Origin of the sequence: Pseudomonas sp. GL-R-19 (assembly GCF_019956375.1) — a bacterium.
Classification (GTDB): domain Bacteria; phylum Pseudomonadota; class Gammaproteobacteria; order Pseudomonadales; family Pseudomonadaceae; genus Aquipseudomonas.
This window is the reverse complement of sequence record NZ_JAHBDJ010000026.1, coordinates 1-57,671: the sequence shown is the minus strand read 5'-3', so window position 1 is coordinate 57,671 and position 57,671 is coordinate 1. Positions and strand designations below refer to the sequence as shown.

Annotated in this window: 43 protein-coding genes and 1 pseudogene (1 of these 44 running past the window's edge); 25 read left to right on the top strand and 19 right to left on the bottom strand. The window is 58.5% G+C overall.

The genetic code is table 11. From position 1 onward, the window contains the following. The 7 genes from KGA83_RS15285 to KGA83_RS15255 form a co-directional block, all read left to right on the top strand. Positions 1–737: the 3' portion of an AMP-binding protein gene (locus KGA83_RS15285; protein ID WP_108215727.1), read on the top strand. The gene continues 745 nt to the left of window position 1, outside the view; the window shows 737 of its 1,482 coding nt (coding positions 746–1,482); its start codon lies off the left edge, out of view; it ends in the stop codon at positions 735–737. Next, positions 734–1,408 (top strand): TenA family transcriptional regulator, encoded by a 675-nt coding sequence (locus tag KGA83_RS15280; protein WP_223530077.1) that lies wholly within the window; start codon positions 734–736, stop codon positions 1,406–1,408. Before KGA83_RS15285 ends, KGA83_RS15280 begins: the two co-directional genes overlap by 4 nt. Further along, positions 1,395–2,204, top strand: coding sequence for an SDR family oxidoreductase (locus tag KGA83_RS15275; protein WP_108215725.1), 810 nt, complete (start codon positions 1,395–1,397; stop codon positions 2,202–2,204). The genes KGA83_RS15280 and KGA83_RS15275 overlap by 14 nt, the downstream gene beginning before the upstream one ends. Beyond that, positions 2,201–2,845, top strand: a complete 645-nt coding sequence (locus KGA83_RS15270; RefSeq protein ID WP_108215724.1) for a tetratricopeptide repeat protein — start codon at positions 2,201–2,203, stop codon at positions 2,843–2,845. Before KGA83_RS15275 ends, KGA83_RS15270 begins: the two co-directional genes overlap by 4 nt. Before the next feature lie 174 nt (positions 2,846–3,019). Next, positions 3,020–3,682, top strand: coding sequence for a response regulator (locus KGA83_RS15265; protein ID WP_223530076.1), 663 nt, complete (start codon positions 3,020–3,022; stop codon positions 3,680–3,682). After that, positions 3,679–5,046, top strand: a complete 1,368-nt coding sequence (locus KGA83_RS15260) for a sensor histidine kinase (protein ID WP_108215722.1) — start codon at positions 3,679–3,681, stop codon at positions 5,044–5,046. Before KGA83_RS15265 ends, KGA83_RS15260 begins: the two co-directional genes overlap by 4 nt. 307 nt (positions 5,047–5,353) lie before the next feature. Continuing rightward, complete coding sequence (locus KGA83_RS15255) at positions 5,354–6,040, top strand: response regulator (RefSeq protein ID WP_223530075.1); 687 nt, start codon at positions 5,354–5,356, stop codon at positions 6,038–6,040. On the opposite strand, the gene KGA83_RS15250 is transcribed toward KGA83_RS15255, so the two are convergent. The 4 genes from KGA83_RS15250 to KGA83_RS15235 all read right to left on the bottom strand — a co-directional run bounded on the left by KGA83_RS15250 (position 6,037) and on the right by KGA83_RS15235 (position 11,800). Next, complete coding sequence (locus tag KGA83_RS15250) at positions 6,037–7,524, bottom strand: sensor histidine kinase (RefSeq protein ID WP_223530085.1); 1,488 nt, start codon at positions 7,522–7,524, stop codon at positions 6,037–6,039. The genes KGA83_RS15255 and KGA83_RS15250 overlap by 4 nt on opposite strands. Before the next feature lie 267 nt (positions 7,525–7,791). After that, complete coding sequence (locus KGA83_RS15245; protein ID WP_108215719.1) at positions 7,792–9,057, bottom strand: MFS transporter; 1,266 nt, start codon at positions 9,055–9,057, stop codon at positions 7,792–7,794. 51 nt (positions 9,058–9,108) lie between these two features. After that, positions 9,109–10,179, bottom strand: coding sequence for a sugar phosphate isomerase/epimerase family protein (locus tag KGA83_RS15240; protein WP_223530074.1), 1,071 nt, complete (start codon positions 10,177–10,179; stop codon positions 9,109–9,111). Between the two features lie 112 nt (positions 10,180–10,291). Next, positions 10,292–11,800: a PLP-dependent aminotransferase family protein gene (locus tag KGA83_RS15235; protein WP_223530073.1), complete on the bottom strand. Its 1,509-nt coding sequence runs from the start codon at positions 11,798–11,800 to the stop codon at positions 10,292–10,294. Positions 11,801–12,148: 348 nt separating this feature from the next. On the opposite strand from KGA83_RS15235, the gene KGA83_RS15230 reads away from it, so the two are divergent. The 4 genes from KGA83_RS15230 (at position 12,149) to KGA83_RS15215 (ending at position 17,830) form a co-directional block, all read left to right on the top strand. After that, on the top strand, positions 12,149–13,021 hold the full coding sequence (locus KGA83_RS15230; RefSeq protein ID WP_223530072.1) for a DNA/RNA non-specific endonuclease: 873 nt from the start codon (positions 12,149–12,151) through the stop codon (positions 13,019–13,021). A gap of 250 nt (positions 13,022–13,271) precedes the next feature. Further along, a complete protein-coding gene (gene speF, locus KGA83_RS15225) occupies positions 13,272–15,455 on the top strand; it encodes an ornithine decarboxylase SpeF (RefSeq protein WP_223530071.1) in 2,184 nt (727 codons plus the stop codon). Between the two features lie 80 nt (positions 15,456–15,535). Next, the gene (gene potE / locus KGA83_RS15220; protein ID WP_108215713.1) at positions 15,536–16,876 is read left to right on the top strand and encodes a putrescine-ornithine antiporter; all 1,341 of its coding nucleotides are present in this window, start codon (positions 15,536–15,538) and stop codon (positions 16,874–16,876) included. A 48-nt stretch (positions 16,877–16,924) separates the two neighbouring features. Beyond that, the gene (locus KGA83_RS15215) at positions 16,925–17,830 is read left to right on the top strand and encodes an amino acid ABC transporter substrate-binding protein (protein ID WP_223530070.1); all 906 of its coding nucleotides are present in this window, start codon (positions 16,925–16,927) and stop codon (positions 17,828–17,830) included. 319 nt (positions 17,831–18,149) lie between these two features. On the opposite strand, the gene KGA83_RS15210 is transcribed toward KGA83_RS15215, so the two are convergent. Further along, on the bottom strand, positions 18,150–19,487 hold the full coding sequence (locus tag KGA83_RS15210) for an MFS transporter (protein ID WP_108215711.1): 1,338 nt from the start codon (positions 19,485–19,487) through the stop codon (positions 18,150–18,152). Positions 19,488–19,717: 230 nt separating this feature from the next. On the opposite strand from KGA83_RS15210, the gene KGA83_RS15205 reads away from it, so the two are divergent. Then, positions 19,718–20,284 carry a nucleotidyltransferase family protein gene (locus KGA83_RS15205; RefSeq protein WP_177413286.1) on the top strand — a complete coding sequence of 189 codons (567 nt, stop codon included), beginning with the start codon at positions 19,718–19,720 and terminating at the stop codon, positions 20,282–20,284. A gap of 131 nt (positions 20,285–20,415) precedes the next feature. Here the strand turns inward: KGA83_RS15205 and KGA83_RS15200 are convergent, their stop codons facing one another. From KGA83_RS15200 to KGA83_RS15180, 5 genes are all read right to left on the bottom strand, one after another. Further along, positions 20,416–20,622, bottom strand: a complete 207-nt coding sequence (locus KGA83_RS15200) for a co-regulatory protein PtrA N-terminal domain-containing protein (protein WP_108215710.1) — start codon at positions 20,620–20,622, stop codon at positions 20,416–20,418. 81 nt (positions 20,623–20,703) lie between these two features. Continuing rightward, positions 20,704–21,357: a hypothetical protein gene (locus tag KGA83_RS15195; protein WP_108215709.1), complete on the bottom strand. Its 654-nt coding sequence runs from the start codon at positions 21,355–21,357 to the stop codon at positions 20,704–20,706. A 677-nt stretch (positions 21,358–22,034) separates the two neighbouring features. Next, positions 22,035–24,863, bottom strand: a complete 2,829-nt coding sequence (locus KGA83_RS15190; protein WP_223530069.1) for a multicopper oxidase domain-containing protein — start codon at positions 24,861–24,863, stop codon at positions 22,035–22,037. 285 nt (positions 24,864–25,148) lie between these two features. Then, positions 25,149–26,279 (bottom strand): response regulator, encoded by a 1,131-nt coding sequence (locus KGA83_RS15185; RefSeq protein ID WP_223530068.1) that lies wholly within the window; start codon positions 26,277–26,279, stop codon positions 25,149–25,151. Positions 26,280–26,327: 48 nt separating this feature from the next. Then, entirely contained in the window at positions 26,328–31,190 is a 4,863-nt protein-coding gene (locus KGA83_RS15180; protein WP_223530067.1) for a HAMP domain-containing protein, read from the bottom strand. Between the two features lie 398 nt (positions 31,191–31,588). Between KGA83_RS15180 and KGA83_RS15175 the strand changes: the two genes are divergently transcribed. The 4 genes from KGA83_RS15175 to KGA83_RS15160 all read left to right on the top strand — a co-directional run bounded on the left by KGA83_RS15175 (position 31,589) and on the right by KGA83_RS15160 (position 34,296). After that, on the top strand, positions 31,589–32,230 hold the full coding sequence (locus tag KGA83_RS15175; protein ID WP_223530066.1) for a response regulator transcription factor: 642 nt from the start codon (positions 31,589–31,591) through the stop codon (positions 32,228–32,230). 204 nt (positions 32,231–32,434) lie between these two features. Next, positions 32,435–32,944 carry a response regulator gene (locus tag KGA83_RS15170; protein ID WP_108215704.1) on the top strand — a complete coding sequence of 170 codons (510 nt, stop codon included), beginning with the start codon at positions 32,435–32,437 and terminating at the stop codon, positions 32,942–32,944. Continuing rightward, positions 32,911–33,870: a hypothetical protein gene (locus tag KGA83_RS15165; RefSeq protein WP_223530064.1), complete on the top strand. Its 960-nt coding sequence runs from the start codon at positions 32,911–32,913 to the stop codon at positions 33,868–33,870. Before KGA83_RS15170 ends, KGA83_RS15165 begins: the two co-directional genes overlap by 34 nt. Positions 33,871–33,996: 126 nt before the next feature. Further along, positions 33,997–34,296: a hypothetical protein gene (locus KGA83_RS15160; RefSeq protein ID WP_108215702.1), complete on the top strand. Its 300-nt coding sequence runs from the start codon at positions 33,997–33,999 to the stop codon at positions 34,294–34,296. A gap of 184 nt (positions 34,297–34,480) precedes the next feature. Here the strand turns inward: KGA83_RS15160 and KGA83_RS15155 are convergent, their stop codons facing one another. Continuing rightward, positions 34,481–35,803: a DUF1329 domain-containing protein gene (locus tag KGA83_RS15155; RefSeq protein ID WP_223530062.1), complete on the bottom strand. Its 1,323-nt coding sequence runs from the start codon at positions 35,801–35,803 to the stop codon at positions 34,481–34,483. A 293-nt stretch (positions 35,804–36,096) separates the two neighbouring features. On the opposite strand from KGA83_RS15155, the gene KGA83_RS15150 reads away from it, so the two are divergent. Further along, positions 36,097–36,327, top strand: coding sequence for a hypothetical protein (locus tag KGA83_RS15150; RefSeq protein WP_108215700.1), 231 nt, complete (start codon positions 36,097–36,099; stop codon positions 36,325–36,327). Between the two features lie 302 nt (positions 36,328–36,629). Here KGA83_RS15150 and KGA83_RS15140 read toward each other — a convergent pair whose 3' ends face one another. Next, entirely contained in the window at positions 36,630–37,667 is a 1,038-nt protein-coding gene (locus tag KGA83_RS15140) for an AraC family transcriptional regulator (protein WP_218428340.1), read from the bottom strand. Between the two features lie 255 nt (positions 37,668–37,922). Here KGA83_RS15140 and KGA83_RS15135 point away from each other — a divergent pair, with 255 nt between their 5' ends. The 3 genes and pseudogenes from KGA83_RS15135 to KGA83_RS15130 all read left to right on the top strand — a co-directional run bounded on the left by KGA83_RS15135 (position 37,923) and on the right by KGA83_RS15130 (position 40,522). Next, positions 37,923–39,254 carry an MFS transporter gene (locus KGA83_RS15135; RefSeq protein WP_218428338.1) on the top strand — a complete coding sequence of 444 codons (1,332 nt, stop codon included), beginning with the start codon at positions 37,923–37,925 and terminating at the stop codon, positions 39,252–39,254. A gap of 147 nt (positions 39,255–39,401) precedes the next feature. Then, a pseudogene (locus KGA83_RS30075) lies at positions 39,402–39,515 on the top strand ((2Fe-2S)-binding protein); the annotation flags it as partial. Further along, positions 39,512–40,522 (top strand): YeiH family protein, encoded by a 1,011-nt coding sequence (locus tag KGA83_RS15130; protein WP_223530060.1) that lies wholly within the window; start codon positions 39,512–39,514, stop codon positions 40,520–40,522. The pseudogene KGA83_RS30075 and the gene KGA83_RS15130, both read left to right, overlap by 4 nt. A gap of 369 nt (positions 40,523–40,891) precedes the next feature. On the opposite strand, the gene KGA83_RS15125 is transcribed toward KGA83_RS15130, so the two are convergent. Then, positions 40,892–41,935: an AraC family transcriptional regulator gene (locus KGA83_RS15125; protein ID WP_223530058.1), complete on the bottom strand. Its 1,044-nt coding sequence runs from the start codon at positions 41,933–41,935 to the stop codon at positions 40,892–40,894. A 359-nt stretch (positions 41,936–42,294) separates the two neighbouring features. On the opposite strand from KGA83_RS15125, the gene KGA83_RS15120 reads away from it, so the two are divergent. Then, positions 42,295–43,377 carry an alpha/beta hydrolase gene (locus KGA83_RS15120; RefSeq protein WP_223530057.1) on the top strand — a complete coding sequence of 361 codons (1,083 nt, stop codon included), beginning with the start codon at positions 42,295–42,297 and terminating at the stop codon, positions 43,375–43,377. 86 nt (positions 43,378–43,463) lie between these two features. Here KGA83_RS15120 and KGA83_RS15115 read toward each other — a convergent pair whose 3' ends face one another. The 3 genes from KGA83_RS15115 to KGA83_RS15105 form a co-directional block, all read right to left on the bottom strand. Continuing rightward, positions 43,464–45,113: a 3-(methylthio)propionyl-CoA ligase gene (locus tag KGA83_RS15115; RefSeq protein WP_218428329.1), complete on the bottom strand. Its 1,650-nt coding sequence runs from the start codon at positions 45,111–45,113 to the stop codon at positions 43,464–43,466. Between the two features lie 184 nt (positions 45,114–45,297). Then, entirely contained in the window at positions 45,298–45,777 is a 480-nt protein-coding gene (locus KGA83_RS15110; RefSeq protein ID WP_218428327.1) for a 2,4'-dihydroxyacetophenone dioxygenase family protein, read from the bottom strand. A gap of 113 nt (positions 45,778–45,890) precedes the next feature. Beyond that, positions 45,891–46,763, bottom strand: coding sequence for a TauD/TfdA dioxygenase family protein (locus tag KGA83_RS15105; RefSeq protein ID WP_218428727.1), 873 nt, complete (start codon positions 46,761–46,763; stop codon positions 45,891–45,893). 511 nt (positions 46,764–47,274) lie between these two features. On the opposite strand from KGA83_RS15105, the gene KGA83_RS15100 reads away from it, so the two are divergent. After that, entirely contained in the window at positions 47,275–50,196 is a 2,922-nt protein-coding gene (locus KGA83_RS15100) for an EAL domain-containing protein (protein ID WP_223530056.1), read from the top strand. Between the two features lie 61 nt (positions 50,197–50,257). Next, positions 50,258–51,718: an MFS transporter gene (locus KGA83_RS15095; RefSeq protein ID WP_223530055.1), complete on the top strand. Its 1,461-nt coding sequence runs from the start codon at positions 50,258–50,260 to the stop codon at positions 51,716–51,718. Between the two features lie 365 nt (positions 51,719–52,083). On the opposite strand, the gene KGA83_RS15090 is transcribed toward KGA83_RS15095, so the two are convergent. The 3 genes from KGA83_RS15090 to KGA83_RS15080 all read right to left on the bottom strand — a co-directional run bounded on the left by KGA83_RS15090 (position 52,084) and on the right by KGA83_RS15080 (position 54,956). Then, positions 52,084–52,944, bottom strand: a complete 861-nt coding sequence (locus KGA83_RS15090; RefSeq protein WP_223530054.1) for a phytanoyl-CoA dioxygenase family protein — start codon at positions 52,942–52,944, stop codon at positions 52,084–52,086. Between the two features lie 10 nt (positions 52,945–52,954). Then, on the bottom strand, positions 52,955–53,659 hold the full coding sequence (locus KGA83_RS15085; protein ID WP_223530053.1) for an ABC transporter substrate-binding protein: 705 nt from the start codon (positions 53,657–53,659) through the stop codon (positions 52,955–52,957). 121 nt (positions 53,660–53,780) lie between these two features. Continuing rightward, the gene (locus KGA83_RS15080; protein WP_223530084.1) at positions 53,781–54,956 is read right to left on the bottom strand and encodes a M20 aminoacylase family protein; all 1,176 of its coding nucleotides are present in this window, start codon (positions 54,954–54,956) and stop codon (positions 53,781–53,783) included. Positions 54,957–55,191: 235 nt separating this feature from the next. Between KGA83_RS15080 and KGA83_RS15075 the strand changes: the two genes are divergently transcribed. Next, positions 55,192–56,106 carry a LysR family transcriptional regulator gene (locus KGA83_RS15075; protein ID WP_223530051.1) on the top strand — a complete coding sequence of 305 codons (915 nt, stop codon included), beginning with the start codon at positions 55,192–55,194 and terminating at the stop codon, positions 56,104–56,106. Positions 56,107–56,384: 278 nt separating this feature from the next. Continuing rightward, positions 56,385–57,434 carry a DUF3592 domain-containing protein gene (locus KGA83_RS15070; protein ID WP_223530049.1) on the top strand — a complete coding sequence of 350 codons (1,050 nt, stop codon included), beginning with the start codon at positions 56,385–56,387 and terminating at the stop codon, positions 57,432–57,434. Positions 57,435–57,671 lie beyond the last annotated feature (237 nt).

Here is a 57,671-nt window from a genome sequence, read left to right as displayed (position 1 = left end):
TGCTGGTCAGTGCTGCCGAGCAGAAGGCCTTTGACCCACAGCACCTGCGTTTTGCCGCCGTGGGCGGTGCCCGGGTCAGCGAAGATCTCCTGCACCGCGCTCAAAGGGTGCGCATACCCGTCTATGAAGGTTACGGGCTGTCCGAGTGCGCGTCGGTGGTGTGCCTCAATCGCCCGCAAGCATCGCGCCCCGGCAGTGTTGGACGGCCGCTGCCCCATGTGGAGATTCGCCTGGCGGACGACGGCGAAGTGCTGATCAGGGGCTCGACCTTGCTGGGCTATCTGGGAGAGGCGCCGCACACCGCCCAGTGGTGGCCCAGCGGCGATCTCGGCGAGTTCGATGCCGAGGGTTTTCTGTACCTCAAGGGACGCAAGAAACATCAGTTCGTCACCAGTTTCGGGCGTAACGTGAATCCCGAGTGGGTGGAGGCCGAATTGACCCAGCGCGGCCATATCGCCCAGGCCTTCGTCTATGGCGAGGCGATGCCTCACAACCATGCGTTGCTCTGGCCGCATCGCCCGGACTGTACCGACGAACAACTGGCCGCCGCCGTGGCCCAGGCCAACGAGGCTTTGCCCGAATACGCCCAGGTCCGCCACTGGAGCCGGCTCGCCCAACCCTTCACTCCTGCCAACGGCTTGCTCACCGCCAATGGCCGGCCCCGTCGTGATGCCATCGTCGAGCGCTACCGGGAGCAATTGACCGAATCTGCATTTCCCGAGGAATCCGTATCATGAGTTTTTTTGACACGCTGCAACAAGCCACCGAGCAAGAACGCATTGAGTTGTTCAACTTGCCGATCATCCGTGATGCGCTGCAGGGCGACGTCAGCCTGGAAAGTTATCGGGCCTTTCTGGCACAGGCCTACTACCACGTGCGCCATACCGTGCCGTTGATGATGGCCTGCGGTGCGCGCCTGCCATTACGTCTGGAGTGGCTGCGCGAAGCGGTATGTGAATACATCGAGGACGAATACGGCCACGAACAATGGGTACTCAATGACATTGAAGCCTGCGGCGGTGACAGAGTCGCTGTACGCGACGGGCGTCCGTCATTGCCGATCGAGTTGATGGTCAGCTTCCTCTACGACCTGATTGCCAGGGACAATCCGGTGGGACTGTTCGGCATGGTCAACGTACTCGAAGGCACGAGCATCGCCCTGGCCACCCACGCCGCCGACAGCATTCGCCAGCGTCTGGAGTTGCCGGAAAGCGCCTTCAGCTACCTCAGCTCCCACGGCTCACTGGATATCGAACATATGCAGACCTACCGTCGACTGATGAACAGTCTTGAAGACCCGGGCGACCAGGCCGCCGTCATTCACGCCGCCAAAGTGGTGTACCGGCTCTACACCGATATGTTTCGTGGCTTGCCGCGTAACGGGGAGAACCTGCATGCGCCTGTCTGAAGCTCGCGTCGTGTTGACCGGTGCCAGCGGCGGCATCGGCCTGGCCATCGCCACCGCACTGTGCGCCAGTGGTGCCCGAGTGCTGGCCGTGGCTCGGCATCGGGAACCGTTGGCGCCGCTGCTGGAACTCTATCCCCGTAACCTGAGTTGGATCCGTGCAGACCTGACGTTACTCTCCGACCGCCGCCAGGTGCTGGCGCAGGCCCAGGGCATCGGCGACATCAACCTGCTGATCAATGCCGCCGGCGTCAACCATTTCGCCATGCTCGAACAGTTGGACGACAGTGAGATCAATTCGATGCTCGCGGTGAACATCGGCGCGCCGATGTGCCTGACAAAACTGATGTTGCCACTGCTCAAGCAAGCCGACAGTGCCATGGTGGTGAACGTCGGTTCGACCTATGGCTCCATCGGCTACCCCGGCTACGCCAGTTACTGCGCCACCAAGTTCGCCCTGCGCGGGTTCTCCGAAGCCTTGCGCCGGGAGCTGGCGGACACCCGGGTCAGTGTGCTTTACGTCGCCCCGCGAGCGACCCGTACCGGCATGAACAGCCCGGCAGCCCAGGCGCTGAACGATGCGCTCAAAGCCAATGTCGACGATCCGCAAACCGTGGCGGCCGCGGTGATTCACGCCATTGCCGGTGACCGTCGCGACTTGTACCTGGGCTGGCCTGAGCGTTTTTTTGTACGCCTGAACAGCCTCCTGCCCCATCTGGTGGACCGTGGTTTGCGCAAACAATTGCCACTGATCCGCCGCCTGAGCCAGAAACCCGACCAGGAAAATCTCGAACCATGAACAAGATCATCGCTTGCCTGCTGCTTGGCGCATTGAGCCAGACTGTGTGGGCGCTGGATGCTGCCGACCAGCAGCGCCTCAACGGTATCCAGCAAAGCTGGGCGCATATTCAGTACGAGTTGCCCGAGGGACAACGAACCGCGGCTTTTGAAAAACTGGCCGCCCAGGCTTCGAGCTTCAAACAGGAACGCCAAACGGTGGCTGAGGCCTGGATCTGGTCTGGTATTGTCACCAGTAGCTGGGCGGGCTTCCAGGGAGGGTTTGGTGCGCTGAGCAAGGTCAAGGACGCCAAGGCCGACCTGGAAAAAGCCCTGGCCCTGGACCCCAAGGCCCTGCAAGGCTCAGCCTATACCAGTCTGGGTGCACTCTATGACCGCGTACCGGGTTGGCCCATCGGTTTCGGCGACTCGGACAAGGCCGAACAGTTGCTCAAGCTGGCATTGCAAATGAACCCCAACGGTATCGACAGCCTGTACTTCTGGGGTGATCACCTCTACCGTCACAAGCGTTATGTCGACGCCAGGGCGGCGCTGCAAAAAGCCTTGCTGGCTGCGCCTCGACCTGGCCGCGAGAGCGCTGACGCCGGGCGCCGCAAGGAGATCGAAACACTGTTGGTGGACGTGAACAAGAAACTCGGCTGACAGGATAATGCTGGAAATTGTAGGAGCGAGCTTGCTCGCGATGGTCGTTAACGATAATGCGTATTTACTGGCTAAACGCGGCGCTCTTGAGTCCATCGCGAGCAAGCTCGCTCCTACAGAGGAAGAGGACCACATTCGCTTCACTGAACAGCATTACGGCTGACAGGAGACCCTGTGCGCTTATTACTCATAGAGGATGACGTGGCGCTCGGCGAGGGCATTCATCAGGCCCTCAGCCGTGAAGGTTATACCGTCGACTGGTTGCAGGACGGCAACAGCGCCTTGCACTCGCTGCTCAGTGAAATCTTCGATCTGGCGGTGCTCGACCTTGGCCTGCCACGCATGGACGGTCTCGCAGTGCTCAGGCGTTTGCGTGACAGAGGTTCCAATCTGCCGGTGTTGATCCTGACCGCGCGCGATGCCACCGAAGACCGCATCGCCGGTCTGGATGCCGGAGCCGATGACTACCTGATCAAGCCTTTCGACCTGGCAGAACTGAAGGCGCGCATACGTGCGTTGCTGCGGCGCAGTGCCGGGCGTGGACAATCGCTGATCGAGCACGCCGGTATCAGCCTCAACCCCGGCACCCAGCAAGTCAGCTACAAAGGCGAGCCGGTGGCGCTGACACCCAAGGAATATCAGTTGCTCCACGAGCTGCTCTCGCCGCCTGGCCGGGTAATGACTCGCGATCATCTGATGCAGTTGCTGTACGGCTGGAACGAGGAGGCCGAAAGCAACACCCTGGAGGTGCACATCCATCACCTGCGCAAGAAATTTTCCACCGATCTGATCCGCACCGTCCGTGGTATCGGCTACCTGGTGGAGGAGCGTCGATGACCTCGATCCGGCGTCGCACCCTGACCCTGATCATCGGCCTGATGCTCGCCGGCGTGGCTGTGATCAGTGTGTTCAATCTGCACGACAGCAACCACGAAATCGCCGAAGTCTATGATGCCCAACTGGCCCAGAACGCTCGCCTGCTGCAAGGCGTCATGCGCATGCCCATGGTGAGCAAGGACCATGGGGATCTGTACAAGGCTTTCAACCAGGCCCTGAACGAGGCGACGCCCAGGGCCGACGGGCATTCGTATGAAACCAAGATTGCGTTTCAGGTCTGGAACGCCAGGAACGAAGTGCTGGTACATACGGCCAGTTCTCCGTCCTTCAGCACACCTGCGGTCACACCAGGCTTCAGCGACGTAGTTGATATGAACAACCGGCATTGGCGCGCCTTCCTGCTTGAAGACAAGCAGAACAACCTGCGCATCTGGGTGGGGGAACGGGACGACGTGCGAACGGACTTGGTGGACCGGATCGTGCGCCACACGCTGTGGCCCAATATTCTGGGGAGTTTATTGCTGGCCGCCATGATCTGGCTGGCCATCGGCTGGGGATTGAAACCTCTGGTCAACATGGCTGCAACGCTGCGGGCCCGGCATCCCGGCTCACTTGCGCCCTTGCAATTGACGCCGCTACCCACCGAGCTCGAGCCCATGCAGGCAGCCCTCAATCGCATGCTCGCGCAAATCCAGGAAGTCATGGGGCGCGAGCGACGCTTTATCGCGGACGCCGCCCACGAAATGCGTACACCTCTGGCCGTGCTCAGGATTCACGCGCAAAACCTGATGGACGCGGGGAGTGAAGAGGATCGTCGCGCATCGCTCGAATTCTTGATTGCCGGCGTGGACCGTACCGGCCGACTGGTTAACCAATTGCTGACGATGGCTCGTATTGAGCCTACGGCAGGGACTGAACCGCCTGCGCCTATTGATCTGGCCAGCACCGTTCGCGACAGCCTGGTTCAGTTGACGCCCTGGTTGCTGAGCAAGGGGCTTGAACTGGTTTTTGATGTCAGCGACGACATCAGTCTTGCCAGAGTCGACCCAGCCGCGATTGATATTGCCTTGAACAACCTGGTGACCAATGCGGCGAATTTTTCCCCCCGGCATGGAGTGATCACTGTAAGGCTGGTGGAAAAGGAGAATAGCTACGAACTGTCTGTCGAGGATGAAGGGCCAGGCATCGATGAACAGGATCGCGATCGGCTTTTCGAGCGTTTCTACAGCAGCGCAAATGATCAGGGTGCGGGGTTGGGGCTGACCATCGTCAAGACCATTGCCGATCGCTTTGGTGGGCAGATCAAACTGGAGAACCGCATCCCCGGAGGATTACGCGCTACGTTAGAAGTTCGTCGCTTTTGACGTTGTTCCTGGTTTTGTCTGGTGCAGAGTATAAGAGAGCGACTGTTGGTCGGATGAAAGATGGCGCCGGGTTTTATGAGCATGGCTGTTTATTGACGTTTTTAATGGCGTTTTAAAACAATGGGTTGGCGTCTGAAAATCAGAGTCCTGTCATAGTGAATGCTTGTTGACGATCGAATTGGGTCCGACTTAAGTCTGATTTCCGAATGCCAGGCGTCCGGGGCGTGCGACTGGTGACCGGCGGTGTCCCCGGTTCCCTGCTATTAATCAATAAGTGTACGAGTGCTGATCGTTTCGGGAGCGCGCCATGAATCCAACCATTCGCATCGGCATTGCCGACGATCATCCGATGTTGCGTGAGGGTGTTGCCAATACGTTGAGAAAACGGGCGGATCTTCAGGTCGTGGAGCAGGGCGCCACTGCGCAGGATGCCATGGATATTGCCCGCAAGATCCGTCCGGATGTGATGTTGATGGACGTCAATATGCCGGGCGATGTGTTCGCCGCGGTGCGGTTCATTTCCACTCAACTGCCGAATGTGAAGGTGCTGATGCTGACGGTTTCGGAAGCCGAAGATGATGCATTTCTGGCACTGGAGGCCGGCGCGCGCGGGTATGTGTTGAAAGGAGTCAGCGGACCGGAACTGGTCCTGGCGATCAGATCGGTTGCCAGGGGGGAGACGTATATCACCCCCGAGTTCGCCAACAAACTGCTGAGTAACGACAAGAAGCACGAAGCGCAAATTCACACGATTGATCTGACCCATCGCGAGGAGGAGGTCATTCGTGAAGTTTCAAAGGGGCTGACCAATAGGGAGGTTGCGACAAAGCTGATGATCAGCGAAAAAACCGTCAAGCACCACATGGGCTGCGTGATGCAGAAACTGCACGCCCGAAATCGTGTTGAAGCGGTCACGGCTCTACGGCATTACAGGGAGCGCGAAGCTGTCGGGCGACTTCACACCGGCGTAGCAAAAACACAAATGGATGCCTAGAGTTTGAACTGTGCATTGACCGACGTACCAGAGACGCCAGAGTCGATGCTGAACAACCCGCCCAGAGATTCAATGCGATAACGCAAACCGGCGAGCCCCAATCGGGTTCTGCCGGGTGCCCCTTGCAGCATGGCGTCTGCCGCCATGCCTGGACCACTGTCCCTGACGCTGATGTTCAATAGTTCATCACTGTAGTGCGCCTCGATGACCTGACCCTCGCCGTTGGCATGCAGGTAAGCGTTGTTGAGGGCTTCTTGCACAAAACGGTACAAACAGAGTTTGAGCGGCAGTGACGCGGCCTCCGGTAGCAGTCCCAGGGTTAATGTGACCTTGGTGCCAGTGCGTTGCTCGTGCCGTTGCGCCACCAGTTGCAACTCTTCCACCAGGCTCAATTCATTGATTTCCGGAAGTGCCAGACCTCGCGATAAATCGCGGACCTCACGCAATGCGTCGGTGGCGGCGCCTCGAATGGTTTCCAGCGACTCCTGATCGACAACGGAACAGTTTTCGGCCAGGTCGTCGAGCCGGATCAGAATCAAGGTCAATAGCTGCGCCGGCCCATCGTGCAGGTCTGCACCAATGCGCCTCAAGGTGAGTTCGTTGACATGGGAAAATTCCTGGGTAGCCGTCGCCATCTTGCGCTGCAGTTCCGCATTGCTGCTGTGCAGACGGGTTTGCTCCTGCAGCCGTAAGCGCAGTGCCACTTGTTGGCGCTGGATGATCTTGTCACCGCGTCGCACGATGAAGAAAAGCAGCGTCAGCATTGCCAGGGTCGCGGCGCCTACGACCACCCATACCTGCTCTCGGACGCGATTGATCTCGCGCTTGAGACTACCGGCCTTTTCATAAAATTCGCCCACCGCGATGACTTTCCTGGTGCTTGAATCCCGCAGGGGCGCGTAGATCTCATAGAGCGGCACGTTGAGGTTGCGCTCGAACTCGTTCTCATCCTCGTTCAGCCCTTCAAGGTCGGTGACTACTTTGCCCTTGAGTGCCTCGGTGATCTCATCCAGTGGGAATGTGTGGTTGGTGATGGCTTTATTCGTGCTGTAGACCACCGTGCCATCCGCCCGCCAGATCTTGATCGAGACAATGTGATGTTTGAGCGAACGACTTTCGGTGAGGTGGTCCAGGGACTGGACACTTGCCGCCGAGAGTTTGTTGTCCCGGCTCATCTCCTGCACATAGGGCTCCAGAAACGTATCCATGTACTGAGCGCCTGCTTCTGCTGCGCTATGTACCGCGGCACTTTCTATTCGTGCGCTCACCAGTTTGCCGACGAAGAACATGGTCAGTCCCAGGATCACCGCAGCGGCAATGACAAACTGGGTCGAGCGACTCAGATTGCGCGCCTTGACCCTGATCCGGGTGCGCCAGATTCCATTGCGAGACACATCGCCAACAGGGGGCGGCTCGACCAGCGCCTCAGCCTCCTGCGCGATAAAAGTCGCGTTTTCCGATTCGGCTTTTGCATCTTTTGCCATCGACCTGGTTCCCTGATCATCGTGATAAGTCGGTTGGAAACCCTGCAACTCAACGGATATCTGGAGATTGGCTGTGAGCGCCACGCCCATGACTGACAGTAGTTCACTGTATAGCGATCCGACAGCTTCACCGATGGACTACACACCACGATGCTCAGCAAGAGCATCGTCAGTGCTGCTTGATGGTGACGCCCGTGCGGCGGTAACCGAGAGGCTTCGGTTACCGCCGCACGGCGATGTGTTGCGATGCGCACACCCGACCTATGTTCAGGCTTGCGCGGCGCTGACCTTGCCGGTGACCGTGGAATTCTTGCGGACCGCTTGATACAGCAGGCTGGAGACCATGAACCCGATAATGGCCAATACGCTCATCAACGAGAACACGTAGTTGTAGCCTTGCTGCCCCGGGAAGTGGTCAAGGATTGCGCCATAGATGACGTAGGCAAACATGCCCGGTGCATAGCCGATCAGGCAACCAATGCCAAAGGCTGAACCGGTGATGTGCTGGGGAATGCCGACTTCACCCATGGGTGCCCAGAACACGCCGCGCATGGAAAAGACAATCAGCGCGAAGGAGAGGGTGGCCGCCATGCCTGCGTAGATGTAATCCGGGCTTTTCGGGATGAGCATGATCACGCCCATAAGCGGCAACAACGCCAGGAATGCCCACTTCAGATAGCGGCTGGAACTCTTGAACTGTTTGTCGGCAATGAAGCCACCGGCAGGGCCGCCCAGGATTTTGAGGAAGTACTGGTTGATGATGCCGTAGGCGCCCACCAGAGCCACGGGCAGTTCGTACATTTCCTTGAGGTAGGGAATGAAATAGGTCAGGCCGCAGTACACGATGTAGACCATGAACACGTTAAGGCTGACCAGCCAGATGCCCGGCACCTTGATGGCCTCGAGCAGGTTCGACAACCCGTTCTTCGACTTGACGGTCGACTGGGTTTTGCCGCTCTTGAGCAGTAGCCAGGTCAGGGTACCGGCAAGAATGTCGATGACCGAGTAGAAGAGGATCGCCGACTTCAGACCGTTTTCACCGGAGCCCATGGCGACGAAGACGCCCAGCGCAGAGAAGGCGACCAGGGTATCGATGACGCCACGTCCGCCTTCGAGAAGGCCGAACAGGCGCCCCTGTTCCTTATCGTCGCCCAGGTTGCGGATGGCTTTGAGCAGCGAAGGCCAAAAGAGGCAGTCGGCACACACGGCCAGCAGGCAGAACACAACCAGCAGATTGCTGAAGGGCGGAAAGGTCGCCAGGTAGAGCCCGAGGCTGCCGGTACCGATCAGGCCAAGGGGGATCAGCTTGCGCGTGTCGTAGCGGTCGGCGAGCATGCCGCCCACCACGAACAGCGCGGTGGCGATGATGGCGTTGGCGCTCAGCAGCACGCCGATTTCAGTGTGGGACAGCCCCATGAATTCCTGCATGGGGATGTAGAAGGCGTCTTTGAGATTCGCCAGCTTGTAGATGGTGCCGCCACCGAGGATGAGAATCAGGAATCTGAGCCATTTGGCCTTGTCTTGGGATGTCATTATTGTTCTCCAGGCGTATTTGGGTAAGCAGTGCCGGTCGGCACGTCAGGTTCAGGCGTCAGCGCAATGGGCCAGGGTCAACTCGGCCAGGGTTCGGAACTCGGCCAGCAGACCTCGTACATAGGCCACCTGGTTGTTGGCCCAACGGTGTTCATCGGCCAGCATCCGTTCCAGCGAGAAGCCTTCCGGCAGCGCTGTTTCACTCATTTCCCGGTACGCAATGAACGGGTCGGCGGCTTCGTCGAGTTGGCGGAACGCCGGGGCGACGTAGTGGTTTTCCTGCTCGAGAATGAAGGCGATCACTTGCGGAGCTGATTCGCCGAGCATCAGCAGTTCGAACAACATGCGTGCGCTGGGCAGGTCGTCTTCGTCACAGCCTTGCAGCACGCCGTAATGCCCGAAGCCGTTTTGCTCGGGGACGATGCGCACACCCTTGAGGTGGGTCTGGCGTATGTGCGGCGCCAGGTTACGCAGCGCAGCAAGGGGCTGTTCACAGGCATTGATCATGTTGCCGAAGTCGAACAGGGCGTGCAGGCGAGGGTGGTTCAGGCGGCTCAACAGTTGCGCGATCTCGCCGCTCTTGAGTTCTTCATGCTGCTCGAAGTCGAAGAACAGGTCGTGCTCGTCTGCCTGCTGCGCGAGGTAGTGCAGGTCCGACTCGATCAGGTCCATGACCCGCGACAGCGCCCCTTCGTAGCGTGAGTAAACACGGATGTTGCGGGTGCCCAGCGCCTTGGCAATGGCGATCACTTGATCGACATCTTTTTTCAAGGTGCTGCTGATTTCCAGATGCACGTCCAGCCCGAGTGTTTTGGCCTTGTCTGCAAACGCCTGAAGCTGTGCGGCGGTCATTTGACTGAGGCTGTTTTCCTCACCGTCGAGCAAGTGCAGGCTCAGCCCCTGCAGCTCGTGGCGATAGGCGAAGTCCAGCAGGTCAGCAGGTGTCACGCGGCCGTGGGTCAGGTTGGTCAGCAAGGGGTAGGCATGGGCAAACAGGCGCAGTTGCCCCAGTCGGTCGAGCAACTGGCGGGCCAGTGCCTCAGTCAGTACGGGGGGAGCCCCGGCCCGGGCAGCCTTATGGCTGAGCAAGGCGTTGAATCGTTCCTGGATCTTATTGTTCATTCGCGTCGTTCCTGGTTCAGACGCCGGGTCTACCGGCGCAGCCTTTATCGCGCCAGTCAGGAACTCTCGATAGATCCATTATCAGTTAAATCATAAGACCACTTGCCTTGCGTCAAGTGGCCTGCTGCAGATGGCCCATGTCGCTCAAGGCCTGGGCAAGCGCTTCGACCCGCGCTTGGGCCTGATCCTCGGGGGTGCTGGCAAAGCCGATCAGTAGCGCCGGTGGCAAGACATGCTCAAGGCAGTAGTCACTCAGGGGATAGGTATGAATGCCATGCTGGCCGAGTTCCCTGGCGATGGCGTCGTCGTCAAGATGCGCAGGTAACCAGGCGATCAGGTGCATGCCGGCTTCAACAGGCGTGATCCTGAAGAAAGTGCCCAGCCGTTGCTGCAGTTGTTCGACCAGTGCTTGCTGGCGAGCCTGGTACAGCGCACGCATTCGACGAATATGACCGAGGAAGTGGCCTTCGCGCATGAAGTCCGCCGTGACGGCCTGTAGCAGCGTGGGTGGGCTGCGATCCATGACCGCCCGTAGGGTGCAGAAGGGTTCGATCAGGGCGTTCGGCAGTATCACGTAACCCAGTCGTAGCGAGGGGAAGAGCACTTTGCTGAACGTTCCGGCGTAGATGACCCGGGCCCATTGGTCCATGGCATAGAGTGCCGGCAGGGGGCGGCCGTTGTAGCGAAACTCACTGTCGCAGTCGTCCTCGATGATCCAGCTTTGATTGCGCGCAGCCCAGTCGATGAGCTCCTGGCGCCGCGCATAACTCATGGTGATGCCCAAGGGATGCTGACGAGAAGGTGTGGTAAACACCAGGCGAGCGTCAGGACACAACGCCATACCTTGCCGGACATCGATCCCCTGCTCGTCGATACGCAACGGGACCACCAGACCACCCTGGGCCTGGAGCGCAATTCGCGCTGCGATATGCCCCGGATCTTCCATCCAGAAGCTGTCCTGCGGATTGAGCAACAGCATGCCCAGCAGGTTGAAGGCTTGCTGGGCGCCGGAAACGATGACCACCTGCCCGGCAGTGCAGTCGATGCCCCGGGCATCGAAGACGTATTCGGCAATCGCCTCGCGCAGGGCCAGCAAACCTTGCAGCTCGCCATAACCGAGCATGGCCTTGGTCGGCTTGTGCAGGTGGCGGTTCATCAGCCGTTTCCAGACTGATTGCGGGAACGCATCGTAAGCGCTGTGGCTGGGCAGGAACGAAGTCGGGCTCCCGGTCGCCCAGTCCGCATAGGAAACGCCGCGGAAATGATCGCTGCGCAATGACAGCATGGACTGGCTCAGATCGGACAGGCGAGGCGGTTGGGGCTGATGTTCTGCGTCATCAGTACCACGGCCTTCCCATTCATGGCCGACGTAAGTCCCGGCCCCGGTGCGCGACGTCAGAAAACCTTCGGCAATCAGTTGATCGAACGCATTGAGAATGCTGATTCGCGACAGCTGCAGTTCTTTGCTCAGGGTGCGGGTGGACGGCAGACGTACGCCGCCCTGAATCCTGCCACCGAGAATCTGTTTGCGAATCTGCAAGTACAGTTGGCGGTACAAGGGAATGGAGCTGGCACGGTCCAGCTCGATACCCGACAACAGCAAACCTGCGGAGGATTTCATTTTTGGTTCGTCTGGATGGAGTGAGTCTGGCCTGAATTGCTGTCAGGCACTCGGGATCGAAAGGGTATCGAGCGGTACTGGATATGTCATCCGGTCCGTATCTTCGACAAGCACTGGTCAATAGAATCCAACCGCCGTCCGGCACTAACGTATCTTGTCATGGTCCATACCCCCCGCACGACCCTCCGCGGTCGAGCTGCCCGGAACCGACCGGCCCCGCATCGGTAACTTGATCAAGGACAGTGAAAGCATGCTCGCCGCCACATAATCAGCAACGCCCTCCACCCGGTTCCGTGAATCGGGACCCGCCGTACATTTACCCCTCAATTCCTTTCGAAGATTTAACCCATGTACCTACGCAAAATTGCAGTTGGGCTGTCGGCCCTTGTTTTGCTCTCGACCGGGGCGCAAGCCCGCAGTCTGCTGGACATTCTCAAGCCGTCCACCGCGCATCATGAACAAACGTCCCGCTCGGGTTCGATCAGCCAGAACGCGGCCCTGGACCTCTACTCAAGCAAACAGAAACAGGCATCGTTCGACGGCTGCGCAGATCTGTTCCCGTCAGCGAAACCGATCAACACGGCCACTGTGCCTGCAACCATGAAACCTCTGGCGCTGTGTTCCGACAACTTCGCGGTGCTGTACTCGCAAACCAGCAAGACCCCGCTGGTAGTAGTCGAACGCCTGAATGCGGCCCAGCTGCAGGATGCCAAAGGGGAGGAGCGCACCAACCAGTTCTACCCGGACCCACGTATTCCCAAGGGTGGACGCGCGGAGTTGAGCGACTACCGCAGCCAGCATCCGGCCGTGGACCGTGGTCACCAATCCCCGGCCGCCGATGCACCGAACCCCAATGCAATGGCCCAATCCTTTGCGCTGTCGAACATGGTGCCGCAAGACCCGACCAACAACCGCAAGATCTGGAGCAAGATCGAGTCTGATGTCAGGAAATTTGCCAAGCGCGCTGATGGCAACGTGTTTGTCTTTACCGGCCCGCTGTTTGACCCTGGCCACTCCACCGTCGGCGACAACCAGGTGTGGGTGCCGACCCGACTGTTCAAGCTGGTGTACGACGCATCGTCCAAACGTGCCTGGGCCTACGTGCTGCCTAATGCTGAAACCCGAATCGAGAAGCCGATGGACTATGAGACGTTCGTGAAGAGTACCGGGCTCAAATTGCTCGGGAACCTGCCCGTCACAGGTTCCGCAGGGCGCACCTGATGGCTGGATGAGCCGCACCCCAAAGGTTGAATGCAACTGATGGGGTGCTTCATTCACAGTCGAGCGCTGTGCGTGATTGCTGAGGATCAATGCCTTTGGATTAATTCAACTTAAAAAATCGGCAGGAAGTAACAAATAGTAAAAATGAACTATACCCAATAGGGCAATCGCTCCTGACCCCGGGACATGATGCCTCTGAAGTTGGTCGTCCCAGGAACTTCAACGTCAAACAGACCGAGAGATTCTGGTTATGAACGCCTTGAAAGTCGCTGCCAGCGATGCGGTACGAGATTGCTTTCGTAATGCCCGTGAAGTCGTCCGGCTCGATCAGACTGACTTTACCGATGTCGCCGTCGCCGTACTCTCGAAAGATGATTTGGCAGCAGGGGCGCTGGATGCCATCAAGCGTACCGGCTTCGACATCCCGATCTTCCTGGTGGCCTCTCAGGGCCGCAGCAATCGCTCCCTGGAGGTCTACAAACAACTGCAGGATGTGATTTTGCAGGTCAATGGTGTGTTCGACCTGTCCAGCAATAATGCCGAGTACTACGGCAATCAACTGGAGACAGCGGCCAAAGCCTATGAAGAAAGCCTGCTGCCGCCGTTCTTCGATGCGCTCAAGCATTACACCGAATCGGCCAACGCGACCTTCGCCTGCCCCGGTCACCAGGGCGGCCAGTTCTTTCGCAAGCACCCGGCCGGGCGGCAGTTTTTCGACTTCTTCGGCGAGACGCTGTTTCGCGCCGACATGTGCAACGCCGACGTCAAGCTCGGCGACCTGCTGATCCACGAGGGCCCGGCGCTGCTGGCGCAGAAACACGCCGCGCAAGTGTTCAACGCCGACAAGACCTACTTCGTGCTCAACGGCACCTCGGCGTCGAACAAGGTGGTGACCAACGCCCTGTTGACCCCCGGCGACCTGGTGCTGTTCGACCGCAACAACCACAAGTCCAACCACCAGGGTGCCTTGCTGCAGGCCGGTGCCACGCCGGTCTACCTGGAAACCGCGCGCAACCCTTATGGCTTCATCGGCGGCATCGACGCCCACTGTTTCGAAGAAGACTACCTGCGCCAACTGATCGCCGAAGTCGCCCCGGACAAGGCGCAACTGCCACGGCCGTTTCGCCTGGCGATCATTCAACTGGGCACCTATGACGGTACCATTTACAACGCCCGGCAAGTGGTCGACCGCATCGGCAAACTGTGTGACTACATCCTGTTCGACTCGGCGTGGGTCGGTTACGAACAGTTCATTCCGATGATGAAGGATTGCTCGCCCATGTTGCTCGATCTGGACGAGAACGATCCGGGCATCTTCGTCACGCAATCGGTGCACAAACAGCAGGCCGGTTTCTCCCAGGCCTCGCAAATCCACAAGAAAGACCGCCACATCAAAGGCCAGGCCCGCTACTGCAACCATCACCGGCTCAACAACGCCTTCATGGCCCAGGCGTCCACCAGCCCGTTCTACCCGCTGTTCGCCTCGCTGGATGTCAACGCCCGAATCCACTCAGGCCGCAGTGGTCTGCGCCTGTGGGACGACTGCGTGAAGTTCGGCATCAATGCGCGCAAGCTGATCATCGAAGCCTGCACCCTGGTCCGCCCATTCGTGCCGGATACCATCGACGGGCGCCCATGGCAGGATCATTCGACCGACGCTATCGCCAGCGATATCCGTTTCTTTGAGTTCCATCCGAAAGATCGCTGGCATGCCTTTCCCGGCTACGCCGACAAGCAGTACTTCATCGATCCCTGCAAACTGCTATTCACCACGCCGGGCATCGACCCGGTGGACGGCAGCTACACCGACTTCGGCATTCACGCCGGCATCCTGGCCAACTTCCTGCGCGAGAACGGCATCGTTCCGGAAAAATGCGACCTCAACTCCATTCTGTTCCTGCTCACCCCGGCCGAAGACTGGGCAAAGATGAGTCACCTGGCGGCACAGATCGCCCGCTTCGAACGCTTCGTTCAGGATGACGCGCCGATGAGCCGGGTGCTGCCAGCGATCTATACGCAGTACGAAGAACGCTACCGCGACTACACCATCCGCAGGCTCTGCCAGGAAATGCACGACCTGTATCGCAGCCACAACGTGCAGCAGTTGCAGAAGGACATGTTCCGCAAGGAGCACTTCCCGAAAAAGGCCATGAACCCGCAGCAAGCGCAAATCGAGTACATCCGCGGCAACGTCGAACTGGTGGCGCTGGCGGACGCGGACGGTCGCATTGCGGCCGAGGGCGCACTGCCTTACCCGCCGGGCGTCTTGTGCGTGGTGCCCGGGGAGATCTGGGGTGGCGCGGTGCTCAAGTACTTCCTGGCGCTGGAGGAGGGCATCAACCGCTTGCCCGGCTTCACACCGGAACTGCAAGGCGTTTATCTGCAGCATGAAGGCGGTCGCACGCGGGCGTATGGCTATGTGATCAAGCAGTAAGGATCACCCTCGTACTCGGTGGCAGGTGTCAGGTCAGCGGGCCCAGGGGTTAACTCTCTGAACAGGGCAAGGAGTTTGCGATGGCTGATTCAAGCAAGAAAATGGGCCTGATGGGGCTCACGACGTTGGTAACGGTCAACATGATGGGCTCGGGCATCATCATGTTGCCCACCAACATGGCGCAGTTGGGTGCCGTCTCTTTGTTATCGTGGATTTTCACGGCGATTGGTTCGATGGCCATCGCCTACTGCTTTGCCCAGTGTGGCGTCTTCTGTTCACGCTCCGGCGGCTTGTCCGCCTACACCGAAGAGGCCCATGCAAAGTCGGGTTTTTTCCTCTGCTCGTACCTGTACTTCCTGTCCCTGGCCATCGCCAACGTGGCCGTGGCCATTTCGGCGGTGGGCTACATGACGGCCTTCGTGCCCTGGCTGGGCACGGGGGCGATTCCACTGTGCGTCGGCACGATCGCACTGATCTGGCTGACCACCTTCGCCAACTTCGGAGGACCGGGCATCACCGGCAAGATCGGCGCGCTCACGGTGTGGGGTGTGATCATTCCGGTAGCAGGCCTGAGCATCATCGGCTGGTTCTGGTTCAAGCCCGATGTGCTGGCCGCCGCCTGGAACCCCAACAGCCTGCCGATCTCCGAAGCCATCAGCAAGGCGATTCCCCTGACCCTGTGGGCCTTCCTCGGCATGGAATCGGCGGCCCAGGCCACCGATGCCGTGGAAGACCCCAAGCGCAACGTGCCGTTGGCCTGCCTGTTCGGCACCCTGGGTGCCGCCGTGGTCTATGTGCTGTCGACCACCGTCATCCAGGGCATCATTCCCAATGACGAACTGGCCAAATCCTCGGCGCCCTTCGCATTGGTCTACGCCACGATGTTCAGCCCGATGGTGGGCAATATCGTCATGGCGCTGGCGGTCATGGCCTGTGTCGGCTCGCTGCTGGGCTGGCAATTTACCCTGGCGCAAACCGCCAAGATGACGGCTGACCAGAACCTGTTCCTCAAGCTGTTCAGCAAGGTCAACTCGATGAATGCGCCCGTCGTCGGCATGATCGTTTGCGGTGTGCTGCAGACCGTCTTGGCCCTGTCGACCATCTCGCCCGACGCCGCCGCACAGTTCAGCAAGCTGGTCAGCCTGGCAGCGGTCACCAACCTGATCCCTTATATAACGGCAATGACCGGCCTGCTGGTGATCATGCACAAGGCCGGGGTCTCGTCGGCCATACACTCGCGTAACGTAGTGGTCCTGCTGATTGCAATAACGTACGCCCTGTACGCCTTGTATGCCTGCGGCAAGGACGCTGTGATGGGCGGCACCCTGGTGCTCGCCGTCGGCTACCTGCTCTATGGATTCCTCGCCAAGCGCTTCACCGAAGCGCCACCCGCCAACCAGGCCAGGGCCGGCAATCTTTAGGCGTGGCCACCAGGACTGCACAGACATCTGCATACGGGGAAACCGGACATGAACGTACCATTTGCCACAACCACCAGACTGCTGCTTGCCCTCGCACTCTCGACGCTGCCGCTCGTGGCCGGCGCCAACACCCTTGAACGCGTGCGCAGCAGCCACACCTTTACCCTGGGCTACTTGCCGGACCTGGCCCCTTTCAGCAAGCAGGAAGGCGACAAAGCCAGCGGTTATGCCATCGACCTGTGCCTGAAAGTCGCCGACAAGCTCAAGAGCGAACTGGGACTGCCCGACCTGCAAGTGCGCTACCAGCCCGTCAAGATTTCGGACGAGGTCAACGCCGTGAGCCAGGGTAAAGTCGATATCCTCTGCACGCCGACACCGCCCACCCTGGAACGGCGCAAGATGATCAGTTACTCCATACCGATCTACACCGCCGGCCTCTCGGTCGTGGTGCGCAACGATGCTCGCGAATCGCTGCTCAATGTACTCAATGGCAAGGTCGCCAATACCGGTCCGACCTGGCGTGCCAGCATCAACAATGGTCTGGCCAACCAAACCTACGCGACCCTGGAGGGGGGCGTGACCGAAGACTGGATTCGCGAGCAGATGCGCCTGCTCAACGTGATCGCTTCGCTGGTGACCGTGGACAACAACGACGAGGGCGTCAAGCTTGTCGCCGAGGGCAAGGCCGATGCCTTCTTCTCCGAACGCATGCTGCTGCGCAACGAAGTCACCAAGGAGGGCGCGGCAAAGAACCTGATGCTCCTGGACCGCATCTTCGAGTACTCGCCGGTGGCGATGATCGTGGAGCGCAACGACGAAGACTTCCGCCTGCTGGTCGATATGGCCCTGAGTGAAGCCTATCACTCGGGCTTTATAGAAAAGGCCTACGACCAGTACCTGGGCGGAACCAACGCTACCGTGAAAAAACTGTTCAGGGTGTATGCGTTGCCTTAGTGGAATCGTTGGCAACGGGCCGTCCGCGGACGTAATGCTACTGTAGGAGCGAGCTTGCTCCGGGCGGCGTTCCGACGATGGACTCAAGAGCGCCGTGTTTAGCCAGTGAGCACGCGTTATCGTTGACGACCTTCGCGAGCAAGCTGGCTCCTACAGTGTAGGAGCTGGCTTGCCAGCGATGGACTCAAGAGCGCCGTGTTTATCCAGTGAACACGCGTTATCGTTGACGACCTTCGCGAGCAGGCTCGCTCCTACAGATGAGCAGCATCAATCCGCGAAGACCATGGCGAAATAGCTCAGGACAGGCTTGTTTGGTGTTTCAGGCGGATGCACTCACTCCTTCGGCTTTTTCTTGCGACGCAACGTCATGCAGGGAAATCCTCGAAGTCTCCGGCAATGCCAGCCCACCCGCCAGCGCGAGCAATGCAACCGCGATCAGGTAGAACGCTGGCGACAAGTTGCTGCCGGTCGTGCTGATCAGCCACGTCGCCACCAGCGGAGCGGTGCCGCCGAAAAGGGTGTACGCCATGTTGTAGGTGATCGCCGAGGCAGTGTAGCGAGTACGGGTAGGGAAGGTTTCCGAGAGCAGGGCCGCCGTCACCACACCACACAACACCGCGCCAATCGCCAGGAGCATGACGCCGACGATGGACGCTGCGAACGAGCCGGAGCTGGCCATCAGGAACGATGGGTACACGACCACAATCAACAGCGCGCAAGTCGTCATCACCGTAACCCGACGCCCGACCCGGTCCGAATACAGCCCGGCCAGCGGGCAGATCGCTGCAGCGAACAGCAATGCAATCAGCGACACCAGCAACGCTGTGGCGCGACTCAGGCCACCAGCGACTTGCAAGTAAGTCGCGAAATAGGTGGTGAACATATAAAACGACAGTGCCGTGAGTGACACAAAAGCGCCCAGACAACAGATAGCCGCACCATGGTTGCGCAAGGTTTCCTTGAGGGGGGAGTGTGCGACTGCATGTTCCTCGGTCACTGCCTGGAATGCCGGAGTCTCATCGAGCTTCCAGCGCAGGTAAAGACCCACCAGGCCCAGGGGCGCGGCAATCAGGAACGGCAGGCGCCAGCCCCAACTGCCCATTGCTTCGGCCGACAATGACGCCTCGAGTGCGTAGGCCACCACGGCTGCCGCGGCGAAGGCGGAAAATGTCGACACCGGAATGAAGCTGCCGTACCAGGCACGTTTATCACTCGGTGCATGCTCCATCAGGTAGGCACAGGCACCGGCGTATTCACCCCCGGCGGAAAAGCCCTGGGCGCAACGGATCAGGGACAGAAGAATCGGCGCCATGACTCCGATCGCCGCATATGTGGGCAGCAGACCGATCAAGGTCGTCGCCCCGGCCATCAGCAGAATGGTCATCGCCAGGGTTCGCTTGCGGCCGATCCTGTCGCCCAGCATGCCGAAGAAAATCCCGCCAAGGGGCCGAAACGCAAAGGCCACGGCGAATACCGCAAAGGTCTTGAGCAGCGCGGCACTGGCATCGCCACTGGGGAAAAATTGCTGGGCGATGGTCGTGGCCAGAAAGCCGTAGACGGCGAAGTCGAACCACTCGACGAAATTGCCGATGCCGGCAGCCACAATCACTCTTCTCAGCGTTCTTGGGCTGACTTGTTCCATCGTTGCGCTCGTCATGCTTGACCTCGACCGTTCGTCAGTAAGCTATCGATTATCGGGGCAGGCACTGAGGCGGCTCACTTCAAAAGTGTCATCCACATAGTCGCTACCGACTTCATGCCGTTGAATGAGGCATGATTCGCGCCAGATTGGCCGAGGGTGAGAAAAAAAGGGCGGTGTATTTCGCGTATTTGTAAAGCGTTGGCGGTATTGTCGGTCGCCAGGACTTGATCGATTGAGAAGGGATGATGACATTGACTGTCGAAAGCCTGGTCAGGATCGCAATGACCAATCCAGTAAACGCAGAACTTGCCGATCGCTTGCCCAAGCTCGGTTTGAACCAGTGCATGCTCACCGCCGGTTGCCTGTTCCAGGCCGTGTGGAATCATCAGTCACAGCGACCGCCAGCGTGGGGAGTGAAGGATTACGACGTCTTTTACTTCGATGATGATCTGTCGTGGGAAGCCGAGAATGAGGTCATCCAATCCGCTCGGCATCTGTTCGACCACCTCGATGTGAACGTTGAGTTCAAGAATCAGGCTCGCGTTCACCTGTGGTACAGCCAGCGGTTTGGCGGGGATTATCCTCAGCTGCAGTCGGCCAGAGACGGGATCGACCGCTACCTGATTGCCGGTACCTGCATGGGTCTGGATATTGAAACGGGCGAGGTCTATGCACCCAACGGCCTGGCCGATACTGAGCAAGGGCTACTTAGAATCAATCCAAAGAATCCGAGACCAGACTTGTTCGACCAGAAGGCGAACAGTTATCAGGTTCGCTGGCCTTGGCTCAGGATCGTAGAGACGCAACGTTGAATTGGCGCGAGGGGCGTTTACCGATGAAGCAATTTATTGGAGATGAAAGCTGATAACGCGTGCCACGACGGCCTGTAAACGAAGCAGCCCGTGGAGACGGGCTGCTTGGACTCTGGACTCGACACAACAGATCAGCTGTTGGTGCGATCGGCTGCCTTGGTCTTGCTTTGAGTGACAGCGGCTTCAGCCTTCTGTTTCTGGGCAACCTGGAAGGCTTTCATCGAGACTGTCCGGGCCGACTCCATGCGTGCGACGGTCCGATCACCGCCACCGGTGGCCATCGCCAGAGAAGAAGCGGTCAGAGCGGCGACTACGAAGAGAACTTTCATGGATTTCATTTGGGTATCCTCAAGTGAGATTTTTTAACAGTTAAAGCAGAATTCATGGGCTAGCGCTGAACGTCCTTGTTCAACCTGGATTCACCAGCCAGCCAGGGCGGCGTTTCCTGGAGTCCAGGTGCCTTGCTCCAGGCGCGCTTCGGCGTCTTTGTTTTTTGCCCAGACGGTGAGCAGTACCATCATTGCGAAACCGCCGACGATGAGCACCGGATAGGCTGCCAGCAACTCCACCAGCGAGTACTTCCAGGCCAGCGGACGACCAACACCCAGCATGGCGGCATAGAACCACGACACGCCAGAGAACGCCCCCGAGAACAGCGCCAGCATGCGCAGGCTGAAGGAGAGTTTCAGTAACGAACCGGCTTTTTTCAGCGCCGGCAATACAGCGCGATGCAACACGAAGCCGTTAATGGTCAACAGCACGACTATGCCGATTTTGGCTTGCAATTTTGGATTGAGGAAATACTCCATCCCCTTGCCTGCATAATCGATCCCGACAATGGCAACGCCCGTAATCCAGAGCCAGACAAGTGCAAGCGATACGGTTTTTTGAAGACTGTCCATGTGCGCGTCATCATGATGACCCGATGCATCTCCCTTCAGGAGTTGCTTGACCATTGCAATGTCACTGGTCAAAACCAGCCCGATTGCCACACAGCACGCGATAAGATGAAAATATACAACGCCCAGGCGTAAATATTCCCCGACTGGTGAAGTAAGAATACTGAGTTCCATGACTACCTCTTTGTTCAAACAGTGAATCAATCTGACTTTCAGGACGGCTTGATTAGAGTTTGCCGTTGCTGACGAAAGTTATGATTCAGCCGTTTCAATTGGATTATCTTGTGGCACTACGCGGCCAAGATAAAAGCGAGTTTGGCGAATGAACTTTTAGTCATTCGATTATTCCATTTTCAGGTAATAAAAAACCTCATCCGCACTTGGCGCATATGAGGTTTAACTTCCGCTTCTGGGGTCAGGTGAGGATCAGAGCCCGTGCCACCTGCTGCGCATTCTGAACGAAAAAACCGCATCCGTTCATTTTTTGATCAATTTCGCTGACCAACGGCAGTGTCCCTGGCTAGTTGCACATTGCCATCTTTTATCGCGCAGCCTGCACCATTACCGGGTTTGCGGCGAGTCGGAAGGCAGACGAGAGCCCCGGCGTTTTTTTCGTCTTTTTTTGCAGATTCCATGGAGGAAATCGGGGATTTTAAGTGAGTCAGCCATAAAAAAGCCTTTGGCCGGGTTAACAAACCAGGTCAAAACACTGCCATTTTCCCCTCGAAAAAAGCAAATTCGCGGCATAGCCACAGGGGAATTTTCAGCAAACAAGTTGCCTGTGCATTTGCTGACGACATAAACAGCCGTTTATAGACGACGCTAGCCTTTGCCTCCGTTGCCGTTGCTATTTACGGGTTTCTGTTGACCTCGACCTGTGGCCCGACGCCATCTCCGGTACGGAATGTCGGTAACGCAACCGAGTTCACGAATTTCACGCCGTCCCAACTGGGCAAGGGGGTGGGCATCAACTGGAACTGACCCGGGTGTTCAGAGTCCCAGCGCAGCAACATCGCCGTGTCCTCATGCTGTGTGTTGTGGCAGTGCTCCATGTAGGTACCGGCAAACTCACGGATGTGTATGGCCATTTCGACATTGTCGAGGCTCTCGGAATCGCCGCCTACACGGTAGATATCCTTGCGCGCCCATTTTTCCCATTCTGGTGGTGGTTTGCCACCTCGACTGAGAATGACCCCTTCCTCGAAGTGCACATGCACCGGGTGACTCCATCCATTGCCCCCGTTCTTGACATTCCAGACTTCCAGCGTGCCTTCGCCCTTGAACCCTGCCGGTGTCGGGCCAGTGGCCAGTTGTGGCGCGGCTGAAATCCGGCGCGGGTCCATGCCGAAGCCTTCGCCGCCATCGGTCTTGATCGTCCAGGGCTTGAAATCCGTGCCGTTGGAGCGGCCAAAGATGAAGGTGCGGTGCCGCGCCTGGGCAAGCCGGGCGATATCGGCAGGGTCATCAGGGTGCAAGGGCAGGGGGATCATGACCTTGCCCTCGGGTTTGCCAGGCTTGGCGGGCTCGAAGTCGACCGGATTCATGCTGACATCCTGGCCGGTGTAAGGCTGGACGTTCAGTTGCAGGAACAGGCCTACGCCCGGGTCACCGTTGACCCACTGTGGTCCGTGGCTGGTTTGCCTGACCACGGGCAGGTACCTTTCGGAGAGGACATCGGCCAATGGAATGTCACGATTCGGACGCCTGCCGTTTTCATGCTCCTCGATGTTGACGAAGAAAATCCTGTCGCCCGGGCTGATGCCGTTTTTCGCGAAGTCGACGATGATGTCATAGCGTTCGGCAATGGCCTGCATCGGCAGAATGCCATTGTGGTCCTGTGTGTCGCCGTCGCCATCGAGGTCCAGGCTGCCATCGAACGGTACCGCGTGCTCCATGATATTGCCGTCGTTGGCAATCAGGTGGAACGGCACCCGGTTGTATGAGACCCCGGAGCCGTTCGGGCCAGGAAACTCGCCAGCATTACCATTGACCTGGCGCACCATCGCCAGCTTGAAGTAGCGAGAAACCGATCCGTTGAGAATGCGGAAACGGTAGCGGCGGGCACGTACGTCCAGGAAGGGCTTGTACACCCAGTTGGTCAGCATCTGGTCACCGAGAAAACCGTCGGTGTTGAAGGGGTTGAACCACAACTGGCCGGTCTGGTCCCAGGCCTTGTCGGCGATCGTCAGGTTGACGTCATAGTCGCGGTTACCCCAGCCCAGCGCCGAACCGCTGGGCAAGCGCAGGTTGACCCCGTCGTCGACCGACTCGTTGCCACGGTCCACGGCGCTGTAGTAGTTCATCATCGTCGCATTGCCCTTGTAGACGTTCTGCGCGGTGAAATCGAGCATGTGGTCGTGGAACCAGTGGCTGCTCATGGTTTCACGCCAGTCGCCACGGATCTTGATGGTGCCGTTGTTACAGGTCTTGAGGCCCGGAGCGGCATCGTTGACGAACAGGGTTTCACCGGGGTCGCAAGGGAACGCGGCCCGTGGGTCCTCGGCAGTGGTGTTGATGGTGTCGTAACCGGCCAACTGGATCGGCCAGCGATAGTCGTAGTACTGGCCCGGGAAGAAGAACGCGTTGGTAAAGCCGTCGCTTTCCGCGGGCGTGTGGCCGTTGTGTTCATGGGTGGTGAGGGTGTGCAGGCCAAAGCCCCGGTTGGCCGACGGGTCAATGGGCAAGGCATCGTAATGACGCATCAGCATCGCTTGGCCATAGCGTACTAAAAGCAGTTTGGGCGGAAAGGTGCCGTCGAATGTCCACAACGCATTGTGGTCCTGGACAGGGAAGTTGGGGTGAAACTGCACTTGAATGCCCTTGGTGGTGCCCTCGTTGGCCGGGTTGCCGCTGGTGTTGTGATAGAGCCCGCCTGGGGCAAACTCCCCTACGGCGTAGTTATGCCGTTGCATGCGATCACGAAAGCCGCTGTTGACGTGCGCGCCGGCTTGCACCGTCTTGAAGGCGTCGCGCGGGAAAAACTCGTTGAAACGCTGGTGCGACCAGCCTTTTCCCGGTGGCCGGCCTTCTGCGGGCGAATCGACCCGGCGATTGAGGAACAGCTCGATCTGCGCCTTCCAGGGGTTGCGGTCCAGTACATTGGAGAACTCGGTCGGGAAGGGCGTCAATGCCGGCTGCCTGAGAAAGGCATCCAGCGCATCCGGTGACGGGCCGCTACGCGCCACGTTCAATGGATCTTGCGCTGGTGCGGGGCCCAGCGTCGGAACCGGAAACGGAACGGGGGATGGCGGGTCGGTCGCATCCAGTTTGTTCGAGCCGAATTCCTCGAAAAGTTCAAGCTTCTGGGTGAACGGTTGAACCCCGAACACCGGGCTGGCATTACCGTTAGTGGGGATATTGAAGCTGGGTTGCAGGTCGGGGGGCAGCACATTGTCGACAAAGGGGGTCCTGCCGTTACCGACTACTCCATTGGGCAAGTCGAAGGCCCCGACGTTTGCGGGAGGCAGCTTGAGCAAGTCCCGCAATGCGGCATCGGGGTCGGCGGGCGGGTTGGTGAACGCCGATGGGTCGGTAGGAGGCGGTGGATCGGTGTTGTCGAGGGGGACTGCCTGGGTCCGGGACAAGCCCAGCCCGAGGATGATCACGGCAGCAGAGATACTTAACGCCAGCCTGGTTTTGGACAATGGACTAGTTTTCAGCCTTCCGGCATCCAGTTTCATCGCAAACACCTCTGACGATTCCTCGGAACGCGCGGCAATACATGGGCATTGAGCCACTGCTCCTGGCCCGGCTGGCGAAATGTTTGATTTCGAACCGGGATAAGGATGATGCAAATTTTCCGCCAAAAGTGAAAGAAGGTGACTAATGGCTCTACGCCGCGTACCCCTTGTCTGCTGGCTTCAGGCAGGTAGGAGCAGCCAGGATGAATACCCCCGATGACGGGGAATATCCCCCAATAATGGGTGCGATTATGCGCAGTGTCTGGGCTAAGAGAAATGGCCACGTCAGTCGAGTGGCAGCGATATCCTCAATCTCGTTCCTTTGTCCGGTGCGCTGTCGATCGTGAATTCGCCGCCGAGCATGCTGATGCGTTCCTTCATCCCCACCAACCCGAACGAGTTCGATTTTTTGCGATCCGTCATGCCGACGCCATTGTCTTTGATCAGCAGGTAAAGCCGGCGACCCTCCCTGTAGAGTTCGATATGCACCTGTGTCGCTTGCGCGTGCCGGGCAATATTCGATAGCGATTCCTGCACGATGCGGAACAGAGTCGTGGCGGATTTTTCATTCAGATCGCAACGCAAACTCTCGTCTTTCACCGACATCGTGCAATCGATCACGCTGCGCTGCCGGAACTCTTCAAGTTGCCACTCGATCGCTGCCTGTAGTCCCAGATCGAGTACGGGCGGTCGAAGATCATTGATGATGCTGCGGACACTGCGGATGGCTGTATCGAGGTGATTCAGGGCGTCGCTGACCTTTTCGTTGAGCTTGGGGTGCCGGGTACTGGTGCGCGCCTGCAACATGGATACGTCAATTCGCAATGCCAGCAGACTCTGTCCCAGCTCGTCATGGATGTCGCGTGCGATGCGCTTTCGCTCTTCTTCCTTGATGTGCTCCTGATAGGCGGCCAGTTCACGCAGCTGCAGCTTCGATTGCAGCAGTTCTTCGGCCTGCATCGTCAGTTTGCGCTGCAAGTAGTACAGGTCGACAAACACCAGGATCTTGGCGCGAAGAACTTCGGCCACAATCGGCGAGAAGATGTAGTCCACTGCGCCGGACGTATAACCGCGGAAACGCTCGGAATCCGTATCGGCCTCCGCCGTGACGAAGATAATGGGCGTGTGGGCCGACTTCGGGCGGCCGTGAATGAGTGCCGCGGTTTCAAAACCGTCCATCACGGGCATTTTCACGTCGAGCAGAATGACGGCGAAGTCGCGCTGCAATAGCAGGCGCAGCGCCTCGCGCCCGGAGGTCGCCGTGGCAACATCGAGGCCCATGTCGGCAATCACCGCGGCGAGTGCCGTAAGCTTGCCGGGATTGTCATCCACCAGCAACACGGATGCTGGTACGCCATCAGGCGGGAGCGGTTGCCGCACCTGGGCTCTCTCTTTGAATGCCGGGGGTTCCTGCATATTTATGCCACTTCGGTTTGCGCTGGCCGCAATGAGCGCGGTACAGCGTCATCGATAGAGCCATTTGCGCATCAGTGACAGCAGCTGGTCGGTATCCACCGGCTTGCTGACATAGTCCGATGCTCCTGCCTCGAGGCACTTTTCACGGTCACCCATCATCGCCTTTGCCGTCAGCGCAATAATGGGCAGGGTTTCAAACCTTTTGAATGTACGGATCTGGCGCATGGTTTCAAAGCCATCCATCTCGGGCATCATGATATCCATCAATACGATGTCGGTATCGGGCTGCTGCTGCAGCAGTTCTATGGCGGTACGGCCGTTTTCGGCCGTGGCCACCAGCATTTTGTTGCACTCGAGCACGCTGGTCAGGGCAAAAATATTGCGCACGTCATCGTCGACCACCAGGGCATTTTTACCCTCGAGACTGTCTGAACCCTCATAGAGTTTTTCCAGCATCTTGCGCTGGGTCGGCGACAGTGCGGATACGACCCGGTGTAGAAACAGCGCGGTTTCGTCGAGTATGCGCTCGGGCGATTGAACTGCCTTGATGACGCCCTTGCCGAGCAGTGCCCTGAAACGCTCGTGCTCCGGCTTGGTCAGTGTCCCTGCACCGTAGACGACGATCGGCAATTCACGCATTGCGTGGTCTTCCTGCAATGCCTCGAGAAACCCGATGCCGGATGCGTCGGGCAATTTGAGATTGATTGCCATGCAGTCGTAGCGTTTCGTTGCCAGTTTCTTCAAGGCTTGCGCGCCGCTGCCGGCCGTTGCGATCCTCACGTCGGTGTTGCCGAGTAGATCGAGGATACGGGCGCGGCTCCCTTCGTCGCCGTCGATGAGCAGCAGATTCCTGGTCTTGCGCCGAGCGAATGCCACGATGCCGACCAGCGCATTTTGAATCTCGTCGGCTGTGACCGGTTTGAGCAGATAGTCGAAAGCGCCATAGCGCAGCCCGCGTGTATGGTCGTCAGCGATCGAGATGATCTGGACCGGTATGTGACGCGTGGCGAAATTGCGCTTCAACTGCTCGAGTAGCGACCAACCATCGATGTCGGTCAGGCCCGGGTCCAGTGTGATCGCGGCGGGTTTGAAGCGTTCGACAAGCTCCAGTGCATCCGCGCCACGGGTCGTGACGATGGCCCTGAACCCCTCCTGGCGCGCGGCCTCGAGCAGAATGCTGGCGAATCGGGCGTCGCCCTCGAGCATCAGCAGCACCTGGTCCCCGGGTTGGACAGACTCGCGGTCGTCCAGTATCTGTACAGACGGGGCTGAAACGGGATCGCGCCTGACTTGGCCTGGCACCGTCTCTGTCGCTGATTCGTCCAGCGTCTGATGCTGGGCATCCTGTGTACGCAAGGGCACGTACAGCGCGAAAGTACTGCCCTTGCCGATCTCACCGGGGATCAGCCGCAGCTCACCGCCCAGCCGGTGTGCGAGCTCGCGGCTTATCGACAGGCCGAGGCCGGTGCCGCCGTATTTTCGTGAGGTTCCGGTATCTGCCTGCTGGAACGCTTCGAAGATGAGCTTCTGCTTGTCGGCAGATACGCCAATGCCGGTGTCGGTGACCACGAAGGCGACCACCGCGTCGGCGCTATTGAGTTCGCCGAGATCCACGCTCCACCCGGACACAGCGGGTTCGATGCTGATCTTGACACTGCCTTGTTCAGTGAACTTGAAAGCGTTGGACAGCAGGTTCTTGACCACCTGCAGCAGGCGCTTTTCATCGGTCCGGATGCAGGGGGGCAGGGTAGGGGCCAGTTCAATCGTGAAGTCCAGGCCTCGGCTTTCGGCGACCGGCCGGAAGGTGCGTTCGATCTGGTCGTGCAGATCGGCGAACAGCGCTTCTTTCAGATCCAGTGTGACCGTACCCGACTCGATCTTGGACAGATAGAGGATCTCGTCGATCAGCTCCAGCAGGTCTTTGCCCGCGCTACGGATGGTCTTGGCATATTCGACCTGCCTGGGCGTGAGATTGTGCTGCGCGTTGTCGCTGAGCTGCCGGGCCAGGATCAGCAAGCTGTTCAATGGCGTTCTGAGCTCATGGGACATACTGGAAAGGAATTCGGACTTGTACTTGGAGGTCAGCATCAGTTGCTCCGCCTTCTCCTCCAGCGACAGCTTGGTGATTTCGACTTCGCGGTTCTTGCGTTCCACTTCGGCTTTCTGCTCCTCCAGCAGTCCGGCCTTGTCCTCCAGTTCCTCGTTGGTCTGTCTCAATTCTTCTTGTTGCCTTTGCAGCTCCTGCGCCAGCGATTGCGACTGCTTGAGCAGTTCTTCGGTACGCATATTGGCTTCGATCGTGTTGAGCACGATACCAATCGATTCAGCAAGCTGATCGAGGAAGGTTTGATGAATGATGCTGTAGCGCGTGAACGAAGCCATTTCGACGACGGCCTTGACCTTGTTCTCGAACAGGATCGGCAACACGATGATATTGAGCGGGGCGGCCGCACCCAGTCCCGATGAAATCGCGACGTAATCTCCGGGGACATCGGTCAGCAGGATGCGCCGCTTCTCGTAGGCGCATTGGCCGACCAGGCCCTCGCCGAGCCGCCATTCATCGTTCACATTGATGTTGCCCTTGTACGCATAAGCGGACATCAGTTTGAGTTTCGCAGGATCGGGCGGGCTCTCGTTCATCATGTAGAACACACCGTGCTGGGCGTTGATCAGCGGAGCCAGTTCAGACAGCACCATCTTGGAGACTGCCGCCAGATCGCGCTGGCCCTGCAGCAGACGGTTAAACTTCGCGAGATTGCTCTTGAGCCAATCCTGTTCCGCGTTTTGCCGCGTGGTTTCCCGCAGGTTGCGGATCATTTCGTTGACGTTGTCCTTCAATTCCGCCACTTCACCCTTTGCTTCCACCTCCACGTAACGCGTCAGATCGCCCTTGGTCACGGCAGTCGCCACATCGGCAATTGCGCGCACCTGATTGGTCAGGTTGGCCGCCAGACCGTTCACGTTGTCGGTCAGATCGCGCCAGGTGCCGGCAGCACCCGGCACGTTGGCCTGGCCGCCCAGCTTGCCTTCGACGCCCACTTCACGCGCCACTGAGGTCACCTGATCGGAGAACAGCGCCAGCGTATCGGTCATACCGTTGATGGTGTCGGCCAGTTCGGCGATCTCGCCCTTGGCCTCCAGTGTCAGTTTCTTTTTCATGTCGCCGTTGGCTACAGCGGTCACCACTTTCGCGATGCCGCGCACCTGGCTGGTCAGGTTGGCTGCCATGAAGTTCACGTTTTCGGTCAAATCCTTCCAGGTGCCGGACACGCCTTGCACCTGCGCCTGTCCCCCGAGCTTTCCCTCGGTGCCGACTTCGCGCGCCACCCGCGTCACTTCGGCGGCAAAGCTATTGAGCTGGTCCACCATGGTGTTGATGGTGTTCTTCAGCTCCATGATTTCACCCTTGGCTTCCACGGTAATCTTGCGTCCCAGGTCACCTTTGGCCACCGCTGTCGTCACGTCGGCGATGTTGCGCACCTGATTGGTCAGGTTGGCCGCCATGCTGTTGACCGAGTCGGTCAAATCTTTCCAGGTCCCACCGACACCCGTCACCTTGGCCTGACCACCAAGTTTGCCGTCAGTTCCCACTTCGCGTGCCATGCGCGTCACTTCGTCGGCAAAGGTCGAGAGCTGGTCCACCATGGTGTTGATGGTTTCCTTGAGTTGGAGAATTTCACCTTTCGCTTCGGCTGTGATCTTGCGCGACAGGTCGCCGTTGGCCACCGCCGTCGTCACGTCGGCGATGTTGCGCACCTGGGTGGTCAGGTTGGCCGCCATGCCGTTGACCGAATTGGTCAGGTCCTTCCAGGTACCGGACACACCGGTCACTTCCGCCTGTCCGCCCAGTTTGCCTTCGGTACCGACTTCCAGCGCGACGCGTGTCACCTCCGAGGCGAAGCTGGAGAGCTGGTCGACCATCGTGTTGATCGTGTTTTTCAGTTCGAGAATTTCGCCCTTGGCTTCAACGGTAATTTTCTTGCCGAGGTCGCCGCGTGCCACCGCGGTCGTCACTTGTGCGAGGTTGCGTACCTGGGTGGTCAGGTTGGCCGCCATGCCGTTGACCGATTCGGTCAGGTCGCGCCAGGTGCCTGATACGCCGCGCACTTCTGCCTGACCGCCCAACTTGCCTTCGGTACCGACTTCCAGCGCCACGCGGGTCACCTCCGCAGCGAAGCTCGAGAGCTGGCCGACCATCGTGTTGATGGTGTTTTTCAGCTCGAGAATCTCACCCCTGACTTCGACGGTAATCGTCTTGCCCAGATCGCCTTTGGCCACCGCGGTCGTCACGTAAGCGATGTTGCGCATCTGGGTGGTCAGATTGGCAGCCATGTCGTTGACGGAGTCGGTCAGATCTTTCCAGGTGCCGGACAACCCTTTGACATTGGCCTGCCCACCGAGAATCCCTTCAGTGCCGACTTCGCGCGCAACACGGGTCACCTCGGAAGCGAAGGAGCCCAGTCGAGTCACCATGGTGTTGACGATCCCGGCGGATTTGAGGAACTGGCCCCGCAGTTTCAGGCCGTCGAGTACCGGTGGAACCTGCTGGCTCAGATTACCCTCGGCAACCGAACCGATAACACGAATCATCTCGTTCATCGGACTGATGAGGTCGCTGGTGAGCGCATTGCTCGAGTTGACGATCTTTTGCCATGAGCCTTTCATCATCGGCAATTCGATACGCTCATCGACCTTGCCCTGCTTGCCGATCAGTCGCGCCACGCGTTCGAATTCGGTGGCAGTATCGGCTGCCATGTCGATGATCTCGTTGAGCGTGTCGGCGATCTTGCCCGGCATGCCGGTCCAGTCATCAGGCATACGCTTGGTGAAGTCACCATTGCGCAACGCCTTCAGCGCTGTCAGCAACGTCTTCATGTCGAATACTTCGATGGGTGTCGTTACTGTGGCCATGTCTATGTCCAGTCAAAATGGATGACACGCGCAAGGCGTTACGCAGGAGCCGGCATTGCAGTATTGACCATGCTGAAAACTGAGCATTGGATTACGAAATATTAGCAAGGTTGGCGCAATGCCCCGCAGCCTGAGGAAATTGGCCGGGAACAGGCCATTGCGGCCGACTGCACCCGCAGTCCGCAGAAGTGAGCGCAAACGGCGCAGGCAAAAGTGCAACTGCGCTACCTGCCTGCTAACGTCAACCCCTGAAGCAGGTTCCATGGCTTGCCGGCCACTGGCCACAGGATTAGTGTGAGAATGCATGAACGCGCGCCACTGTGCCGGCGGGTTCAACATCATCTGTACATCGAGACACGATACGGCCAGGGCCATGCGGGTGCGAATGGAAAATACAGATGACTGACCGAAAAATCAGAGTCTTGCTGGTAGATGATCACAGTATCGTGCGTAACGGCGTGCGACGCATGCTGGAGACTGCCGGCGAGATCGACGTAACGGGCGAAGCAGAGACGGCACAAGACGCCATGCGCCTGGTCCGGGAGCAGGATTTCGACGTGGCGCTGGTAGATATTCAGTTGCCCGATAAAACCGGCCTCCAACTCCTCAAGCTCATGCGTGCAGAGAAGCCCAAGCTCGCGATTCTGATGTTGAGCATGCATTCGGTCGAGGCCTATGCATTACGCGCAATCAAGCACGGCGCAGCGGGATACCTCACCAAGGATATTTCCGCAGCCACCCTGGTGGCGGCAGTCCGCAAGGTGGCCTCAGGCGGCAAGCACGTCAGTCCTGAGCTGGCAGAAAAACTGGTCAATGCTATCGGCAGAGGCGACGGGGCACCCCACGAAGCGCTATCCGACCGGGAGCTTGAAGTCCTGAAGCTCCTCGCTTCAGGCGAGCGAATTGTCCGCATCGCTGAGATATTGCACTTGAGTCCGAGTACCGTCACGACGTACCGGGCACGCATCCTGGAAAAAACAGGGATGGACAGCAACGCGAAACTGGCCCGCTATGCGCTCGAAAACGGCCTGTTGAGTTAGAGCGCCCCGTCACCCGATCCAGCCTGCTTGTAGTGGAATCACTACAAGCTCTTGGCCGATATCTCCACAAAGAAGTCCAGCTAACGTCGATAGTCGGTTTCGTTCTACTTGAGCATAGTTACCCCCACGCAAGATTTAGTCCGCTGAATGAAGTTGTCTTCGTCAGCGTCTTGTACAGCTATGTCAAAAAAGAGAGGTGAAATCATGCAGGTCACCAGCACAGAACCATTGACTGCACTGATGCCAGCCAGATATTCAGGCCCTTTGCGTCTGTTTGTCGTTGAGGATTCGAACGCCGTGCCCGCGCTGTGGCGCACGGTGTCGCCAAGGATCGCTGGCCTGTCACTTGCCGGGGTGTTCCACCGCGCAACGGCCGCCATCGTCGCCATCCGGCGTGAACCGCCCGATGTCGTCTTGCTGGACATCAACCTCGGCGACGGTCAGGGCATGGAAGTATTGCGTGTGGTCGCAGCCGAGTATCCGCTGACAAAAGTCATCGTGGTCAGCGATTGCGCAGCTCCGGCACATTGGAAGTACTTCACAAAAGCGGGTGCCTACGCGTTCTACGACAAGAACCATGAACTGGCCATCATGGGCCGCATGTTGGAGCGTTTAGCCAAGTACCTGTTACCAGAAGATTTTTCCTGCTGGCAATCATCACCAAATGGGAGCAGTACCCCATGGAACCAATCAGTAAAGAACACGACTTTCTAGCCGTGCTGCGGCAGGTCATGTCACATGGCGTCATCACCTTGCTCGCTATGGCCATGGCGTTTGCCACGCCGGATGCCGCGCGGTACATCCTCTATGTATGGTGGCCACGCGTGGAGTTGAACGCGAATCTGCTGCTCGCGACAGAAATCGTGCTGGCCTCGACCTTGATGGTTCTGTTCTATCTGTGCAAACGCGCATGGGACAACGGTCATCGCCTGACAAGCGCAAAGATGGCTTCGCTGCTCTTCACCAGGCATCCGCGCAAGGGATGGCTTTCGACCCTTCAGGAACGGAATCTGGTTCGCTCATTACCGGCGGCGCGTGACGCCTCCATCCTTTCGCTCACGGGGTACGAAACCCTGATTGCCCCCAATAGCATGTTGAAGGAGGTCTTCACGACGGCGTATGAAATCCGCGTCATGTTGCTTAATCCACTTGGCGTAGCGGCGCGCAAGCGAGTCGACTCACTTGCGGAAAACATTACGACCTCGACCTTTCAACAGGAGCTTGCCGCCAGCATTGCGTTCCTGAACGAGTGCCGCAGAAGCGGCAAGAAAGTTTCGTTGAAGTTCTATGACCACGACCCGTTCTGGAAGGTTGTCGTCCTCGACGACCTTGCCTGGGTCCAGCATTGCCATAGCGGTCGTGAAATGAAGGAGCAGCCTGAGTATGTGTTCGGGCTGCAATACGCTGAGCCGGACCAGGGACTGTTTGTGCCGTTTTATACCTACTTTCTCCACAAGTGGAATGAGGCAGGCCACTGGGAGTATGACTTCGACACCGCTGAAGTGGTCCAGCGGGATGCGACCACTGGCAACGAGACCGGGCGTGCTCCACTCGGACTCCCCGACCATGGTCCTGCATCGCCGCCCCAGGCAGCGGCCGCTCGAACCCTCTCACCTGCTTCAGGATATGGATTTGCGTGAGAGCAAATTGCACGAGTCAGAAAAGACTCTGGAATCGATCTTTGTAAGTTGAGCGCGGAGTGTGCGCTGTATTCATGTTGAATTAATGTTCTACCTGTTGAATCAATGTTCTAACTGGAGGAAATCATGATGATAGGCTATTGGTTGTGCGCGTTGCTGTGGGGTGTGGTGCTGCTGGAGGAGATCCAATGCATACCCCTTCAAGAATGGAAAGACGAGGGGCTGAAAAAGGTTCTGTTGCTGCGCCGGACCAGAACCCGGACCGGATACTTTCTTGCGTTGATCGCGGGCGCCTTGTGCCTATATAGCGAAATCCTGGTGGCGCCGGCCGATCAGAACATTTTCAATCCGGAGCTCATACTTGCCTTGTGTGGTGTTCTTTGGGGTGCTTATCTTTCCGTCGTCTGCATGAAGGGGAAGCGCTAGATGCCTGTCTCCATGACGAGTGCGGGTAACTGATATTTCACTATCGTCGGCCGGCAGGAAGATCCCGCCGGTCAGGCGCCGAAACAGGCTCAGGCCCTCAGCCTCGACCCACCCGAAATCTCAAGCCCTGGTTTTTTTCGAACCGGGGCTTTGTGATTTATCGGTCATACATGACCGGGCGTTGCTAGCGAATGCCGGTGCCCGCCATGGACTCTGGCACCCACTGCGCCGTCGATAGCGGCTCGATGTAGCGGATGCCGCCATGAGGGCCCACCACGCCATTGATGTTATAGGTGCCTTTCGACAGGTCGTACGTCATGAAAGGGGTGGCGTCCGGGACCTGTTGGTCATAGCTCTGGCTGAAGAAAGCGAAGGAGCCACGGTATAGCTGACCACTGGTGTCGTACTGATCGGAGGCCACAGCGGCCCAGGTGTCTTCATCCAGGTAAAAGCGGCGCTTCTGGTAAATGTGGTTTGCACCGGGCTTGAGATTGCCTTCCACGACGTAGACCCGGTGTTTTTCCCAGCGTACGAAGTCCGGTGCAATGAAGTTTGGCGTGGTCAGCGATTTGGCATCGCGAGCGTAGGTCAGTTTGTAGGTGTTGTAGGGCACGATCATTTCCTGCTTGCCGACCAGCGTCCAGTCATACAACTCCAGTGCCCGGGCGGTACCGGGGTTGGGTGTGTCGTAGGCCAGGATCGAAATCTGTTTGACGCGGCGCTGGGCAGGCATGTACTGCCAGGCCCGGCCAGGAAACTGCGTCGGGTTGGTCGCGTTCTTGAGCATGATCGACTCGCCGGCCCGGCGCGCGGGTCCGGTATAGGACAGTTTCAACTGATAGTAAATGTCGGAACTGTTGAAGGGCTTGGACATGTTCTCGTAAATCGGGAAGGAGACGAATGCCTCGCCGGTGACCGCCAGGCTCGGTACGCCCGCCGTGTCGACGCTCCAGGAGTCGTACTTGGAATGGATGTTGACACCCTGGTAGCGCAGCAGGAAGTTCCACATCGCTTCAGCGCCTGATTGCGGGATCGGGAACGGCACGCCGGGCATCACATTGTCGATGGCGATCCCGCCGTTGAGGGACCTGGCGGCAGTGGCATTCCTGCGGCTATTGTCCAGTACCGCCTGCGGGAGCGATGCAGTGCGGTGGGTCGGATACACGTCGATGCGAAAACCGGGGTAACGCCTGGCCAACGCTACGGTGGTGGCGGTCAACATGCCTTTGTACGACTCGACGTTCTTGCCGTTGATCACCAGCAGTGGTTTTTCGTGGGCAAAGGGGTCCGGGCGCATGCTGTCGCCGGTCTTGAAGCTTGCGGGGGCAGTGGTCAGGCCACCGTTGTAGGGCGGGATGGAGCCATCGGCATTACCGGCCTTTTCGGCACCCACCCACGTCAGGCTGGTGCCCAGCCGGGCGGCTTCCTGGTTCGATACATAGGCCTGGGCATCGATGGCCAGTGCCATGAGGGGTACGGCAGCCAGAAGGCTCTTCACGAATTTCATATTGTTATTCTCCTGCCTGGCGTACCAGGCAACTCGTGACTCAGGCGCAGCAGTCGCTTACGTCGACTCGATCGCCAGAGGCTTTTTCAGTGCTGCCATTAAATAACCCCCGCATCAGGGGGGCTTTTCATTTGACGACAGTCCCTTGGCTATTCATGACAGGCTCTGGCTGTCTCGACGGGCATTCGATGGGAGAGCGACCATCACTTGTTTGTATTTCCCTGAGGAATCATTGAGTTACTGAATGGTCATAGTTGTAACCATTCCATACCTCCGACGTTTAGGACGTTCATATGAATCGCGCAGCAATCTTGATCGTGGCCATTTCCAGCGCCGTCTTGTTGGGAGGCTGTGGCCCGCACTGGGATGACGGAGAAAGGTACGGTCGATATCACGATCATGATCATCGACGTGGCTACGACCAAAGAGGGGACGATGATCGAGGTTATTACCGTGACTATGATCGTCGTGACTACGAGCGCGATCACCGTCGCTACCGCGATCGCGATGACAACGACGACTGATACGTTCAACGTCGTTGAAAAGTGGGGGGCTGGTTGAGCCGCATCCAGCCCCACTACCTGTGGCAATCAGGCTGTCGAGTTCCTGCTTCACGTCTGTTGGCAGGCTGTCATAAGCCAGCACCATGTTGGCCCATATGGTGTCGCCACCCTGTGCATTGCAGGACAGTTTGTTGGCGTGTCGGGACGCTGCAAGTGAGTTGCGGCGCAATGGGTAACGTCAGATACGTCGAAGAGGTGACAGGTTCAGGCAAGGTGCCCGGCCAGCAGGCTAGTGAGTCGGCCACCCGAACCTCTCGTTCTATTTATTCAGGCGATAGGGGCTCGGGTGTCGCCTTGCTCTCTCTGTAGGAGGCGGCCCAAGCCGAAGGTGTCTTGCCAAACTGGCTGCGGAACCAGCGGGAAAAGTCGCCGGCAGAGGAAAAGCCTAGCAGTTCGGCGACCTCATACAATCGGCGTTTGCTGTTGGCCAGATACTCCTCGGCGAGTTCAGCGCGTACGGCATTGATGATCGTTGTGACACTCTCACCCTCAGTTGCCAGGTGGCGGTTAAGGGTGCGTCGATGCATGCCAAGATGCTGGGCAACCGCATCGACAGAACACAGTCCGCTTGGCAGCAGCATCTTGACGATCTGACGTACCCGCTGCGTCGGCTCGTCGCGCAGGTTAGCCAACTGCATGTCCAGCGATCGCTTCACTTCGCGATGCAGCGCCGGGTCCGCCTCAGGTATGGCCATATCCAGATCGCGCCAGCGGCAAACGATGGCATTGAATTCCTGAGAGAACTCGATCGCGGTTCCCAACACACGGTGGTGTACTTGAAGGCTGGAGGGGGGCTCGTGAGTAAAACTGACCCTTACAGGCCGGAAGGTATAGCCGCTTAGAATGCACAACGTGCGCAGGATAATTCCGGTTGCCTGTTCAATCGCCTGGCGCCAGACGCCATGATGGCCCTGCATGTTCACACCCACATGCAGCAGGGTCAGATCGCCCACATCCTCAAGCCACAATTGCACACCGGCGTTATGCAGTCGCGTATAGCGAAAGCAAGATTGCAAGGCGGTGCGCAGTGTTGGCTCTTCGCGGATAAGCAGCGCCAGCATGCCAAAGTTGGAAAGGTGTCTCTTTTCGGCGAGCAGCAGACCGAAAGCCTCCTGACCGGACAATCGGGCTGACTCCTCCAGCAGCCACCCGACCGAATCGCTACTGATCATGATATTCGGATCGTCGAGGGCACTGGCCGGCAGCCTGGCTATGCGCAGCATACGAAAAGGATCGAGCCCCACTGAACGGGCAACCTGTTCATAGTTGGTAAGGCTGGCACTGCGCGTCAGGGTATACATGCTTTCCCTCCTGTCCCAATTTCGCAAGATTGTGTCCTGCGAAGCTTAGTGCAGGATGCGCCGTCAGAGCTACCTTCAGGCTTCTGAAAATAGAGAGCGCAAGGTAATGGATACGCGCTGGAACCTACTGCGGTTCAACAGCTCGGCCCTTGGTCATGAGGATACTCACGCGTGTGGGCATTGCAGTCACTTTCGTAAGCCGTAGCGGCTACACGCTTGATAACAACAATAAAACAAAGACATTGAGGAGGCTGCATGGCCTTTCACCCAATCGCCGCAGACGATGACGACGCAGTTTGCGTCGGCGTTGCGCGTAAATATGCCTGGATTGTCTTCGCGCTGACGTTCGGCCTGTTGATTTCCGATTACATGTCGCGTCAGGTACTGAACGCGGTGTTCCCGCTGCTCAAGAGTGAATGGTCGCTGAGCGACGGCCAGCTCGGTCTGCTCAGTGGCATCGTCGCCCTGATGGTCGGCCTGCTGACGTTTCCCCTGTCGTTGATGGCTGACCGCTTCGGCCGGGTCAAGAGCCTGGCATCGATGGCGCTGCTGTGGAGCGTGGCCACCCTGGGCTGCGCCCTGGCGCAGGACTACCAGCAGATGTTTATCGCCCGGTTCATGGTCGGCGTCGGCGAAGCCGCCTACGGCAGCGTGGGCATTGCGGTGGTGATTTCGGTGTTTCCTAAACACATGCGCGCCACCCTCGCCAGTGCCTTCATGGCCGGCGGCTTGTTCGGCGCTGTGCTGGGCATGGCCCTGGGCGGCGCGATTGCCGCCAAGCTGGGCTGGCGCTGGTCGTTCGCCGGCATGGCATTGTTTGGTCTGGTGCTTGCCGTGTTCTATCCGCTCATCGTCAAGGAAGCACGGATTGCTCCACAGCGTGCCGCGCAGATCGCGAACAAGACGGCTGCCGTGGTCAAGCGTCCGCTGCGCACGCTCTGGTCCAGCCGTTCGGTGGTGGCGACTTACATCGCCAGCGGTTTGCAGTTGTTCGTCGGCGGAACGGTCATGGTGTGGATTCCCAGCTACCTCAACCGCTACTACGACATGCCGACGGACAAGGCCGGCGGTATGGCGGCGCTCATCGTGTTGTGTAGCGGTGTGGGGATGATTCTGTGCGGCATGTTGAGTGATCGGCTGTGTCGGCATTCGCCGGAGCGTAAGGTCAGCCTGGCCATCGCGTTTTGCCTGGGCAGTTGCCTGTTGCTGTCGGCAGCGTTCTCGTTACAGGCAGGTCCCGTGCAACTGCTGCTGATCTGCCTGGGCATGCTGATTGCCACGGGCACCACCGGCCCTAGCGGAGCGATGGTGGCCAACCTGACCCATTACTCGGTGCACGGCACGGCGTTCGCCACGCTGACCCTGGCCAACAACCTGCTGGGCCTGGCACCGGGACCGTTCCTTACCGGTCGGGTGTCCGACCTGATCGGCCTGCATGCGGCGTTTCAATTGGTACCCCTGGTCAGCCTCGCGGCGGCGGCGGTGTTCTTTTATGCCAAGTGTCATTACCAAAAAGATATTGCCCGGCTACAGGGTGAGAGAGTCACCAGCCCCATTGGTGGCGCCGCGTTAGAGGTGAAGTTGTGAGTCGTCGGTTACCTCGCTCTTGCAGCATCGAGTCAGCAGCCGTGGCCGATTGCCTCACCGGCGAGCGAAAGTGATCGCGAGCGGCAACCGGCATGACCCGACGCACTCCAGTGCCTGCCGGAAAAAAAACCGCAGGCCGGGGGCCCTGTACAGAGCGGCTATCTGCTCACTTTCACCCAACTCAACGTCAATAACTACCCGGTCGAGATCATCGACGGCCAGGCGTTCATTGCCACCCTTTCTGAGGAATCCGCGCCATGAGTGCCATTGCTCTCACCCGCATCCACAGTCGCACGCGCGAACTGGCACCGGGATTTATCGTCAGCCTGATCGTGGCCGCCGCCGCGTCGTTTTTGTCCGAGCACTACGGCGCACCGGTCATGCTGTTCGCCTTGTTGTTGGGCATGGCCCTGAATTTTCTCGCCGACGACGGCCCCTGCAAAGTCGGCGTCGAGTTCACCGCCCGCACGGTGTTGCGCATTGGCGTGGCGCTGCTGGGCATGCGCATCACCCTGGAGCAAATGGCGGCGCTGGGCTGGAAGCCGATAGCGCTGGTGGTGATCCTGGTGGTGGTGACCATCAGCGTGTCTGTGATCGCCGCGAAGTTTCTGGGCTTCTCGCGGCTGTTCGGCATGCTCACCGGTGGCGCCACGGCGATCTGCGGCGCTTCGGCAGCCTTGGCGCTGGCGGCGGCGTTGCCGAACCATCCCCGGAAAGAGCGCGCGACCTTGTTCACGGTGATCGGCGTGTCAGCATTGTCGACCCTGGCGATGATCGTCTATCCAATGATTGCCAACTGGTTATCGCTTTCACCGCAAGTGGCTGGGGTGTTCCTCGGGGCCACTATCCACGACGTCGCCCAAGTGGTCGGTGCCGGCTACGGCATGTCGACCGAGAACGGTGATACCGCCACCGTGGTTAAGCTGATGCGGGTTGCCATGCTCCTGCCGGTAATCATCACCGCGGCCATGATCACCCGCATGCAAGGCGCCGATCCGACCGGCAAGCGCCCACCGCTGCTGCCATGGTTTGCCGTGGGATTTCTGATTCTGGCGTGCATCAACAGCACTGGCTGGATCGCGCCGGCGGTGCAAGGCGGGGTCAATGAGTTGTCGCGCTGGTGCCTGGTGATTTCCATCAGTGCCCTGGGCATGAAGACCCGACTCAAGGAGTTGGCGGCGGTCGGGATCAAGCCGATTCTGCTGATGGTCGGTGAGACGGTGTTCCTGGTGGTGCTGGTGCTGCTGTTGCTACGCTGGGGGCTCTAGTCTCAGCCAGACACAAAACCTGTGGGAGCGAGCTTGCTCCGGGCGGCGTTCCGACGATAGCGGTCTGACATTCAGCATTGATGTCGACTGACACTCCCTCATCGCGAGCAAGCTCGCTCCTACAGGGATTGTGTTCCAACCTCGCGCTTTTGCGGCGTCTGTACCAGCAGTCGCCGTTTTTTTTGGTTCATCACCAATGATCGGGAAACGCGCGCTGGCTTTCATGAAAATCAATTCGCAGTATTCATACCACGCAAAAAAAACGCCGATTTGTCAGATGTGTTTGTTTGCACGAACATCATCAGGCAAATCGGCGTTGGTGTTTCTGTGTTTCCAGGGATCGCGTGAAAACCCTTTGTACCCGTGGGCTCAGAAAGGTTTGGGGGCGGCGGCACTCACTGCGCAAAGACCAGACTGTTTCTGCGCGCTACGCCACGCCGCCGGTGGCATGCCGAACTGGTTGATGAACCAGCGGGTAAAGGAGCTGGCCATGGAGAAACCGAACATGTCGGCGATGCGGCTCAACGAGTGGTTCGGGTTTTCCAGATAACGCAGCGCCAGGTCACGGCGCACGTCGTTGACCAGGTCGTTGAAGGCACAGCCGTTGTCCTGCAGACGACGCTGAAAGGTGCGCACGTTCATGCCCTGTGACAGGGCGATTTGCTCGATGGTGGCGCGCCCCATGGGCAACAACAGGTAGATGGCCTTGCGCGCCTCGAACAGCATCGAAGTACTTTCATCACCTTGTAGAGAGTCGATGTAGTCTTGGGCATAACGGGCCATGGCCGGGTCGGCATTGGGGTTGATCATATCGAGACTGGCGTCGGAGCAAACGATGCCGTTGAACTCGCTGCCGAACTCCAGATTGCAGCCGAACAGGCGCCGATGCAGGTTCAGACTGTCGGGTGGCTGGTGCATGAAGTTGACGCTGTAGGGGCGCCACTGGGAGCCGAGCAGTGTCGAGCACAGGCGAAACAGCACGCCAATGACCAACTCCGTGGCCTGGCGAATGGGCAGCAGGGATTCGGTAACCATCTCTGCACGAATGATCACCGTCCTGCCGGCCTCTTCAACGAAAATTCCCAGGGAATCGTTCATCAGATGACGGTAGCGCTCCATCACCTGCAAGGCTTCGCGCAGAGTGCGCTGTTGGCTGAGCAACAGGCTGACCACGCCGAGGTCCGAAAGCTGGCGCGACTCGGCCATGCTCAAGCCGAAGGTCTGGCAACCGCTGGCGGAGGCCGAATCTTCCAGCAGGCGCACGGCGGCGTCGATCGGAATGCGGTATTCGGGGGCTTGCAGCTGAGCCTTTATCAGGCCGGCAACTGCCAGGACGTCGCGTGGGTTGAATCCCAAGTCCTGGGTGACTTCCAGGTATTTGGTCAAGACGGCGGCGCGAACAAGCTTGGGCATGAGTAGGATCTCCCTCGGCCGATGGCGGCATTTCTTTTTTCATCGAAGATGTATTGAGCGAGAAGACGGCGTGTGTGGAAGTACTGATAACGCAAGCGATCTTCAACCTGGTCTGGCGCATTGCAGAGCAGGAAGCGCGGTCCCATCTTAGGGAGCACCAGCGTGGCGGCATGGGCATGGCGGGATAACTTCTTAGCATATTGGGACACTGCCGGCGGGCCATGGCTGGCGGCGGCAGAAACAGTGCTACTGGCTTTTGACCTGTCCCAATTTCACAAGATTGTGTCCTGTGAAGCTTAGTGCGGGGCACCCTGTCAGAGCTACCTTCAGGCCCACAACTGATAAAATGGAGGTAGATAATGGATACGCGCACTTCAATGCGTATCGGTCAGCCGCTCGCTGCAATGGCGCAGGTGGATGCCGACGATCCTGATGTATTCAGCCATTGCTTTGCCGAACTCAACGGCATCCGCATGCATTACATCGACGAGGGAGAGGGCCCGCTCGTCATCCTTCTGCATGGTTTTCCTTACCTTTGGTACATGTGGCGCCGCCAGATCGTGGCATTGGCCGAGGCCGGCTATCGAGTCGTCGTCCCGGATCAACGGGGGTTTGGCCAAACCGATCGACCCGATGCCATCGAAGCCTATGACATGAGCCAGGCTGTCGGCGACATGGTGGGTTTGATGGCGGCCCTGGGCGAAACGTCCGCGGTAATCATTGGACATGACCTGGGCGCCTGGGTGGCCCAGGCGGCGGCCATGCTGCGACCGGATTTGTTCCACGGCCTGGTGATGCTCAATACACCGGTACCGCCGCGCGGCAAGGTCAAACCAACCGTGGGTCTGCAGGCCATGGCGAAAGGAAGGGTCTACCACCACCTGTATTTCCAGCAGCTCGACAAGCCGGATCGCGAGTTGGCCAGTGATCCGCGCAAGACCTTGAGCAGCGTTTATTACTCGATCTCCGGTAGCGCCGTCGGTGCCGAACGCTGGCGTCTGTTCGTCGAAGCCGGTGAACCCATTCTCAATGCCTTTACCGAGCCCAAGGGGGAGTTTCCGTCCTGGTTGAGCCCGCAGTCGCTTGATTATTACATCGCCGAGTACACGCGCACGGGGTTTACCGGTGCCCTGAATTACTACCGCTGTCGTGACCGGAACTGGGAGATTACCGCGTTTCTCGACGGTGCGAAGGTAAGCCAGCCGAGCCTATTCATCGGTGGCGCTGCCGACCCCTCCCTGGAACCGGTCGAAATCCGTGGCCTCTACGACCAGATGGACGCCTATCTACCCGCACTGCGTAAAAAGGTCCTGCTACCCGGTGTGGGCCATAGCGCCGCAGAAGAAAGCCCAGCTCAGGTCAACGAATTGCTTCTGGAGTTTCTCGAGCAGTTGGTGTCCAGCGACAGGGCGTGTGAGCAAGAGGCACGCTTAGCCCCTTGATACCATCGGTGCACGGTACCGGCGTCTGCCGCAACGTCAGCCCTGCCATTGCACATGGACAGGGCTGAATTGTTTCCCCACTACGCTCAGTCGACAACCTTGACCAGCAGATGATCGCCGAACTGCTCGCGCAGACGGTTCTTCAGGACCTTGCCCGTAGCGCCCAGTGGAATCGTGTCGACGAAGACCACATCATCCGGCGTCCACCACTTCGCGATCTTGCCTTCATAAAAGGCCAGCAGTTCTTCCCGTGTCAGGGCTGTCTGCGCTTTCCTGACGATGATCAGCAAAGGGCGTTCATCCCATTTCGCGTGTTTGGCGGCGACGCATGCCGCCTGAGAGACTGACGGATGGCTCATCGCAATGTTCTCCAGGTCGATGGAGCCAATCCACTCTCCACCCGACTTGATCACATCCTTGCTGCGGTCGGTGATCTGCATGAAGCCATCGACATCGATGGTCGCCACATCGCCGGTCGGGAACCAGGTCTGGCCTGCGTGCTCGAGCAGCGGTGAACAGTCACCTTCGTTTCTGAAATAGTCGCGTACCACCCAGGGGCCACGCACCATCAGGTCACCCGATGTCGCGCCGTCCCAAGGCAATTCCAGTCCATCCGCGCCAACGATCTTCATGTCGACGCCAAACACTGTCCGGCCTTGTTTGGATTGCACGGCATGGCGCTCTGCCGGGGACATATCAAGGTGCCTGGCCTTCAGGGTGCCAATGGTTCCGATCGGGCTCAGTTCCGTCATCCCCCAGACGTGCAATACCGCTACGCCGTAGATTTCCTGAAACTTGTGCAGCATCGCCGTGGGACAGGCTGCGCCACCAATGATGGTGCGCTTCATGCTGGAGAAAGGCTGGCCTGTTTCTTCCAGATGCCCCAGAAGGCCTTGCCAGACCGTAGGTACGCCGGCGGACAGAGTCACCTGCTCGGCTTCGAGCAAATCGAACAGCGATTTGCCGTCCAGCGCAGGTCCGGGAAGCACCAGCTTGGCCCCGACCATGCACGCGATGTACGGAAGTCCCCAGGCATTGACATGAAACATTGGCACAACCGGCAGGATCACGTCGCGCGCCGAACAGTTCAGGGCATCAGGCAGCGCGGCGGCATAGGTGTGCAGCAGCGATGAGCGATGACTGTACAAGACTCCTTTCGGGTTGCCCGTGGTGCCGGATGTGTAGCAGAGCGTACTGGCGGCATCCTCGTCGAGAATCGGCCAGACGTAGTCGGCAGATCCCTGTTGAAGCAGATCTTCATAACAAAGCAAATTATCGATGCCGACGTCTTTCGGCATGTGGGTGTGATCGGTCATGGCGATAAACGCCTTGACCGTATTGCAGCGGCCAGCGATGACCTTGATCAACGGCAGGAAGGTCATGTCGAAGAAGATGTACTGATCCTCGGCATGATTGGCGATGTAGGCGACCTGGTCTTCATGCAGGCGAGGGTTGATGGTATGCACGATGGCACCCATGCCGGACACACCGTAGTACAACTCCAGGTGACGATAGCCGTTCCATGCCAGCGTACCGATCCGGTCGGCGGGCTGGACACCCAGGCTGGTCAGCGCGCTGGCCATCTGGCGCGCGCGACGGTGGCAGTCCCGGAAGGTGTAGCGATGGATATCGCCCTCCACCCGGCGGGACACGATCTGCGTATCGCCATGATGGCGGTCGGCGTGCTCTATGAGCGAGGAGATCAATAGCTGCTTGTGCATCATCAAACCATGCATGACATCACTCCGTTCGTACGTCTTTGATCGGGGAGCGGACAGGCGGCCAGGGCCCTCTGTCAGACTCCGCGTCAAAACCGCGAACCGGGACAGCCTGTTTTCCTCCCCTGGATTTTGGCGATCAGGTTACTTTCCCGGCACCCCCATGAATCGAGGGATGCCGGGCGTTTTCCTGGAACTCGGATCAGTTGAATGCCGTGAGGTCTTTTGGCGCGATGTCATGCTGCTCGCAATAAGCTAGATAACGTTGCAACCCCGTCTTCCAGTTTTCCAGCGCGACGATGTTGTCGTTGCCGTCCAGGAACGCCAGATCGCCAGTGACTTGAACCAGCATGAGCGAATACCCGTCTGCGCTGCCTGTGCTGACGACTTCAGGGGTGTGAGTCGACGCGGCCGTCTCGTAGACGATGCTGCCGGGGCCGGCGATCCAGTCATGTTCCTTGTATTTCCACTGGCCTTCGATGGTGTAGACCATCACCGTCCCGGTGTGGTGGTGCTTGGGCAATTGCATGTCCAGCGGCGCCTTCATCATGACGATCCATTCACCACGGATCGGGTCAAGCTTGTAGTACTTCAGCAGGACGTTTTCGGCATAAGGCGTAAAGGGAATCCACGGCAGGGATTCGCCATCGATGACGGCGGTGTCGACGTGTTCGTAGAGCATAGGTATCTCCATTGTTTTGTTTGAGATCGAACAATTGTGAGCGACCAGGGTTACCCGGCTGACTCAGATGGTCGGTCGGGTGTCCTGAATTTCCCCGGAGGGAACCGTTTGGATCAGACGAGCGGGGTACCCACGAGGGTGGCGCGCAGCATTTTTCTCGGCGCATTGCCGTAGTCAGCTACCGCGTAGTGCTGAACTTGCAGGTTGTCCCACATGGCAACCGTGTTGGTGCGCCACTTCAGGCGTACCTGATATTCCGGAATGGCGGCTTGGGAGATCAGGTAGTTCATCAAATGATGAGCCTCGGGCATGAAGTCCTGGCCGTAACGTACGTCCTCGAAGTTGAAGAAATTCGAGAAATGGGTAGTGAACGCCGAGTTGACGAACAACACCTTTTCGCCCGTCTCAGGATGGATAAGCACAACCGGGTGTTCAGCGCCGGGGGTCTTCAGGGCCATCGCGTGACGTTCTTCCCGTGGCAACTGGGCGCCAAAGGTCTGCTCGGCACTGTGCTTTGCATACAAGCCATCGATCCGTTGCTTGATGCTTTCGGGCAACTTTTCGTAGGCCATCACCATGTTGGAAAACAGGGTGTCGCCGCCGGTCTCCGGACCCAGTTCGCAGCGCAATACCGCGCCGCGGGGCGGCGCCTTCTTGTAGGTGACATCGGCATGCCAGAGGTTTTCGCGGCTGGCCTTTTCGACATAGCTCTTGGGCTTGCTCGGATCGAGATTGCGGTACAGCATCAGCAACTTGTCCGCCTCCGGATGGCTCGGCGCCAGGGGATGGGCTTCCAGTTCGCTGAATTGCGCGGCGAAGTGCTGTTGCTCCATTGGAGTGATGTTCTGGTCGCGAAAGAACAACACTTTGTGCTTGAGCCACAGGGCCCTGATTTGCGCGATCAATTCTGGATCCTGGGCTGCGTCGACCAGGCTAACGTTGCTGAGCTCGGCACCGACGGCGGGTGTGCAAAGCTCTACCTTGATCGAATGCTGGCGCACCGACGACCGGATGATGGCCGGTGCCGAGGGAGAGGCTGGTGAGGGGGTGTCTTGGATTTCGGCGATTTTTGTCATTGTTGTGTCCAGTCCGTGCTTGTGCGGCGGTGCGCAATATGTGCATCCGGTATAGGTAACTGTCCCCTGCCTGTCAGGTAGAGGTGCCGTTCCTATAGTAGGTATCCCGGGTTCGATGTTATTGGCTTGGCAGGACAGTTTCTTCGCATATTGGGACGAATGAGCCGAAGGCCCGTCTCGAAGGCGAATAATGGCCACGCTCCTCCCACTTACACAGAATCCAGTGAGTTGCATCGTCCGGTTGAATCCGCCACACACGCCGCCCCGTCAGACAACAAGCAGCGGATAATTTGTCGCCCCTGGCACCAAACTGCATAAAATCATTGAAAAAAACCGCTACAAGCTTTAAACGGGAAGCTTTACGGCACATTGCTGGCAATCAGTAAGTGAGTGTCGGCAGTTTTGGGCTCAGGGAGCGCTGATGAGTTTTCGTACATTGACCGGCTCCCCATGGCAATCGCGCACGTGCGAAGTTGCCGCACTTGAACCCATAGAGAACCCGGGTAATGCCGGCGGCGGCGACACGATCGGACAATTGCTGGATTCTGCCCGCAACGGGGCCCATACCAGCGCCTGGGTGTTTTACCGCGCCGGTGAACAGATGCATCGGGTTGGCCAGGGCGACCCACGGGTACAGTGGCCTTCAAGCATCGCGAATGAAGCGTTTGAAGCCTTTTGCCTGACCTCCAACTTGCACCGCTGGCCGACCGGTAGAGGCGAAAGTGTGCTGGGTTGGCTACTCGCGCCAGTCGACGATGCTGCGCAACCGGCGCTCGCTGAACTTGCCCAGCGCCTGGGCATTGAGCTCCAGACCAATACCCTTGCCCGTGCGCAGATCACGCAGCGTGTGCTGTATGAAATTACCTATCTGGCCAGTTCGACCCGTGACCGGTCAGTGTTTCTGGTCGGGGTTCACCGGCTTTTGGCCAGCCTGATCGACGCCGAGAATTTCTATCTCGCGCTGTATAACCCGCGCACTGGCAAGATCGACTACCCGTATTACGTCGACATCATCGACGCTGATGCCCTGGAAGCCGAGAACTACGAATACCTTGACCCTGCGCATCTGTCGTTGACCGGTCAGGTGCTGACCTCTGGCCAGCCGTTGCTGATTGACTCTGCCGGCATTCTCGCGGCGCAGGCCGAAAAACGTTTTTATTGCGTGGGTGATCGTCCCGAGTTCTGGATGGGGGCACCGTTGAAAAATGCCTCGGATGACGTGTTTGGCATGCTGGCAATGCAGGTCTACGACGTTTCTCGCATCTACAGCGCCGAAGACCGCGCGCTGTTTCTGGTGGTAGCCCGTCACGTGGCCATGGCACTGGACCGGATTCTGCACCGGGAGGACCTGGAAGAAACGGTGATGCGTCGCACCCTGGAGCTTTCGGCACTCAACGACGCTTTGAGGCAGGAAGTGGCAGACCGAGAGCGCGCCGAACATCTGCAGAGCGCGCTGTTCCAGATTGCCGAGCTGTCGAGCCGGCCTGGCGACATGGCCGAGTTGTTCCAGACCTTGCATGGCATCGTCGGTGAACTGCTGTTCGCGCAGAACTTCTACATTGCCCTGTTCGACAATGCGACCGGTGAAGTGACGTTTCCCTATTACGTCGATGAACGGCAGACGACCCGCCCAGCGGCACGGCGAGGGCGCCGGGGCTTGACCGAGTACGTGATTCGTCAGCGTCGACCCTGCCTGATTGACGCCGGCGAGGCTGAACGATTGTCCGCGCACGGTGAAATCGAAATTGCCCATGAGTCTGTGCGCTCCTACTCCTGGCTGGGCATTCCATTGTTCGAAGACGACGTGGTGCGAGGCGTGCTGGCGGTGCAAAGCTATACCTCGCAGGTGAGCTATACCCAGCGAGACCAGGAGCTGCTGACGTTCGTGTCGCGGCACATCGACACAGCGTTGTCGCGACGCACGGCCGCTGAAGCGATCCATGCCGCCAACCTCCAGCTGGAAGCCCGGGTGCAGAGCCGCACCCGCGAGCTCGATCACGCCAATGCCAAGTTGCAGCACGAGAACTCCCACGATGCGCTGACCGGATTAGCGAATCGCACCTACCTGCAACAGCGCCTCAATCGGGCCTGGTCGCGGTTCGGCAGCGAAGGCGGGCACCTGTCGGTGATGTTCATCGATCTCGACCGCTTCAAGATGGTGAACGACAGCCTCGGCCACCATTTCGGCGACCTGCTGTTGATGCAGGCGGCCCACCGTTTACGTGGTTGCCTGCGCGACACCGACATGCTGGCGCGCCTGGGGGGCGACGAGTTTTCGGTGCTGGCTCCCGAGGCGCCGCTGGAGGTGATGATCGAAATTGCCGAACGGATCCTGGTGGCGTTTGACCTGCCGTTTTTCATCAATGGCCATGAAGTTTTCTCGTCCTGCAGTATCGGTATCGTCAGCGCCGACAGTCAGTTCCATCACGAGCCCGCCGACTTGCTGCGCGATGCCGATGCGGCGATGTATCGGGTCAAGAGTGCCGGGCGCGACAGCTACGCGGTGTTCAACCAGCAAGTGCGCCGTGAAGTCTCGGACCAGGTCGAGCGAGAAGGGGCCTTGCGCAACGCGCTCAAGCGTACTGACGAGCTGCTGCCGTATTTCCAGCCGATCGTCAGCGTCGAAACCGGTGAACTGTTGGCCCTTGAAGCGCTGATCCGCTGGCATCAGCCGGGCGGCCGGGTGATTGCGCCGGGCGAGTTCCTGCCGGATGTCGAGGGTTTGCGCCTGATCGGTCGACTGGACCTGTACATGCTGACCAGCATTGCAGCGATCCTCGCACAACCCGGGAACGCCGATTGGCCGCCGGTGCACGTCAACTGCTCCAGCTACAGCATGACGCGTCCGGACTTCGCCGGTGAGGTGCTGACACTGTTGGCGCAGCACCGGGTCTCGCCGTCACGAATCTGCCTGGAGCTGACCGAAGGGGCGCTGGTCGCCGAGCCGGCGATTGCCCGACAGACCATGCAGCAACTGGCGGACAACGGCATGTCGGTGGTACTCGATGACTTTGGTGCAGGGTTTTCATCCCTGAGCTATGTGCATCAATACCGTTTCAGCGGATTGAAAATCGACAAGTCGTTCATCCTCGAACTGACCTCCAGTCCCCGCAGTCGCGCGATTGTCCGGGCGATTGTGCGGATGGCCGAATCGCTGGACCTGAGTGTGGTGGCCGAAGGCGTCGAGGATGAAGCGACGCTGGACCTGCTGCGCGAAATGGGGGCGGGGCAGGCCCAAGGTTATCATTTTGCCAGGCCGATGGGTTTGAAGGCGCTGTTGGCGAGTTCACTGCTCGGTTGCCAGGGGTTCACCACTGTGTGCAACCCGGCAGCGGAATTTTGAACTCCCGATCCGGGGGCTGACTCCTAACTCACAAGGTAGAACACAAGCCAATGTTGTAGCGATGACCCACCAACAGCTGCATAGCCGCGAGCCCGGCGCGATATTCGAAACCCATCTTCCAGCACGCCTGGACCGCTTGCCGTGGGGCCGCTTTCACTCTCTGCTGGTGGTCGCGCTGGGCATCACCTGGTTGCTCGACGGCCTGGAAGTGACCCTGGCCGGCTCGGTGTCCGGCGCGCTGAAAAACAGCCCCGACCTGCGCATGAGCAACTTCGATATTGGCTTGGCCGGCGGCATATACATCGCTGGCGCAGTGCTCGGTGCCTTGGTGTTCGGATGGCTGACCGATCGCCTGGGGCGGCGCAAGCTGTTCTTCGTTACGTTATGGCTGTATGTAGGTGCCACGGCGGCCACGGCGTTCTCCTTCAACCTGGAAAGCTTCCTGCTGTTGCGCTTCCTCACGGGCATGGGCATCGGTGGCGAATACACGGCGATCAATTCGACCATCCAGGAATTCACCCCGGCACGCTATCGTGGCTGGGTCGACCTGACCATCAACGGCACATTCTGGTTAGGCGCAGCGCTTGGTGCCGGCGGGGCGATCGTATTGCTGGATCCGCATGTGGTCGGCGGCGATTTGGGCTGGCGCCTGTGCTTCGGCATTGGTGCAGCGCTGGGCCTGGTGATCCTGGTGATGCGCCTGTGGCTGCCGGAAAGCCCACGCTGGTTGCTGATCCATGGTCAGCGCGATGAGGCGCGAGGCATCGTCGAAGGCATCGAAGCGCGTCTGCGCGAACAAGGCCATGAACTGCCGGCCGTGACCGGCAAACCACTGCGCCTGCACGCGCGGGACCATACGCCGCTGGGGGAGATCTTCCATACCCTGTTCATCAGATTCCGCCGCCGCGCGCTGGTGGGACTGACCCTGCTGACCGCGCAGGCGTTCTTTTACAACGCGATCTTCTTCACCTATGCGCTGGTGCTCACCGATTTTTACCAGGTGCCCGTCGAGCATGTCGGTTGGTATGTATTGCCCTTGGCACTGGGCAATTTCTGCGGGCCGCTGCTGTTGGGGCGCCTGTTCGACGTGATCGGCCGACGGGTGATGATCAGCTTCACCTACGCGATGTCGGGGCTGTTGCTGGCGCTCAATGGCTATGCCTTCCAGCAGGGTTGGCTGGATGTCACCCAGCAAGCCGCGGCGTGGGTGGTGATCTTTTTTTTCGCGTCCGCTGCGGCCAGCTCGGCCTACCTGACCGTGTCGGAAACCTTCCCACTGGAAATCCGCGCCTTGGCCATCGCCGTGTTTTACGCATTTGGCACCGGCCTGGGCGGCATCATCGGGCCGACGTTGTTTGGCCAACTGATCCAGACCCAGCAGCGCAGCAGCCTGTTGATGGGTTACCTGACAGGCGCTGCACTGATGTGTGTGGCGGCGGTGGTGCAAGCGGTTTGGGGGGTGGCTGCCGAACGTCGAGCGTTGGAGCAGGTGGCCAGGCCTTTGTCGCAGGCCGAGGATTGAGGGGCTACCAGCCAGCGAGCAAAGGTGTCGGGCCTTTCGTGAAGGTGAACACCTCAGGCTTACACCGGCCATCATCTGCTTTTTTTGAGGTTCTTCACGCAATCCCGGGGGAACACCTATAGCGAAATATCTGTAGGAGCTGCCGAAGGCTGCGATCTTTTGATCTTGATCTTCAGCAATCTCCAGATCGCAAAAGCAAGATCAAAAGATCGTCCGAACGCGGCCCGAACCTTCGGCAGCTCCTACAGGGGGACGTGTGCACCACCGAGCAACGAGGTCGAGCGTTAGCCAGCTTCTACAGGTATCGGTGTTCCCCGGAATTGCGTGAAGAACCTTTTTTTGAGCCATCCTGCATCATCAACGTATCACTCGGACAAGCTGCTTTCTCGATGCCAAAGTGTCGGAAAAAGCTCGTGTTCCATAGGTACATCTGATGCCAGAGCATCTTTAAGCCCAGGAAAGTCGGGGGAGGTGGCCCAAGGTCTCGGCGCATGCCGCACGTCATCGCCTATGACTCTCACTGAAAACGCGCGGCGACGGTTATGCCCGCCCACGCCAGCAGAGGCATGCAAGGTCAACATGTTGAAACACACCATGTCCCCCGGCGACAACGTCCATCCCAGAATGGGAAAGTCCTCGCGATGGCTTTCAATATCCGGTAGCTCGCCCAGTGTTCCCTCGGCAAACCATTTGGCCTGGCTGTCCATGAAGGACCGAGGCATCAACCAGGGGCCTTTGTGTGAGCCGGCGATGAATTCGAGGGTCGATTCCCTGGGCACGGGGTCAACTGGAATCCAGAAACTCACGGTGTCCGAACCCGTGATGTTGTAGTAAGGCTGGTCCTGGTGCCAAGGTGTGCGTTGGCGCGTGTTGGGCTCTTTCACCAGCAAGTGATCATGGTGCAGGCGCACCTGTTGGCTGTTCAGCAGGGCGGCCGCGATGGGGGCGATGGCGGAGTTGAAGATGAAGTCGCGATAGTGCGCATTCTCTTGCCAGTTACAAAAGTCCTCGAAGAACCATCCCGGGTCCGTAGGGCAGCTCGCCACTTTTGCGCGAGGGCTGGGATGGGCAAGGTTGCGCTCGATGCCTAGCGTCAGTTCGCTGATTTGCTGCGCAGTAAACGCATTACGGATGCACACTGCACCATCGGTTTGAAAGGCACGTACAGTCTCGTCGCTGACGGGGATGGCAAAACGAGACTCACTGCGTTGTGTCATTTCGTTCATGGGGATGGCCTCATTCGCCGTAAATATCGAAGTTGAAGTACTGCTTCGCGATCTGGTCGTATTGGCCTGATTGGCGAATGCTGGCAATGGCCGTGTTCAGCTGCTCTCTGAGATCAGGCTCGTTTTTTCGGACACCGATAGCGACGCCATCGCCAATGATGCTTTTGTCGGTGATGGGCTCACCGGCGAAGGCAAAGCCCTGGCCCTGAGGCTTTTGCAGTAATCCGATGTCGGCTTGTACCGAGGCCTGGAACGATGCATCCAGGCGTCCGTTGATGAGGTCTGAAAACACCTGGTCCTGGGTTTGGTAGGAAAGGATATTGACGCCTTGGCGGCCCCATTGTGACTTGGCATAACTTTCGTGCAGCGAACCTTGAACCACCCCGACCGACTTGCCCTTCAATGATTCTGCCGTCGGCAGCAATCCGGAGTCTTTTCTGGCAACGAGAGAAGACGGCGCGGTGTAGATCTTGTGGCTGAAATCGACCTGCTGGCGACGTGGCTCGGTGGCGCTGAATGCAGACAGGATGGCGTCGAATTTTTTCGCCTTCAACGCCGGGATCATGCTGTCGAAGGGCTGCTCGACCCAAACACACTTGACCCGCAACTCGGCACAAAGGGCATTGCCCAGATCGATATCAAAACCACTCAATGAGCCATCTGGCTGCTTTTGCTCGAAAGGCGGGTAGCTAGGGTCGACGCCGAATTTGATCACCGGTTCTGCCTGCGATAGCGGGGTGATGATCAGCCCGAACAGCAGGGTGATGGATTGAAGTTTGCGTAGTTGCATGATGACCTCGTTTTTTATTGGTTTTCTCGTTTTGGCAGGTCTTTGCTCAAGCGTTGAGTGGCAAGAAGGCCTCAGTCAACTTGACCCAATAGCCAGCGCCCCGAATCAGGATGTCGTCATTGAAGTCGTAGCGAGGGTCGTGAGCCATGCAGCTCTTTTCACCGTCGCCATTGCCGATGATCAGATAGCTGCCAGGGCATTGCTGCAGGAAGTAGGCGAAATCCTCGCTGCCATTGAAGGGCACAATGTCGTTCATCACCTCGTCCTCACCGAGCCAGTCGATGGCCACCTGACTGGCAAACCGGGTCATTTCTTCGTCATTCACCAGCAAAGGGTAATCGGCACTGTAGTCGATGTCGGCGGTCGCGCCGAATGCCTGCGCCTGGGCGTGAATGAGGTGTTTTATCTGGCTCTCCAGGCGGTCCCGGACGGCGTTGTTCAGTGAGCGGACGGAAATCAGCATGTGCGCGCTGTCCGGGATCACGTTGGACGCCTTGCCTGCGTTAATGGCCCCGACGGTGATAACGCTCATTTCCTGAGGTGAAATGTTGCGCGAGACGATGGTCTGCAAGGCCATGATGATGCTTGCGCAGACCACCACGGGGTCGACGCTCAGATGCGGCATCGCGCCATGACCGCCTTTTCCGTGAATCGTGACATTGACCTGGTCGGCGGAGGCCATGAAGGGGCCGGCCCGGAACCCGAGTTTTCCGACAGGGTAGCCAGGCATGTTGTGTGCAGCGAACACTGCATCGCAGGGGAACTGTTGCAGCACGCCTTCCTGAATCATTCGTCGGGCGCCGGCCAGACCTTCTTCGGCCGGCTGGAAAATCAGGCGGACGGTGCCATCGAACGGATGGCCATGGGCGAGGGCGTAGGCGGCGGCGAGGAGCATGACCGTATGCCCGTCATGGCCACATGCGTGCATCTTGCCCGGTATCCGGCTGGCATAGGGGAGCCCGGTTTTTTCCAGAATAGGCAGTGCGTCCATGTCAGCCCGTATGCCGATCACACGCGAACCGGTGCCTTTTTTGAGCGTGGCGATGACCGCGGTTTCGGCGAAGCCGCGCGTCACGTCATAACCCCATTCGATCAATCGTTCGGCTACCAGCTCACTCGTCTCGACCTCCTGATAACCGAGTTCAGGATTGGCATGGATCTGGTGGCGCAGTTCGCGCATTTCCTGCTCAATCTCTTTTAACAGCGTGATGGACTGTGTCATTGGCAGTGTTTTTCCTTGGTGACCAAGAGGAGAAACCAATCTGTCGCAAGGGCCACAATCGACGATGGCTTACGGCATCATGCGTTTCATCAAAGTGCCTGGGCTTTTTCTGGTACGGTCTTTTGGTGAGGTTCGAAGCCCAGGTGGTGTTGGTCCCAGAGTAGTGGGCCAAGGCAGCAGCTGACAGGCAATCGAAAGTGAACAAGGCAACCCAGGGTTAACACCGGCGGACACTATGAAGTTCTATCAACTCAATGCACTCGTGGCGGTGGCCGACGCGGGCAGTATCCGCGGCGCTGCAAAAAGGCTCGACACTTCGCCGGCAGCGGTCACCAAGGCCATCCAGAAACTGGAGGCAGACACCGCCACACAATTGCTGATCCGTAATACCTCAGGGATTGTGTTTACCGAGCTCGGCAAAAAGTTGTTGATTCAGGCACGCCTGCTGGTGGCACAGATGGTCAGTGCCCGTCAGGTATTGCCTGACTGCAAGGGGGAACTCGAGGGGTGCCTGTCGGTCGCCGTGACACCCTGGTTGGCGATGACGCTCATGCCCAAAGCCGTCGTGCGTTTTCGCCAGCTGTTTCCAAAGGTACAACTTGAATTGCATGAGGGGCTTTCATCGGTCGCGTGTCCGCTGCTGCGGGATGCGAGCGTCGATCTGTTTATCGGACGGCTCGATACCCGGTTTTCCAGCACCGACCTGACCTATCTGCCGCTGTTCACGGCCGATTGTGCGGTGGTGGCCCGTCAGCAACACCCGCTGTCGAACAGCAGGACCATGGAGGACCTGGCGTCGGCTGACTGGATACTGGCCTCGCAACAAGATGGAACGATTTCGACGCAGGGGCATGTGCATTTCGCCCATTCGCTCTCGATCATCTTGAGCTTGCTGCGTGAAACCGACATGTTAAGCATCTTTCCCTGGCCGCTGGTGGAGATATGTGCTCAGCGCGAAGGCTTGTGCACCTTGCCTCTGCGCGAGCCGGTCGGCAGTGCCTCGGTGGGCGCCATCAGCCGAAGCGGGCAGCCCCTGCGGCCGGCGGCCGAGCGGTTTCTGGAGTGTCTGATCGAAACCATTCACCTGGAGATGGGGCATGCGCAATCGCCTTATCGGCGCATGTTGCAGACCGTCGATTTGTTGGTCTGAGAGCTGTTATTGAAACTGAGTGGTACGTCACTGGTTTCATGGTTATACGTCACTGCCTGCTATTGGCCGATCTCAGCCTACCGCGACCGGCAGAAGGCGACCCAAAGCTGCCGCTGGGAACCGGCAGAAACCGGCCAGGAGCGGAAGCGCGGGAAGTTGCATTGCATTTGAGTATCTACGGACTAACCTCAGTGCATCATTACACCGCGCGCAGGGGGACTTGCTGCCAAGGTGTCATATCCCAACTGACCTCCATTTCACGTTGGCCAAGGAGCCTTATGAAGACCTTCTTGCTCTTGCTAAGGACGGCCTTGTTCGTTGTTTTATTTTCCTTTGGCTTGCTCTGTCTTCTCGTGTCTCTTTCCTCGTACAAGGAGGTGGACGAGACGAAGACTTGGCAGAAGTTGAATGCCACTGTCGCCACTGTCTCCATTTCTGAGGAGATGCGCAGTAAGGGTATGACCTATTGCCCTCTGGTTAACGTGACCTTTGAGTTGAACGGACAGCAATACACTTATCCGCTCGAAATATCGCAGCGGCCCTGCAGAACCAGCCTGGAGTCGGTCGAAAGATCAGTTGCAACATTCAGGGAAGGAAAAGTGATCGAAATTCTTGTCGACCCTGCAAAGCCGGGTAGAGTGAAGCCAGGTACTTACTCACTAGGTGGGGGTTTTTACCTCGGCGTTTTCTTGGGCACGCTAGCCTTTATCGGGGCCGTAGCTGTCCTGGTGTTTCCTGCTAAGAAATCTGTCAAGTTGACGCAAGGAGAAAGCATTTCACATTCAACTTTGAGCAAGAAAGAAGTTCAGCAAAAAGTTCGCGAGCTACTCGCCGCCGGCACTGCAAAGTCGGAAGTGTTTTCACAACTCTCCGGGCGGGGTGTAAAAGACAGTCAACTTGCCTACTTTATAGCCTCGTATGCAGATCCAATTCGTTGTGACGAGCACGATCGCAAAGTCAATATTCTCATCACGATAATGCTCGCCCAGGCTTTGATTGCATTCATTCTGGGATTGGATATCGGCGCCAGGATGGGGCCAACGGCCAAATGGGTTATGGGTGTTTCAATGACCTTGATTCCCTTGTTTTTGGTATGGGGCTTCTACAACCATCGCGTCGGCGCCTACAACGCGTACATACTCCTTGCGCTTCCCCAATTCCCAAGATCGCTTGCGGGGTTTACATCGAGTCCGGCAACAACCGCTATCGCATTAGCTATAAGTATCGCTATCCTGGCTTTTGTTTGGTACGTCCGAGGAAAAATCTTTCCAGACTTCGTCTTCGTCAACCCCAGGAAAATCAAAGGCAAGTACTTCTTTTCGGGCTGACCCATCATGCCGCCGGACCTGCCCGAACGGCTGTCCAGGCCTATGAGGTCAATCGTTAGCGAAGACTGCTTCGGGTCGATTTCAGCCGGTTCCAGCAGGCAGCTATTGGCCGATTCTGTTGAAAAAGTAGCTCCCCTGTCTGGCCTGCGGCAAAATCTCTGCATTGGCCAGCAGGGAAGCACGCAGCATGATGGGACAGTTATCGAGTGGGCAGGAGCGGCTGTTTTACTCGTTCAA

Coding starts and splice junctions, on each gene's coding strand:
- KGA83_RS15280 (WP_223530077.1), top strand. CDS start 734: ATGAGTTTTTTTGACACGCTGCAACAAGCCACCGAGCAAGAACGCATT.
- KGA83_RS15275 (WP_108215725.1), top strand. CDS start 1,395: ATGCGCCTGTCTGAAGCTCGCGTCGTGTTGACCGGTGCCAGCGGCGGC.
- KGA83_RS15270 (WP_108215724.1), top strand. CDS start 2,201: ATGAACAAGATCATCGCTTGCCTGCTGCTTGGCGCATTGAGCCAGACT.
- KGA83_RS15260 (WP_108215722.1), top strand. CDS start 3,679: ATGACCTCGATCCGGCGTCGCACCCTGACCCTGATCATCGGCCTGATG.
- KGA83_RS15255 (WP_223530075.1), top strand. CDS start 5,354: ATGAATCCAACCATTCGCATCGGCATTGCCGACGATCATCCGATGTTG.
- KGA83_RS15250 (WP_223530085.1), bottom strand. CDS start 7,524: ATGGCAAAAGATGCAAAAGCCGAATCGGAAAACGCGACTTTTATCGCG.
- KGA83_RS15245 (WP_108215719.1), bottom strand. CDS start 9,057: ATGACATCCCAAGACAAGGCCAAATGGCTCAGATTCCTGATTCTCATC.
- KGA83_RS15240 (WP_223530074.1), bottom strand. CDS start 10,179: ATGAACAATAAGATCCAGGAACGATTCAACGCCTTGCTCAGCCATAAG.
- KGA83_RS15235 (WP_223530073.1), bottom strand. CDS start 11,800: ATGAAATCCTCCGCAGGTTTGCTGTTGTCGGGTATCGAGCTGGACCGT.
- KGA83_RS15230 (WP_223530072.1), top strand. CDS start 12,149: ATGTACCTACGCAAAATTGCAGTTGGGCTGTCGGCCCTTGTTTTGCTC.
- speF (WP_223530071.1), top strand. CDS start 13,272: ATGAACGCCTTGAAAGTCGCTGCCAGCGATGCGGTACGAGATTGCTTT.
- potE (WP_108215713.1), top strand. CDS start 15,536: ATGGCTGATTCAAGCAAGAAAATGGGCCTGATGGGGCTCACGACGTTG.
- KGA83_RS15215 (WP_223530070.1), top strand. CDS start 16,925: ATGAACGTACCATTTGCCACAACCACCAGACTGCTGCTTGCCCTCGCA.
- KGA83_RS15210 (WP_108215711.1), bottom strand. CDS start 19,487: ATGACGAGCGCAACGATGGAACAAGTCAGCCCAAGAACGCTGAGAAGA.
- KGA83_RS15205 (WP_177413286.1), top strand. CDS start 19,718: ATGACATTGACTGTCGAAAGCCTGGTCAGGATCGCAATGACCAATCCA.
- KGA83_RS15200 (WP_108215710.1), bottom strand. CDS start 20,622: ATGAAATCCATGAAAGTTCTCTTCGTAGTCGCCGCTCTGACCGCTTCT.
- KGA83_RS15195 (WP_108215709.1), bottom strand. CDS start 21,357: ATGGAACTCAGTATTCTTACTTCACCAGTCGGGGAATATTTACGCCTG.
- KGA83_RS15190 (WP_223530069.1), bottom strand. CDS start 24,863: ATGAAACTGGATGCCGGAAGGCTGAAAACTAGTCCATTGTCCAAAACC.
- KGA83_RS15185 (WP_223530068.1), bottom strand. CDS start 26,279: ATGCAGGAACCCCCGGCATTCAAAGAGAGAGCCCAGGTGCGGCAACCG.
- KGA83_RS15180 (WP_223530067.1), bottom strand. CDS start 31,190: ATGGCCACAGTAACGACACCCATCGAAGTATTCGACATGAAGACGTTG.
- KGA83_RS15175 (WP_223530066.1), top strand. CDS start 31,589: ATGACTGACCGAAAAATCAGAGTCTTGCTGGTAGATGATCACAGTATC.
- KGA83_RS15170 (WP_108215704.1), top strand. CDS start 32,435: ATGCAGGTCACCAGCACAGAACCATTGACTGCACTGATGCCAGCCAGA.
- KGA83_RS15165 (WP_223530064.1), top strand. CDS start 32,911: ATGGAACCAATCAGTAAAGAACACGACTTTCTAGCCGTGCTGCGGCAG.
- KGA83_RS15160 (WP_108215702.1), top strand. CDS start 33,997: ATGATGATAGGCTATTGGTTGTGCGCGTTGCTGTGGGGTGTGGTGCTG.
- KGA83_RS15155 (WP_223530062.1), bottom strand. CDS start 35,803: ATGAAATTCGTGAAGAGCCTTCTGGCTGCCGTACCCCTCATGGCACTG.
- KGA83_RS15150 (WP_108215700.1), top strand. CDS start 36,097: ATGAATCGCGCAGCAATCTTGATCGTGGCCATTTCCAGCGCCGTCTTG.
- KGA83_RS15140 (WP_218428340.1), bottom strand. CDS start 37,667: ATGTATACCCTGACGCGCAGTGCCAGCCTTACCAACTATGAACAGGTT.
- KGA83_RS15135 (WP_218428338.1), top strand. CDS start 37,923: ATGGCCTTTCACCCAATCGCCGCAGACGATGACGACGCAGTTTGCGTC.
- KGA83_RS15130 (WP_223530060.1), top strand. CDS start 39,512: ATGAGTGCCATTGCTCTCACCCGCATCCACAGTCGCACGCGCGAACTG.
- KGA83_RS15125 (WP_223530058.1), bottom strand. CDS start 41,935: ATGCCCAAGCTTGTTCGCGCCGCCGTCTTGACCAAATACCTGGAAGTC.
- KGA83_RS15120 (WP_223530057.1), top strand. CDS start 42,295: ATGGATACGCGCACTTCAATGCGTATCGGTCAGCCGCTCGCTGCAATG.
- KGA83_RS15115 (WP_218428329.1), bottom strand. CDS start 45,113: ATGCATGGTTTGATGATGCACAAGCAGCTATTGATCTCCTCGCTCATA.
- KGA83_RS15110 (WP_218428327.1), bottom strand. CDS start 45,777: ATGCTCTACGAACACGTCGACACCGCCGTCATCGATGGCGAATCCCTG.
- KGA83_RS15100 (WP_223530056.1), top strand. CDS start 47,275: ATGAGTTTTCGTACATTGACCGGCTCCCCATGGCAATCGCGCACGTGC.
- KGA83_RS15095 (WP_223530055.1), top strand. CDS start 50,258: ATGACCCACCAACAGCTGCATAGCCGCGAGCCCGGCGCGATATTCGAA.
- KGA83_RS15090 (WP_223530054.1), bottom strand. CDS start 52,944: ATGAACGAAATGACACAACGCAGTGAGTCTCGTTTTGCCATCCCCGTC.
- KGA83_RS15080 (WP_223530084.1), bottom strand. CDS start 54,956: ATGACACAGTCCATCACGCTGTTAAAAGAGATTGAGCAGGAAATGCGC.
- KGA83_RS15075 (WP_223530051.1), top strand. CDS start 55,192: ATGAAGTTCTATCAACTCAATGCACTCGTGGCGGTGGCCGACGCGGGC.
- KGA83_RS15070 (WP_223530049.1), top strand. CDS start 56,385: ATGAAGACCTTCTTGCTCTTGCTAAGGACGGCCTTGTTCGTTGTTTTA.